The sequence below is a fragment of the Paenibacillus sp. SRL342 genome, from assembly GCF_984798905.1.
The window spans coordinates 5,131,075-5,188,745 of record NZ_OZ481790.1 but is presented as its reverse complement, the minus strand read 5'-3'; the positions used below and the strand labels follow the sequence as shown (position 1 = coordinate 5,188,745).

Below are 57,671 nucleotides of genomic sequence, written 5' to 3'. Positions count from 1 at the left end.
GTGCCCCGGCCAATCTGTCACCACGTGCAGCAGCGTCCGAGAGATACTAGAATCTGCATCTACGTTGTCAGGCTTTCTTTCCAATATTCTTATCTTTGCCAATCCCGGATTCTCTGCCAGCAGTTGCTCTAACGTTGGAATATCTCCAGTGTGAATGGCTTGAATAACGATCACTGCAAGTTTTTCATCTTCGTGAATAAATTCCATGCTCAAATCTCCTTCCGGGGTTGTATCCATATTCATGAAAGCATCTGAACTGCACATCTGGCATGATACTCCGCGAGACCCCTAGCGAATTGCTGATCGGGGAATTGTCTGTGAAGCAGTTTCAGTCCTCCTGATATCAAGGACAAATGATGGCAAAATCGATAAAATGTCATCCGCTCCGGGTCGAGATCGTTATTTTTTAAGTAGTGATAAAAATCTCCAAATCGAAACTCCAGAAAGCTATGCTCATGTTCGAGATCGAAGAATCCTGCACCCTCAATATCAATAAGGCATGGTTGCATAGCATGATCTATCCATATATGATCCGGACCTAACTCTCCATGAATGAAACTATAGAGATCTCTGGGTTGAATGGCTGCTTCCAATTCGTAAAGTTTCTCAAGCAGCCTTTCGTCATTATTCCTTATATCTTTCATGTGCTTGGATGCATAGGATAAGGCTTTTTCGGCATCTAACCGCTGAACTTGGTAGCAAGGCCCAGCCTTTTTGCTGTTATCGTTGGCGTTTCCATAAACGTTTCTTTGGATTCCATGCATATTAGACAACATATTCCTGATCCGTTGAAACAACTCATCCCGATCTTTGTGATTTTTATGCTGGAAATACGCTTCGGCTTTCTGTCCATCCACATACTCAACAAGAGCAAAATCATAAGAGTTCCGGTCTCTATCGTTATTTAGATCATACAAGATTGGTGTTCGAATTCCATGTTGAGCGAGAAAGCGAGTATTCAAAGAGAAAAGTTCACTGCCATAGGAACTGTGGAAAGTGGGTTCATTCAAGATCTCTTCCTGAAAATAGTTGCTGGAAATATCCCAAACGTACAACATACAAGTGAAACCATTCTTGCAGTCAATTTTGTAAATGACTTTTTGTGCACCGCCATGTATTCTTGTGCACTGCGTTATGAAGTAACTGGCACCAAATACATTGTGCACATAATCCTGTAATTCCTCACGAGTAAGATGGTTGTTGGACATTATTGACGTATGCTCCGTTTCAACTGTTATTTTGCCGGCCAGCAACCTAAATATATAGAATATTTTCCCAAAAATATAGACTGTTTCTTTTCGATCTGTTAGAGTGTTGATTAAGGTCTGTATATTCATATGTATATCAAAGCAAGGGGGCGGGTACCCACGTTAGTGGGTGATCCGGCCCCTATTTTGCATGCAAGTTGACTCTCTGTTGACTAATATATGAGCAATGATTTTAAGGAGCTAGGAAGCCATCTTACATTTCAATGAACATCTGCTACTATGGAACAAGGCATCTATTAAAATAATGGATATTCGCCATATAACTATGCAAAGCCAGGAGGGACTTCACTCCTATCGATTCCCCCTCGTTTCAAGCGTTAACAAATCTAGCGCATCTTAAATGGTGGATTATGAAAGACTACAAGGTTTAACGAACCTCAGTAACGCTATTCATTAAAACAATATAACCCTAACGAAGGTCCGCATCGTTCGATGTGGGCCTCTATGTAGTCTATCAAAAATGAAAAAGTTCACCAAGATAAGAGGAATCTAACTTGTCTTGGTGTTTTATTTATCGTTATTTGACCCGTATAATTGATTGAAAAGCACTTCATTCGGAAAGGAGACATTATTCTTTGAACTATTATTTTCTGGAATCTCAATATCCACGTAGAGGGTTTATTAGTGGCGGAACAGCCTTCACTCCCGAATTAGATATGAATTATTTGGCGATAGAGAATCCGTTGCCAGAGGGGACAACGGCAGAGGTTGAGTTACTGCCTACGGTGCGGAATCTGAATGTAGATTATTTTGAGACGATCACAGGAACGAGACACGTATCAGATCGTTTTAAAACGCTGTTGGAGGAAACGAAAACAAACACACAGTTTATTCCGACAACGGTGTGTTACCACGATGGTCGTTCGGTTGAAAAAACCTATTGGACTGCACATCAGCTTGATCGTTTGGATGTTTTTGATTATGAACGTTCGGAATATGGGCGCAAAGCGGTCATTGCTGCATCTGTACAACAGCCTCCACGTAAGATCGTCAAAGTTGTATCTCAAGTCTGCCTTCATGAAGAGCGAATGGGCGGGCATGAATTTTTTATGCTGGATTACATCAATATCTTCAAACCCGTTGTTTCAAAAGATTTTTACGAAGTATGCCGAAAACATAAGCTAAACCTGAACGTGACAGAAGTCGGAAATGAAAGCACCTAAAGTGCTACATGAATATAATGAAAGCAAAGAGAAGCCCGCGCAAAACGTGGGCTCTTTAGCTTTATTTTCCCCCGTTGCCACCGGACTTTCTTGTGTATTTTGCTTGGCGCGGGTCAGCTGACTTAGCTCCCTGATCTATGCATCAAGTTTTCCTTTAACGTATAATCCAATTGATATAGTCTTGTATCATTTCTTTGCTTCGTGTTCTATTTATCTTATCCGGCTCTAGATACAAATTGAGAGCCATCCCATTCATAAAGGCATACAGTTTTTCTTGTTCCTTCTTTTCATCGGTTGTACGCAGAAGACCTTCATTTTTCAAGTACATGATGCAGTTCTTGATTGCGTTTTGCAGGTCCTCATAATTGGCGTCGAACCCTTTTTGCGTTTTTCCATAGCTTACAAATGCAAACCAAACCTCCATTTCCAATAATGTTTGTTCATCCGTCGGGACTAGTTCGAGCAAGTATTCAACAATTCTTTCTTGAGGCCCCAGTTCTCTTGCATTCAGATTTTTTATTCGAGTAAGTACCTTTTCCTTAACTAACTCCATTGCAAACGCTAATAGACTCTCTTGTTTTGAAAAGTAATGTCTTAAAGCGCCTTGTGATAATCCGGCCTCCTTCGCAATCGTTCTTGACGTTGCATGATGAATGCCTTTCTCACTAATGATTTTCCAAGTAGCTTCAGCGATAATATTCTTCATCTTCTCATGGTCCACGATTTTTGGCATACACACAGAATATCATATTATTTAACTCAACTGAAATAAATAGACGATGAAGAAGGGATGTGCTAGAATTTATTTAACTCAACTGAATTAAAAAAAGAATGGGCTAACGCAACATGCCACTCAAAGGAGTGCAATTGGAATGAATCAGCAATTCAAAGTAATGCTTCCAGCATGGGGAAAGGCAATCGGCTTATTATGTATAATCATTATATTTGCTGCTGTATTGTGGTTAGTGTGGACCGGAAATTTGAATATAAGGTACACGGCTGATCATGAGGAAGTGATTCCAATATGGCATAGTATGTTACCGGCATTCCTTGGTATTTTTCTAATCCATATGATTCCTTATCAAAGTCATGATTCCCTAATTTTCCAACAAATGGATAAACAGCACTTGGTCGTTCAATCGATTGTATTATTGTTGTCAGGCGTTTTATTTACGGTTTCTCTGATAACGATAGACCAGCAAGGATTACATTTCCAGCTATATTATTTGGCGTTCAAGTTAACGACATTATTGTTCATCCCGTTGATTTTGTTGCTGATTTATCGCAAAATGACTGCCGGGCAACAAGACATTATCTCGGCAAAGCCTCGCTCTCGCGGACACGTCATTGCACCACTGATCGTTATTGTAGTCTGGGGTTATCTAAAGTTTTATTCCCCAATTGCACAACCAGAAGGAGCAATCGTAGCAACCGATATGACAGAATTACTTCTCTTGGTGTTGATTGGTTTTATGATCAATAGCGTATTGGAGGAAGTTTTTTATCGAGTATGGCTGCAAACCCGATTGGAGACGTTGCTTGGAAGATGGCCCGCCATACTACTAGTTTCAATACTATGGTCCATTTGGCATGTTGCCATTCAAGGAAATGGTCAGTGGGATATTGATGTGGCAACAGTGATTGCAAATCATGGGTTTACGGGTCTGTTCCTTGGTTATTTATGGGCCCGCTATCGTAAAATATGGGTGATTATCTTGATTCATGGACTCATGAATGCTTCTCCTCATTTTCTTTTGCAGATCCTGTTTCATTGAGCGGGAAAAGATCTTGTTAGATCAGTCTTCGCGTGCAACGATGCCTCTATCTCTACCGTATTCTCGGGTGACGCTCAGGCACTGAAAATACACCGCCCCAGGCATCAGCCTGCATGGCGGTGTATTTGTTTTTGAAATCCTGCAGACTTGTGCTCCGTACCTACTCTTCCCCGGTAGCCACCTGATTCCCCTCATAACTAATCCAGTCGCTCCAGCTCCCGGAATACAACTTCACATTCGTATATCCCGCTTCTTCCAGTGCAATCACGTTAGGGCAGGCCGAGACGCCAGAACCGCAATACACGATAATCGCACCATCCTTGTCCAGCTTACTGAAACGCTCTTCTAACACCCCAGTATCTGTCCAACGTCCATCCCAATCCAACACATCTTTCCAAAAATAATTCATCGCACCCGGAATATGTCCAGCCTTGGCATCAATCGGTTCCTCCAGACCCGCATAGCGGCGAGCATCACGGGAGTCAATTAGCACGACACTGCCACTTGCCGAAGCCTGCTGAACATCCTCTACACTTGCCAGCATGGCTGGCTGTACGTTCACCTCAAAGGAAGCCGGGATCTGAACGGGCACATCCGTGGTCACCGGGAATTTGGCGTTTTTCCAAGCGGAGAAACCTTCGTCCATGATATACACTTGTTCATGACCGATATAGCGAAGCAGCCACCATAGCCGAGATGCATTCATCCCGCCTTGATCGTCATAAGCAATAATACGACTATTGGAGCCGATGCCAGCTTTGGAGAGACGACTTGCGAGAACAGCCGGATCAGGAAGCGGGTGACGTCCTCCGTGCGCAGACACAGGAGAAGACAGATCTTTTTCCAAATCGAGATAGACAGCTCCTGGAATATGTCCAGCTTCATAGGCTTGTCTTCCAGCCTCCGGCTGACCGAGCAAGAATCGGCAATCTGCAATGACCACATCCGGTTCATACATTCTGGCGAGCAGCCAGCGCATGGATACAATATTTTTCATGAAAATACACCGCCTTATGAGAGTGGTAGGTCGTTTATAACTATGCTTTACGAAAAAAAAACGTTATACCGTGGTAGGTTCAACAGGCCCTTTGCCAGCGATAGGAGCATCAGCAGGAATGGGTTGAGGTTTGGTTTTGCCATATCGAATGAATATCCATACCCCGAATATAATGACAACCCCGGCAGACATCTGTAATGCACTGAGGGATTCGCCGAGCAGCATCCAGGCCAGCAACGAAGAGAATACGGGTTCCCCAAGTACGCCCATGGATACCGTTGTGGCATTCATATATTGAAGCAGCCAGTTGAAGAGATAATGTCCAAAGATCGTTGGCACAATGGCGAGCAGCAGGAAGATTCCCCACTCTGACGCAGCGTAACCTCCGAACGGATGGCCCATGATCAGATTATATACCGCCAGCGTGCAAGCAGCCACGAAGAACACCCAGAAGTTATACGAAAATGCACTAAGTCCCGCTCGCAAAAATTGACCCAGCAGCATATGAACGGCGACTGCGATTGTGCCAAGTAAAGACAGGACATCACCTTGCAGGGCAGTACCTGCCAACTGGAAATCTCCTGCGCCAATGACGATTGATCCAAGCAGGGCGATGCCCATGCCGATGATCATTATGCGGTTAATTTTGGCTTTGAACAGCCATACCGAACCGGCAAGAATCAGTATAGGCTCCAGCGCGAGAATAACTGTGGAACTGGCAACACTGGTGAGCCGCAGCGAACCCATCCAGAGTAGGAAATGAAGGGCCAGCATCACACCGGATGCAAGTAGCAAGCCCCACTGCCGTATGCGTAGACGCATCATCTCATGTCTGTATTTCCAGACAAAAGGCAGCATTAGCAGATTGGTCAGAAATAGACGGTACATGGCAATGACCGCAACATCTGCGGTAGACCAGCGTACAAAGATCGAAGAAAAAGAAATGGCGATAATGCCGACAAAGAATAACAGATAAATGGATCTGCCGGCACGGTTCAAGCTTGTCATGGGTGTAGCTCCTTCTTGAAGTCTGATGGCGTAAATCACTTCATTATACAGGAGAAGGTAACCGCAGGAAAGATAAAGAGAACGAAGAGATAAGTAGATTGTAACCGGGCTTGTAACTATTCTGTCATTCTCCCGATCCATTTTTCTATTAATCTTCTATATAGAGACATGAAACGAGATAATATACCAATAATCGGGAAAAAATGAAAGTAAGGAAGTGGCATGACAGTGAGAGTTCAACAAGAGAGAGCGGGAGAACGTGGCAGTATTCCGCCTAGCACAAGTCGCACGAAAACACATAAACGAAGAAAAATCCGGTATGGAAGGGTAAGCATAGCTCTAATGCTCCTGGTACTGTTCGTTACCGGTATTACATATGTATTCCTTGGCATGACGCATTGGATCAAAAGCGTTGTGGCGCCGCCTCCGATTACTGTAATAGAACAGCCCGCCAAGCTTGGCATGATACAAGTTACTCCGGATGCGAAGGAGGAGCCGGCCCGGTTCCAGGGCCAGGTTCGCAAATTGGCATACATAACGTTTGATGATGGGCCAACTGAATATACGGAACAACTGCTGGATATTTTGAAGCAGCATGAGGCAAAGGCTACCTTTTTCATGATCGGACGTCAGTTGAATCAGCATCCGGAAGCAGTGAAACGGCTGTTGAAGGAAGGCAGTTACCCTGGACTCCACAGCATGACGCATAACTATAAAAAGCTGTATAAGAGCGGCAGTTCTGCGAACTTTGTGAAAGAGTTCAAGAAAGAGCAGAAGATGGTGCAGGACCTGATTGGTTTTACACCTCATCTGATTCGTGCACCTTATGGCAGCAGTCCACAGATCGGTGAAAAGTTCAGAGGTGACATTGCTGCGGCCGGGTTCAAATTGTGGGACTGGACGACAGATTCACTCGATTGGAATCTTCCCGGTCAGCCGGACAAGATTGTGGCCCGGGTGAGCAAAAGTGTACATCGGGATAAGGAAGTGATTCTGATGCACGAGCGCGAGCAGACCGTTCAGGCTTTACCGCGTATTCTGAAGCTACTTGAGGATCGGGGTTACGAGTTCGAAGTATACGATCCGGATGCACACTGGGTAGCTAATTTTAGCGCAGATAGCCGTTTGTAATATAACAACAAGATGATGATGCAAGAGAGGAAGAACTTGGGTGCTAACGAGTAAAAAAGTGGCGCTTGCGGCAGTCAGCGTATTGCTAATTCTGCTGGTAAGTGGTTGTGGAGATCCGCAGGAGCCTGCGGCAAATCAGGTGAACCAATTGGTGCTCAGTGGTCAGGAGATCGATCAGAGTCTGAAGACGCTGGTCAGTCATGAGCAGGAGGATATGAAGTTATACAAATCTATTTTAGACAAGGGCAAGAACAAAAATAGTGATCTCGAAGCACTGCTGGATCAGGCAGCAGATCATATTCATGAACGAAGAACGTTGTTGAAACAGGCGGAAGAGGCCATGAAACAGACCAACGAGAAGGCGGTGGCCCTGCGCAGTTCATTGAAAGAACTATCATTTGAAAAAGAAGATACGTTGGCACAGGCGGAAAAGGTGCTGGATCAATATGAAGCAAGAGCACGTGCATTGGAAAATTTTATTGCCTCGTATCAGTTGAGTCTAAGTGCCGATGAGCAGCTGTATGATCTAATGAGAGAAAGTGCAGAACCTAATCTGGTTAAGATTAAGCGAGCCATTCGGGTACGGAATAGCGAATATGCGAAGCTTGCTGAATTCCGAAAGCAATTTAACCTCCAGACCAAAGCATTTAACGGAGCCAATGCCAAACTGGTACAGATGGATCAAGCCAGTTAGGTAGAGGATTACAATAATCGTTCAGACATTTTTCATGATTGAGCTGCCTGTCTCCCGTGTAAGTACTAGTATACAGCCAAGCCAATGGATGAGAAGCAACATGGACAAGCATCATTGCGTATAAGCTAACGGAGGTGTTCATATGCGAAAAGGAAATACAATGAAAGTCAGTGCATCACTCCTGGTTTTACTTATGGGATTCTCGCTTGTGGCATGTGGGAACAGTAATCCTGCTGCACAGCCAACAGTGAATAATACGGAAGAACAGTCACCAGCACCGGAGCAACAACCAAATGAAAGTGCTGCAATTGAAGCAGAAGGTATTCTGACTGGATGGGCTGATCCGCATACCGTGGAGATTCGAGTGAATGAGAAGCCGATGTCATTCCAGGTGAGCGAAGATCTGCAGAAGTCTCTGGATGATATCGATGACGAAGATTCCGTGCGTTTCAAATATGTAGAGAAAACGATTGATGCAACAACGAAACAGTTGGTACTTACAGAGATTGCAAAGATTGAATCGAGTAATGACAATAACGGTTCCAATGCAGGCGGTACAGTAACGTCCGATCGTCCGAAGACATCAGAGCTGGAAGTGACGGTAGAAGGAATAACCGAGAAACGTCCAGTGACATTGGCACAAGCAAAAGGTTATTCACTTTATGTGTTTGAACCGATGGCTTTTGACGCGGAAGACCATGAATTAACAATGAAGATTGATCCGGATTATGAGGTAGAGATTGAGAAGCTGCCGGCGAATTACAATCTGGATGCGCTGAAGATGGATGCCAAGGAAGAGTTGTCCGAGACCGGAGAAGTGAAGCAGTTAACGGCTGAACAACTCAGCAACGGTCCGATGAAGGATGCAAGATTATATATGATGTCCCAGAATGATAAGAAGACAGAGTATTTTATTGTGAAAGAACTGGACGGCAATGGTTTCATTTTCCACATCCAAGCACCTATTGGTGAACCTTCGGAAGGTTTCCTGCCCATGGCATATGCATCCCTTAATTCCATTATGAATGAGTAGAAAAGGGATGAGCCACATGGTTAAGCAGGACGGCTAAGTAAAATTAAAACGATTCCCTACACAGCGTGTTTCCTTGAGAGAGGAGATGCGCTGTTTTGTTAACGTTACTACAATATAGATACAATGTACCGTGCCGTGCATAGACAAATAGCCAGAAGGACCGATGCTGCAGCATAGGTTCCTCCCGGCTTCTTGGCCGTGCTTCTATTCAGTTTGCAGGACCGAACCCATGCCCTGATCCGTTACTCAGGTTAGTATAGTCGATTCCTTGTGTCCTCTGAGTTCTTGATAACGGGCGATTACATTCTGATGAACGGGATGTTCGTCGGGAATTCCCATGCGTTCACGGATGAAGGCGGAGACGCCATCTTCGCGAATCATGTGTTGTAGCTTCATGGCTTCCTCGTCGTGTTTGTCATTAAAAAGCATTGCGGCCGCCATAGCAGAAGTTAAATGAGGAATTTCAATTCCGAATTCACTGGCCTGCAGCGCTGGGCGAACAAGCCGATCATGAGGCGAAAGCTTGCGAAGGGGGGAACGTCCAACCCGGGTGACCTGATCCGTCAGGTTGGGATTGGCGAAGCGTTCCAGTATGGTGTCGATATATTTGTTATGCTTCTGTGCGTTGAATCCGTGCTTCTGGATGAGCATCTGACCTGTCTCTTCCATAACATGGCGGACCGTGGCCCGAAGGGTAGAGTTACTCATGACCTGTCGAATGGTCTCGAATCCTTCGAGATAGCCGAAGTATGCGGCGACACAGTGGCCTGTATTTACCGTAAACATTTTACGCTCAATATAAGGTTCAAGCGAATCCACATAGTGGACGCCATCTATTTTCTTGAATCCATCCAGAAGTGCTGGACGATGAACGACCCATTCGTAAAAAGGTTCAACAGTGACCTGCAGCGGGTCTTTGTGGTTTTGAGCCGGAACAATCCGGTCCACAGCTGCATTGGGGAAAGAAATATAACGTTCGGCTTTTTTACGAGTAGGTTCGTCCAGGAATGGATAGATGCGTTTCTTCAGCCTGGTGCTGCCACCGATGGCATTCTCGCAAGCGATAATATGCAGTGGAGTCTGATTATTGTTTTTCATGCGAAGTTGAATGCCTTTGGCGATCGGCTCGGCAATATCTCCGAGTGCAGATACACCCACGGCGGTTGTGATCAGATCGGCTGAAGCGATCTCTTCAGCAACCAGATTCTGCTCATTCACATTGATCGCCGTCACGTTGTTTACAATCGTTGTATCCTGATCGCTATTGGCGAGTGTAATGGGATATTCCTGTCTCTCTTGAAGCAAGGAGATTTTCTTCGGGTTACGTGCGACAAAGCAGACTTCGTAGTTGGAAGCGGACAACATATGACCGATAAAACCGCGGCCTATATTGCCCGCACCAAAATGTACAGCTTTCATGTATGAACTCCCCCTTTAAGGATTGAATCGCGAAATTCGTGCAGACCTTAGACGGTAGTGACGAGTGGCTTCGAAATCAAATCGTTAAATGTAAGGTCAGTCAAGCAAGACAGCCGTTGGTGAGGCATATCGAATTCCAGTGTTCCTGTGATGGTATTCGAGATGACTACGCAGTGCATACCAGCCGCAGCAGCTGCACGCGCGCCGTTAGGTGAATCCTCAATCGCTACGGCTTCGTCTGCAGTTACTCCAAGGGCTTCAAGCGCTTGATTGTAGAGTTCTGGATCAGGCTTCACATTTGCAACATCATCTGCGGTACGGATAACTTCAAAATAGTCTTTCAGTTTCAATTGTTCCAGATGCTGTTCAACCCACTCCCGTTTGGAGCTGGAGGCTACAGCGAGTTTTAGTCCAGCTTTACGCGCTTCATCAAGGTAGCTCTGAATGCCCGGACGAACCACCTCTTTGTTCATCAATGCAGCGTGCTGCAACTGAACAGATTCCCTGAACGCTTCCCGATCGATCGGAAGATTCAAATCTGTGATGAGGTACTCATATGGATTAAATGTTTTCAGACTGGTACCGATGCATTGTGAATACATCTCCAGGGTTAAATCTACGCCGTGTTCCTTGTAAGCATCGCGAAAAGCAATATACCATGCTGTCTCTGTATCAATAATCGTTCCGTCGAAATCAAACACCAGTGCCTTAATCATAAATTTGTTCCTCCTGTTTCAGAATTAGTTTGGGATAAAAATGAAAATTTTCTGCAAATTCATTCCCTGTATTCATTAACGTACGGGATATTAGTTGACACAATAAACCGAAAATGAATATTAATTTGGGAAAAAATATGCATTTGAAGCTAATAAAACCGTAACATAGGACAAACCCAAGGGTCAAGTGCGTCATGATTGTTTACATTGAAAATTTTCACATGTATGATTTGTTTTCAGAAAAAGGTGAACGTTGCAAACCGTTAACCCTTTTGCATGTAAGCGGTGTACTGAATAAACTGTTTTTACAGCTCAAAAAAATAAAACTTTTTTTATGAAAATTTGATCATCTGGCCGTTCAACAGCTTTCGACACTTTTATAATAGAAGAAATGGAGCTGAATGTATTGGATTTTATTAGCTTTACGCCAGATCAGGCCCTGTGGGAGAATGGAAGAAAGATTCTGAAAGTATATGGAGTAAGGGAGGAAGACAAGCATGCTGCAAAAGGACCGTTTTAATGGCTGCTTCATCGGGCTTGCAACGGGTGATGCGTTGGGAACTACCGTGGAATTCAGTAGCCCGGGCACATTTGAACCCGTAACGGATATCGTGGGTGGCGGCGTATTCGGGCTGGAGGCAGGGCAGTGGACAGATGATACGTCGATGGCTCTGTGCCTGGCAGAAAGTCTGGTACGCAAGGCAGACTTTGATCCTGCGGATCAGATGCGAAGATACACCAATTGGTACAAGGTCGGGTATATGAGCAGCACAGGCGATTGCTTTGATATCGGTGGGGCCACACGAAGTGCCTTGGAGAGGTTTGAGATAACCGGAGAAGCCTACAGCGGATCAACGGATCCGATGACGGCGGGCAATGGCTCTATTATGAGGCTTGCACCTGTCGTGATGGCTTACGCTAATCAACCAAACGAGGCGGTTCGTTATGCCGGGCTGAGCTCCCGGACAACACATGCTGCAACGGAAAGCGTGGAAGCATGTGAAGTGCTAGCCGCCATAATTGTTGCTGGTCTGCGCGGAGCGGACAAGAGCGTCATGCTGATGCCGGAGACATGCAGACAGTGGAGGGAGGAACCTGCTTTTTCGCCCGCTATTGAAGAGGTTGTTATGGGTTCCTATCAGAGCAAAGAACCGCCGGAAATTAAGGGCAGTGGCTATGTGGTTCGTTCACTTGAGGCAGCACTATGGGCGTTCCATAAGTCATCAAGCTTTGAAGAAGGCGCTTTGTTAGCTGTTAATCTGGGTGATGATGCGGACACTACGGGCGCGGTGTATGGGCAGATCGCAGGTGCTTATTATGGACTCAGCGGTATACCGGTACACTGGCGGGACAAGCTGGCCATGCGTGAAACGTTCGAACAACTAACAGAAGCCTTGTGGTTAAAGGCGACAGAAAATCGTTGATTAAGAGACAGGAGAAGAGAACATCTATGAGCACGACTGGACACACATTACAACCACAGGCTTCACAGTCAGGTAAACGAGGGGCGTTTCCATTATCCCTGTTATGCCTGACGATAGGTGCTTTTGCAATTGGTATGACTGAATTTATTATTATGGGCTTACTGCCCAATGTAGCAACAGACCTGAATGTAAGTATTCCGCAGGCTGGACAACTCATTACGGGATATGCGCTTGGTGTAGCGGTAGGTGCGCCGATTTTGACCGTATTTACACACAAGATTCCGCAGAAACAACTGCTGGTGCTGCTGATGTGCATTTTCATTATCGGGAACGCATTGTCTGTCATTGCTCCCACCTATGGGTTGTTAATCTCGGCACGGATCTTAACGGCATTTGCCCATGGTACATTCCTTGGTGTAGGTTCAATCATGGCGACGCGGCTTGTTGCGCCCGAGAGAAGGGCAGGAGCGGTATCGGTTGTTCTCGCGGGGCTTACGATTGCCAACATCATTGGCGTTCCGTTTGGTACGTTTATCGGGCAACAGCTCGGATGGCGGTCATCTTTCGGGGCGATTACGATCTTGGGCATCATTTCGTTGATTGGTATCATTCGTTTCATTCCCGTCCTCCCGCAAGGAGCACCAGCGAACCTGGGACAGCAATTCCGGAATCTGGTTCGTCCCCAAGTGTTGCTGGTTCTGCTTATTGGGGCGTTGGGGTGCGGAAGTTTGTTTACAGTCTTCACCTATATTACGCCGATGCTTGTGGATATTAGCGGTTTTGCGGAGCAAAGTGTGACCTGGATTCTGGTGTTGTTTGGCTTCGGTGTAACCTTGGGCAATTTGGTTGGCGGCCGTCTGGCAGACTGGAAGCTGATGCCTTCGTTAATCGTCAACTTTGGTATCCTTGCTGTTCTTCTGGCAGTGCTCACGCTGACGCTGGAGAATCCGTATCTGGCAGTGCTCACGATATTTTTCTGGGGGGTTGCCGCTTTTGGTATTATGCCGGGACTTCAGATTCGGATTATGAATATGACTCGTGAAGCACCGCTACTTGCGACTACCTCAAGTCACTCCGCATTTAACCTGGGGAATGCAGGTGGTGCCTATCTGGGCGGATATGCAATTACCCATACAGGACTTATATCTGTACCTTTGTATGCCGCAGTTATTGCCGCACTGGGTTTGCTGGGCTTGTTCATCAGTCTGTTAATGAAAGACAGACAGACTTCACCCGAGGGTGCAGAGGTAGTTAATCCAGTATCCGTATACTAAACAGATATCAAGAAAGCCTCAGTCATCCTGTGTAACCAGGAGCTGAGGCTTTTTGGGTATGCTGTTTTAATAGATTTCAAGCTCATTGATTCGCACATAGGTTGGCTGATGGGAAGGACCTTTACTCGCTACGACACGGATCTTGGAAGTACTGACTGCTGAAAATGTGTGTGATCGCGTTAACTCTTGATTGTCTGTAATCTGTACGAGATTCACCCAATTTGAGCCATTCCAGTATTGCAGATCATAATTGGCAAGTGGGTATCCCTGGGTGGTATACAGATCAATTCGCTGGATTGAACTCGATGCCGGCAAATCAATGACGACATATTGGGGAAGTGAGGAATTACGGTTATTGGCCCAGCTATAACTTTCCCCCAAGGCCGTGTTACGATCCCCGTCATTGATTCGGGCTGCTGAATACCCGGGATAGGTTGAAGTTACCGTTATGGCAGCATTTCGTGCCAGGTTCTGTCCGGTTCCCGGATTGGTAGGGGTTTTCACCAGATTCACCAAATTCCAGCGCAGCTCGAAGAGTTTGAAGGACTTATTAAATACAGCTCCTTCTCCTTTGACGAGAGCATCAATCTTTAGAGACATGGTACTGGGCACATTATTGCTGCTTGTCCATTTCCCTGTGCCTTCAATGCCGGCAAAAACACTTACCTCAAGTATTTTTTTGCCGGCAATTTTCAGACCGACTTCCGCTTTGGCTCCTGCCCAAGCAGTGATCTGTCCTTCAATTTTATGGGTTACCGTAAGATATCTGTTCACACTGCTGTAAGGCTGGATCTTCACGGGAATAAAAACACGTGTTTTCCCTTTGACTCCCGCGGTAACCGTGTATCCCTGATCGACCTGAAATTCAAAGGTGACGTTGCCGTCAATACCAATGACCAGAAAAACGCCGACTGATACGGCTCCGAGATTGCCAGCACCAATATTGAAGCCCATGATTGGAACCTTGACCTCTTTTTTGAACTTGGCATCACCTTTGATATAGATGTTGGCTTTCTCACCAGCAGTAAATTTCAGATCATATTTTCCCCAAAATCCGTATTTCCCCGTAACTTTGGGTGCAATCAAGGTGAGCTTGCCACCTGCTTCAACGAACACTTTGTTACCGTTTGCATTTTGTTGATTTACAAGTACCTTCTTGAAATCACAGACAAACTCATTGCCGGATTTTTTGCAATTGGCAAAATCACCTGCTCCAGCAGCACGAATCACATCATTCAGATCCATGGGTGCAATATCCGTGGAAGCGATATCCATTCTTTCTGCATCCGCAACCCTGTCCATATTTGCATCCAAATCATTTTGAATCGTGTTGTCGATGTTGAACTGTCGCATTTCAGCATCGTCAGTTATATCGGTCTCTAACAAGGAAGGGGTTTCATGAACAAGCCATTCCTTGCTATCCAATACCATCTCAGGATCAGGCATGACGATATTACGCTCTTCGAACGAGACCTCCTGCTCGGGAATATCATAGTAATCGAACAATTCCTCCACACCCGGAGTGATGTAATCTACCCGCATACCACCAGAGCTTCTATTGACGCTTGTAACTTTGATAGCCCGGGCAGAGGACTGATCGAGAAAGATCTGACCAGGAGCTAGGTTATTACCGATTTGGGCAGCCTCTTGGGTGCTAAGTTCTATTGAACCTTTCTCTTCCACCGTTTCAAAGACGGCATTTACCACGGGAAGTCTCTTCACCATGGAAGCAGGCATGGGTTGGGTCGGTTTTAACTGATAATCGACTTGCTCGAATTGACCTGAAGAAGAAATGGGATTGCTAATAGCCAGTCCATCTTCAGAGACGTTAAATGAGATTCGAAAATATGCTTCTGAAACTGGAGCATTCACATTGGTCTTGCCTGCCCAGATCCAGCGTGCACTGGTCTCCTCAGGCATGCCACTAATCTGTTTCCAAGGATCACTGCCATACCGTCCGAAGTCAGTAGCACGTGACCATGACGAATCATCGAATTTGGGTTGCTCCCAACCTTCAATATATCGTTCAGATACTTTCCAGTTGAAATCCGTAACCAGATTCTCATCTCCGTAGCTAAGGTCTGCCAGCAGTCCCGCATAGAGGCCTATATCCTTCGCTTGAACTGCAATCACATTGATGCCAGATTGAATCGGCACAGGGAACGTATAGGCTTTGGCCCAGTCGGTGCCTTTTCCCGTCTGTCTGCCGTTTATAAAAAGTGTGAACTCATCATCTGCGGTTATGGATATTTTTCCTTCATTGTTAGATGCAGCATAGACATTGGATGGCCATAACCCGACAAGTAAAGGCAGCAATAATGTAATAACCAGAAATGAAGCCCATGCTTTTTTGATCGAAAAGCGTACATTGAACATCATCATTTTCCTCCCAGAAAATAAAGTAGTTGCAAAAGATATTGGCGAACGAGACGTTGAAACTTTTGCGAAAGCATCTCTCAGAAGAAAACTATTATGAATCTATTGAAATTGTTCATAGACACCCCCCTATGGAAGTTATAATAAGGTAAAATATTCAATTTAACAACAGTATTTTACAATTTTTGAATTAGGATTCGAGAAGAAAGAAGAAAGAAGAAAAACTCTGATGCTATAAGATCATTGAATTGAATCGCTAGAAATGAAAATATTGTTGCGAAAAATGGATAAATAAGTTTAAATATACTATATAAGTAATTCCATGTCGGAAAAACAGAGTGAAATCTACAGGTTCAGTTTTTTCTGAAGGGAAGGGAGGTGATCTAACCTGTTTATTGTAAGGGCTTTCAATTTTGGTTTGAGAGGAAGCTTGCTTCACCGCGTTAGAAAAAAGTTGAACTTCAGCATCAAGCGTAATCCAGTGAAACTTCGAGAAACGCATACTTAAGTTTGACAAAATTGAGAGGAGAAATTGAGATGAAAAAACGTATTACAATCCTTTTAAGTCTTTCGATGATCGTTGCCATGATTGCCCCAACAATGGCTTTTGCTACGGATTCCAGCGAGGTTGGTGCTCAGAACACAGCGTATGAATCTATGAATGTATCCGGCAATGACGCAAACAATGCGCTTGCTAATACTTCGGTGGTGCCGGCACCACCGGGTTTTGATGGCTATCGAAACAATATTCCGCACGGAAATACCAATCTGATATCCTATTACTCCACAACGGTGGGCAATACACGGAAAGCGACCGTGTATACACCGCCAGGATATTCTCCGAATAAAAAGTATAACGTCTTGTATCTCCTGCACGGCATCGGCGGGGATGAGCATGAGTGGGTCAATGCAATGAAACCCAAGAACATTTTGGACAACCTGTATTCGGAAGGCAAGCTGTCCCAGATGATCGTTGTCATGCCGAATGGCCGTGCCATGAAGGACGACCGTCCAGTCGGTGACATTTTTGCTCCGGACAAAGTGGCTGCGTTTGAACGGTTTGAGCAAGACCTGCTCAAGGATCTGATTCCTCATATCGAGGCCAATTATCCAGTGTACAAAGACAAGAATAGTCGTGCGCTAGCCGGACTGTCCATGGGTGGTGGGCAGTCGCTTAACTTCGGATTGAAAAATCTGAATACCTTCGCTTGGGTAGGGGCCTTCTCGGCTGCACCGAATACGCAATCTGTATCACAGCTGGTTTCCAACCCTGGACAAGTCGCTAGCCAACTCAAATTGTTGTGGATCTCCTGTGGATCGAGTGATGGTCTGTTATGGGTCAGCCAGAATTTCAAAAACGGCTTGAGCAGCATGAACATTCCGCATACCTGGTATCAGGATGTAGGTGGACATGAACCATCTGTCTGGAACAGCGGCCTGTATCAGTTCTCACAACGAATCTTTAAATAATTTAATTTGAATTAGCTTCTTGAAGCAATCGACAGGAGAAACAGGAATTCATATCGATATGTAGCCTCAGTTCTGTTCTGCACAGGGCTGGGGCTTTATGTTGGTTAGTGTGCGAATATGACATGATGAATGAGAGAGAATATGTTAGCATGAAGGAAGCAGATCCACATGGAGCGGGTAGTTAATTACATAGGTAGATACATGAAGGAGAGAAATAGGATGTTTTATTACAAAGGTGCGTTTCGGGAAACGGACAATGTGATCTATTTTAAAAGCGATGTTTCATTAGCTCAGAATGATGTTGTCCTATTTGGTGAAAAGAAGTATTTTATCGAAAGTGTGGAAAAAGAATTTCTCCTGCTTCAGCGGGTGGGATCCATCGTTTCTGTGAGTCTGTGAAATCTTCGCAAGATCATCCCCTTTTTCAAGTGTACGTGCACTTCTGGGCCACTGCCTACATACAATAGATCGACCCTGTTCCCACATGTGCTCAGGCCAGATCGTTGTAAAACTGCAGGAGGTGTCATCTGTGCCCGGATTGTTTACCGCAATTGCTCTATTCATTAAAGAGTTAACGTTACTCGTCTCATATGTCAAAAATAATGCGTTCCCCCAGCCACTGGCTGAGGATGATGAAGCCAAACATTTACGCCTTATGGCTGAAGGCAATGCTCACTCTCGCAATCTGCTCATTGAACACAATCTGCGCCTTGTCGCGCATATCGTCAAGAAGTTCGACAATACGGGTGAAGATCAGGAAGACCTGATTTCCATCGGAACCATTGGTTTGATCAAAGCCATCGAAAGTTTTCAACAAGGCAAAGGTACGAAGCTTGCCACATTTGCGGCGAGATGTATTGAAAACGAGATACTTATGCATTTGCGTTCCCTGAAGAAAACACGCAAAGACGTATCCCTGCACGACCCCATTGGTACGGACAAAGAAGGCAACGAAATTACGCTGATCGACATACTCGGAACAGAAGCCGACGACGTTGTAGATAAGGTGCAGCTCAAGATTGAAAAAAGCAAAATTTATCGCAATCTCGACATCCTGGATGATCGGGAGAAGGAAGTTGTGATCGGTCGATTCGGCCTGGAAGCAGGCGGGGAGGAACGAACTCAACGCGAAATTGCGAAGGAACTGGGCATCTCACGTTCTTATGTATCACGGATTGAGAAACGAGCGTTAATGAAATTGTATCATGAATTTTATAAGCAAAAGTAGTTGCTGAACAGACCAGAGGGCGCCTTGTACAAAAGGTGGCCTCTTTGCTGTTTGAACGGATGTGTAGATTTCTCTTTTTTTAAATTTGGTCTCCTGAATCTGGTTAGATTAAAGAGGTCGACTTGTCGGCTTTGGTGGGGAGTGTAGTGTATACTGTAAATACACATTATTTTAGTTGCGACACAATTTAAAAATATTAATGATTGGAGCGTTTTTCATGGGAAAGTTGAATTTATCGGCAGCGTTGATTGAGAGAATTGCAAATAGGAACGACGAGATTGTATGAAACAGATACATATATTGGTTGAGTCCCAACAGACAGTCAAAGATTTGATATCCTTTGAAAAGTCATTTCAAATTTATCACTTTTATGTTGAATCCATTCATTTATTTGAGATGCATTGCCTATGAATATCAAGCAAACGATAAAAGAGAAACTTAGTCTTTTCAAAAAAGTGACAATTACCCTTGAAGAGTTGGAAATGCTGTTTGGCAGCATTGAATCCAATCCTAGTGAGTTTGTAGAGTTGGTATTAGAATTGGAGCAAGATGGAGTGCTCGAACCGGTGAAGTCTGCTGGTCGTACAATGAAACAGAAGTCACTTGCTTACCGTTATCGTGTCAACAGACCAGCCATTGTGAAGCAGCACAATCAGCATCTCCAACAGTATCGTCTTAAGATTCATTCAACAATACTGTTGGATAGCTATTTTGGAATGTCGGAACAGCAATTTATTGAGGATCGACCGTGGATTGACCGTATCGATTATTTCCTGAAAACCAAGGGTTTTCCATTATCGACGGTTCCGGCTCCGGAACGAAGCTATCAGCTCACCGGAAATGAGAAGTGGATTACTGATCTAGGTGGAGCTGCACTGCTAAAGCGGCTTGGAGTGTGGGACTTGCTTCGTATTCATCCGGTATCCGATCCGTTAATGTTGGCTGTAAATCCATACCAGACAACAGAATCTCTTTTTTTAAGGTGTACACATTTAATCGTAGAGAATAAAACGACATTTCAAGCACTGCTCCCTGTTTTGCCGTCAAGTTCTTTCAATACGTTAATTTACGGCTGTGGCAATAAAATTACTGGGAATTTGGACATGTTTTCGTTGCAGTATCCCATAACAAATCGTGAGCACCGTTTCTTTTACTTTGGGGATCTTGATTATGAGGGGATACGTATCTGGCATGAGGCAAACAAGCAACAGATGATGATCCCGGCGCTTCCATTCTATGAAGCTTGTTTGGAGCAACCCTATGTACTAGGAAAAAACAATCAGCGAAGAGTAGATCATGCTGTAGAGGAATTTTCCTCGTTTTTCAGCCAGCGGCAGCAGTCTCAGATCAAAAACTGCCTTCATTCAGGAGGATACTACCCGCAAGAAACGTTGTCATCGCAACAATTGCAGCACATATGGAGGAGTGAAGCATGGAATCAATGGATCGATTTGAATTAGAAGACACGCTGTCTGGTTTTCAGGAACGTATGTCGAAGGTGGCTCTGTTTGATCCTTTATTTGAGTTGCAACGGAAAAAGAAAAACGACGAGCTCGGACAGCCCATTGAGATGATGGAGCTTGGTTTGCTGGCCTTGTTGTTTTTCTTTGAACATAAGCTTATGAGAAATACGAAGGTGGGGGTCAAGGATCTAGCTCTATATTTACTGCGTATTACGGAAGGGCAGTTGAAGGTAGACATCTCGCAATGCGAGGATTTGGCACGGGACATTATTCAAGTTTTTCGTCCAGCTTCGGGTAAAAAGCGTGAATTTACATTTTTCAATTGGGAAACCCGAGAACGGCAGACGATATATACATCTATTCTGAGGGCGAATGCTTTTGATTCAAAGAACAATACACAATTTTATGCGCTGGATGAGGATGGGCTTGAACTGGTGTTTGCAACGAAGGAGTTTTATTCAGAATTTCAGCTGTCCATTCATCAACTAGTCCTCCGCAAGCAACTCGAAAAAGGTGAGTTCCAAGGAGCGCTGCGACAAATCAATGAAATGCGGGTAGACGTCGAGTCATTGCAGGAGCGAATGGTAAAACTTGAGCATGAAATTAAACGCAGTATTGTATCAGAAGAGACACTAAAACGGTACAGTGTACTGTTGGAGGATATTTATGCTCGATTACAACGGGAAAATGAAGAGTTTGAAGAGCTAAGACAATTCGTGAAAGAAACGCTGACGCGTTTGTATGCGGATACGAACTTGGAGAAGCAGGAACGCGCTTATGAGTATATTTTGCGCATTTCCAATGAGTTAGAGAGAGTTCACGCCGAGCATTCGGGCTTATTACAGCAATGTATGAATCTAAAGAATCATGCTCTGCATTCGGCCAAGGAGTCGCTGTATTACACGGGACTTAGTTCTTTCAATTTTGAACAGGATGTTGCAGGTATCGTATTCGGGCTACCGCTGCCTCTTGAGTCGATGAAAGGGGTAATATCTCCTTTTATGAGGCTGGGGCAGATACGAAGTTGGTCGCTGTTGACGTTGTTTGCTGAACAAAATATGACCGGCATGGATGAGCAAGCACCACGGGTAGATAGCTTCCTGGAGGTTTCTGGTGAAGACAACGATCTACAGTTTGCATTGCATCGGGGAGCTTTCTTTATGGAGATCATGAAATTGCTCATTCGGGAGCTTAATGAAAAAACGGAGATTGAATTGTATCAATTTATAGAACGATTGGAAAAGTATGGACGAAGACATTGGTTAGACAGGCGCAGCTTTTATGACTTTTGGCTGATTCTACATCAACGAAGCCCAGTCCAGGCATTGTCCATGGATCGAAGAGATGATAACAATACTGGACTGGAGGAAGTATTTGGTCTGCTGGGACATCAGATGCTGGTTGTCTCTGAGTGTCCAGGTATGGTCGAGACGGGTACGCGCTATCAAATCCAAAATATGAAGTTAAAGTGGGGGAACGAGCAAGGTGACCTATAGCTATAATAATGAAACGGTAATGAAGGCGTTCAAGCTGTATTCGCAACTGGCCCTGAGCGGGGAAGTAGAGAAAGAGAGTATGCAGGAATATATGGCGGATGACGAAGTTCGAGGACTTGTCGATCAGTTTGCGGCTGAGGTGGATTGCGCTGTGATTGTAACAGGTGATGGGTTGTATCTGATTCCACTCGTTCGTTTGTCGCCGTTTCATGTGAGCAATGACTATATGAAGAAAACCTATCTACGGTCTTCTGCGGTAAATGCAGACTTGTACCTTATGTACATGGCCATCATTGTGTTTATTGGTGCTTTCTATGACAGTTATCAGAGTCTGGAGCCAACCAGGAATTTTATTCCTCTGGATGAATGGGCCGTGTTGTTACAGGAGAGAGTTGAACTACTCAAGGAGTTTGAAGAGGAGCAATTAAAAAGTTACGAGGTCGAGTTCTCTTATCATTGGTCGGCTGTCATTGAGAAATGGGATACGATGGATGATATAAAAGAAACAGCAAAGCGGCAAACAGGGAATACGATCAGCCGTCTCAGCTTTCTGGATACGGTCAAGCGTTTTTTGCTGGAACAGCAGCTGGCTGAAGAGGTTGGTGCAGGTGAGTTAGCTTTGACCGAGAAGGCCAAAATGATTGTACAGCGATATTTTATGGAGCTGGAGTATAATCGGGGGATTCTGAATTTTCTTTACAGTCTGGATGAGCGAAAAAAAATTGCTGGAGAGGATGAAATTCATGCCGTCGATCTCTAAAATCAGGTTTACCCATGTGCTCTATGAAGGTGGGAACAAAAGATATAATGATGAGATATTTCAGTTTGATGGCCATAACGGTGCGATTCTCCTGGAGAACGGCGGCGGAAAAACGGTGTTTATTCAAACGGCGCTGCAGGCAATGTTGCCGCACTCGGAATTGGCCGGGAGAAAGCTCAAAGATACGCTTCTTTTGGAGAATGGCCCGGCTCATGTTGCGATAGAGTGGATTTTGAACGACAAGCCGCGTCGCAGATATGCGATGACGTGCGTTAGCCTTTTCCTTAACACCAGCGGTGTTGATTCTTATCGTTATACCTATGAATATGGTGAACATGATGGGAACGGACTGGAGTCTATCCCGTTCGTCAAAGAGCATATGGGGAAGACAAGGCCGGCAGACAAAGGTGAAATGCAAGAGTATTATTCCTCGATGGCACAGCGCTTTCCACTGACGGCTCAAACTTTTGGTACGCTTAAGGAGTATAAGGCCTATATTGAAGAGAATTTCCATATTATAGCGTCAGAGTGGGAGGCTGTAGCGAAAATAAATAGTACGGAGGGCGGGATAGAGAACTTTTTTGATGATTGCAAATCAACATCACAGCTGTTTGACAGACTGCTGATCCCTACGGTTGAAGAAGCAATGGAAGGCTTTGAGAAGGGCAGCTTCGTAGACATATTTAATACACATCGTGAAGGTTTCAAGCGCTATAAGGAATTAAAAGAACAAATCGAGGAAAATAAGCTGATTTTGCAGGAGTTAAGCCACTATGTGCAATTATATGAAGGACTGCATCAAGCCGGGGAACGTTACAATGAAGCACGCGCAGAGGGGAAAGCGTATCAGAAGTTAGCATGGCAGCAGCAAGGGGAGCAACAGATGGAGAAGGCCGGGCTTGTCGAGCGTTTACAGCTTTGGACAAAACAGCAAGAGGAGCTCCAGTTGCAGCTTAAATCCCTGGAACTTGCGGAAGCTGAGCAGGAACACTCCGTGCTGGTGAACAGCTTAAATCGAGTTCAGGAAGAGACGGATATGCTGTACAAGCGGCTTCAGCACGCAGCAAGAACTTTTTATTCACTGAAATACTCAGAGCATCGAGTAAGTATGGAAGTGGCCGAGGCACGTTTGCAACAGGTGGAGCAGCAGCTTGAAAGGCTTGAACAAAATGAGGACGAGCAGCAGCTGCAAGAGCGCTGGGAACAAAACGGTGGAGAATTGCGAACGGCTTTTGCCCTGGACGACGAAGAGATATCTCTGTCTCTGACAGAACAGGCTTCTATTCTTGAGGGTCTGAAAATCGAAGAGATTGAAATGAAAAAAACCATTGATCGGCTTCTTGCTGAGACCCGGTCATGGGACCTGAAACTACATGAGAAACAGACCAAATTTGATGAAAAAAAAGAACAGCAGCACAAAATTGCTCGCGCTATTCTGGCTAATCCTTCACTGGAAAAGGTTGAGGAGCAGATTCCGGTTTGGTCTGCACGACAGCAAAAGTTGGAGGACAAACGGATCGATCATATGCGTCAGCTCAAGCAGATGAATGAAGAACAGGAAATCATTCGGACCCGTCGACGAGTAATGGAGGAGGAACTCCGCGAGAAGGAACGAGAAAAGGCAAGACTGGAACAGCAACAGAAGCAGCTAAATGAAGAGCATGACACTGTGGTTCGTGAGTTGGGTATGCTGCGTCCGAATTGGGAACGGCTCACCTCTGTATACGATAAAGAAGCTTCCGTCAAGGAGCGGCTCAAGGAAGGGATGCTAAAAAGACAGGAACAAAAAAAGACATTTTTGCACAAAGAACGGCTCGCTTACCGCTATGTAGATGACTACAATGAACAGGAGATATTTTTCGCTGACACTGTCATTGAACGATTCGTCAAGACTTGGAAAAGACAACTCAGTTTGCTGCAAACGGGCACTGAATATGCTCGTGCACTGAATCTGGGGGATGATGCTTGGGAACGGTGCGAAGATAGTCTGTGGTCCGTGACCCTGGTCACAACAGAAGGGGAAAAGAAACTGCTTATGCAGAAGCTCGCGGCTGTAAAAGATGAATTTGCTTATCCCATCCGTGTGCTCAGTACGGCAGAAGCGGCGGCGATGATACAAGGAACTGGGAAGCAAGAGTCCAAAGAGCATTGGATCGTTCCTGCACATTGGCAGGGAAATGAAGAGGAAGCCGGCTTTCAGCAGTGGAAGGCAGGATTGCTGGAGCGGGCCGAGCAGATCAGGCGGGAGCGTGAGAATAGAGAAGAGGAACTGATGAAATGGCAAACTGCCGAACATCTTTTTCGGCAGTTTCTACACAAATACCCGTTGTCGGATTCCCAGGCGTTGGAGCAGCAACTTTATGCAAGCCGCCAACGGGTGATCCGCTTTACACAAGAAATCCAGCAGAATGAACAGCGATCCAGGCAGCTTGAAGAGTCGATGGACAAATACCGTACGGAACTTATTGAAATGCAAGATGTGATTCATCAACTGGGAGTCTGGCTGAAGGATGGGCAAAGTTATGTAGTACTTGGTGTGGAGCGAGGCAAGCTGGAGAAGGAGCTTGCGCCGATCAGTGAGCAACTATCTGGTATGCAAAAACAGCTTAGGATGAAGAAATATGGGTTGACCAGAGTTCTGGAGGAACAATCTGTTGTGCAGCAGGAGTACCATGACGCGAATACGAGGCTGCAATTGTTGCGCAATGATGAGTTATACCGGAAAGTGCAGGGATTTGTTTATGTTGATGCAATCCGCTCGATGACGGAGCTTAAGGAAGAGCATAAAGTCTTGGAGCAGGAGCGCTCCGGTATCATGAAAGAACGCAATCAACTTGAAATGGAGCAGGGGCACGAACGGGAAAAGAGGTCTTTGGCGGAAAAGGGAATGAGCGATTTGCTCCGTGAGCATTCTGATTTGGATTTGGATACAGAGCTGTACCTGCCGGTCGAGCTGGAGAGGCAGAAGCAGTCGGCATGGCAGCGAATCGAACGATACCGCGATGAATTTGAACAGCTGACAGAACAGCTACAAAAACAAAAGGCTGAGATACAAAATAATGAAGGACGCATGACAATTTTACGACAGCAGTTTAGCATTCAATTTCCGGAGAAGCAGCCAGCCCGGTTTGACGATGACCTGAAGGCAGTTAAGCTGAATCTGCAACAGGAAAATATAAAGCTAAAGCTAGAGAAGAAGGAATGGCAACAGCGAAGCGATGCCGTAGAACATCAGATTAATGAACTGAATGGTGTGCTGCAGCTATGGGATAAGCATACCCTCGTGCATCGTATGAATGACGAACGGATACATCCTGCACATTTGGAGGAACGTCGTGTACTGGATTTTACTTATGCTCGCATGGAGCTTAGCGAGCGCTCTGTCACTGAGCTCAAATCCTGTTTGCAAAAGAAGGAGCGGGAGCAGAGTATCGTTGGCAAAGGTAGGGACAGCTTTAAAAATTTCTGTATTTCCAAAGTCAAGGAAGTGAAACTTCGGCAAATGGCCATCCAGGGGATCGAATTGAAAGATTCCTATGCAGAAGTTATTGAATTCAGACAGACGATGGAGTCGAGAATTCAGAAGGCAATTCACATCATGGAAGAAACGATTCAGACCTATGATCGTGATCTGCAAGAGTTTATTCAGAGGATTCACACGCATTTGAAGCGAATTGTACAGGAATTGAAAGAGCTGCCGAAGAAGACGCGGATTAAATCCGTTGAAGGTTGGCGGGAAATCTTCAGTTTTTCTATCCCGGAATGGGAAGAGCAAGACGGTAAGGATCGCATTCGCAGCTATATGGAGTGGATTCTGTCTCAGTTAGAGGGGATTCAATATACCATCGATGAGTCTGGTAATACACAGCAGGGCGATCTGCGTAAAAGTCTGGAAAAATGGCTCGATTCAAGACAACTTCTTCAGGTTGTATTGAAGGGTGAAGCGATGAAGGTCACCTGCCGTAAAGTGACGAATGACCACCAGGTGACGAGAGCTTCATATTCTTGGGAGCAATCGAACCGCTGGTCGGGTGGAGAAAAATGGAGTAAGAATATGACATTATTCCTCGGATTATTGAACTACGTTGCTGAACGTCGTCAGTATATCAAAGCCAATATGAAGCTACACCGTACAGTTATTCTGGACAACCCATTTGGAAAGGCTTCGAGTGATCATGTGCTCAGTCCTGTATTCTTTATTGCGGAACAGCTGGGATTTCAGATCATTTCCTTGACTGCACATGCAGAGGGCAAGTTTTTGCAGGACTATTTTCCAATTGTATACAGCTGCCGTCTTCGGAGTACGAACGATGCATCCAAGCAAATTATTGATTCGACCCATCGAGTACAACATGCTTATTTCCGGGATCATGCCCCTGAAACGCTGGCAAGAATTGACTTGAGGGTGGATCAGATGGAGCTGTTTTAAGGTTGGGATGAGGATACATTAAGGGTTAAATTAAAGGAAAATGGCCGTTACTAGAATAGGAATTTATTCTATATAGCTTGAACTAACTGTTTATGTGAAGCATAGGCTTCACATATATCCCCAGAGTTTCACCTTTATAAAAGAAAATCAAAATAGTTTGAAGATAACAGCGATTGGAAGGTTGATCTATCATCGGAGTGGCAAGTGTAAATATTCTTTAGTTCAATTTATATAGTCACGCCCATTTTATAAATTATGAATTATCAAAAATGGCTTGTGAGGGCACTTTTACAAAAGGGCCCTATTTGCCGTGAAAAAAAATATAAATGAGGGATATGTATTCTGAGCAGATTATTATATGATGAGTAATAATATTTTGCATCGTAGAGAGCATTTTTGCAGAAAGAGAGTGGTGGTTGATCATGCAGCAAGAAACGTTAACAAGGGGATTAAAGAACCGACATGTGCAGTTGATGGCGATCGGAGGTGCGATCGGTACAGGTCTGTTTCTCGGAGCAGGCAAAACGATCCAGCTAACAGGGCCATCCATCTTGCTGGCCTACATCATTACGGGTGTTGTGTTGTTCCTGATCATGCGTGCATTGGGGGAGCTGCTGTTAAGCAACTTGCAGTATCATTCCTTTGTCGATTTTGTGCGTGATTACCTGGGAAATATGGCGGCATTTATTACAGGCTGGACCTATTGGTTCTGTTGGATCTCCATTGCCATGGCTGATATTACGGCCGTTGGATTGTATACACAGTTTTGGTTTCCGAATGTACCTCAGTGGATGCCGGGATTAATTGCGTTGGTCATATTGCTAATCATGAACTTGGCTACGGTCAAGCTGTTCGGTGAAATGGAATTCTGGTTTGCCCTAATTAAAGTCGTGGCCATTCTGGCACTTATTGTTGTTGGTTTATATATGATCTTCAAAGGTTTTACCACGGATCAGGGTCCAGCCAGTTTCAGTAATCTCTGGAGCCATGGGGGATGGTTCCCGAATGGACTGCATGGATTCATCATATCGTTCCAGATGGTAGTATTCGCCTTTGTAGGCATGGAACTGGTGGGGCTGACAGCGGGGGAAACCGAGAACCCGGAGAAGGTTATTCCGAGAGCGATTAACCAGATTCCGATCCGGGTACTGCTTTTCTACGTTGGCGCATTGCTGATTATTATGAGTATCTACCCGTGGAACGCCATTGTGCCTACGGAAAGTCCGTTTGTACAGGTGTTTGCCGCTGTAGGTATTGCGGCCGCTGCAGGGATTGTGAATTTCGTTGTGTTAACATCAGCGGCTTCGGCGTGTAACAGTGCCATTTTCAGTACAAGCCGTATGGTGTTCTCCATGGCAAAAGATCACAACGCGCCTGAGTCGTTTGCACGACTGAACAAGCGAAAAGTCCCTTCCAATGCGCTGTATTTCTCTACAATCGTTATTCTGATTGCGATTGTACTGAACTATGTGATGCCGGAGGGCGTATTTACACTAATCACGAGCGTGTCGACTGTATGCTTCATCTTTGTCTGGGGCATCATGGTGATCTGTCATCTCAGATATCGTCGTACTCAGCCGGAACTGGCTAGTCGCAGTCGCTTCAAGTTGCCACTATATCCGTTCTCAAACTATTTAATTTTGGCTTTTCTCGCGTTTGTGCTAGTAGTATTGGCATTGGCTGAGGACACGCGAGTGGCGCTATTTGTCACGCCGGTGTGGTTTATTCTTGTTGCGGGGATCTACCTTTTTAAAAAGAGAAATTTGAGTAATAACAGACAGTAGGTCTTACCATCGTTGCAAAATAAAGCCGCCCAATGATATTGGGCGGTTATTCGTATTTAAATTCTTGCAGCCTCTTTGCCTTCACGAATGCTCGCGTAGATGGCATCACAGATATCGGTTGTATACTGGCCCGACATCCCTTCAAGTGCCGTGTTGGTGAATGCTGCAACACTAAGTTCTTCTTTTGGATCAACAAACCAGGAATGACCGTAGGTTCCACCCATTCGCCACGTACCCGCTGATTCTGGTGTACCGGCTGCGACAGGATCTTTAAGTATTGTAAAACCAAGGCCAAACCCTCTGCCCGGCCAGTATGGCATCGCGAGATCACCGATTTGATTGGTAGACATCTCAGCCGCAACGGCTTCTGTAAGAAGAGGCTGTCCTCCTTGTCGCAATGCTTCAAGTAAAGTAAGAAAATCTCCGGTACTTCCAACCATACCCGCTCCGCCCGATAAGTAAGCAGAAGTACGATTCGCACGATTGGGTGACAGTCGGAAGCCAGCAGTACCCTCAATAAAAGGAATCTGCTCCAACTCCTTATGAAGGAGACGCGGTTCTTCAGAACCATTAGCATATGCGGCTGTCAATCGTTCCGAATCCACCGCAACAAAGTCAGTGTCGGTCATGTGGAGTGGAAGAGTAACTAGCGTTTGAACAGCTTTTCGTAATGACATCCCAGTTACTTTTTCGATAACGGCACCAAGTACATCTGTCGCAATGGAATATCTCCACATGTTTCCTGGCTCATACAGAAGAGGAGCAGAAGCCAGCCTTTGCAAATTCTCCTCCAGACTCATTTCAGACCAATCCATTCCGTCCGATACTCCTGCAAGCTCATAGGTTCCCTGATCTTCTTGGAAGAAACGGTATGTCAAACCTGCGGTGTGTGTCATCAACTGATGTACTGTTATTAAAGCATCCTGACCATTGGCAAGTTTGGGCCGGAATGCAGGAAGCCAGCGGGTCACAGGATCATGCAGACTCAGCTTTCCTTGGGAGATTAATGCCAGAGCTGCTGTCGAGACAATAGGTTTGGTTACGGAAGCAAGTCGAAACAGAGCGTTTTCCGACATGGTACGCTTTTGCTCCCTGTCTGCGAAACCAGCAGCCCGGCTATATACCAGTTCCCCTCCTAATGCAACCTGTACAACTGTTCCTACGATTCTTTTTTCGCTTATAGCGCGGTCAATGGCTTCATCCACATAATTATGCAATGTTGTCATGTCTTTTTTTCTCATGCTTATCTTCCTCTCACCAACTGATGTATTTGATTTCTCGTGATAACTGTGTTTATTATATAAATGATTGATCTTGTATTACATGGTTTGTTAAAGGTATTATAATGAATTGGCGAATATACTTAAGGTAATTTCTGAATATATCTTATGTATTTAAAGGAGTGGATCACATGGACGAAATAGATCAGCATATTCTGTATCACTTGGAGAATCAGGCGAGATTATCCATGACCGAACTAGGCAAATTGGTGGGGTTATCTCAGCCCGCTGTTACTGAACGAGTCAAACGAATGGAAGAAAAGGGAATCATCGAGGAATATCGAACCGTGATCTCCCCCTCCAAATTGGGCAAGCAAAGCACAGCCTATGTTCTTTTTCGTACGCGGGATTGTTATCCTTTTCTGGATTTCTGTCGTGCGTCACCTGAAGTTGTGGAATGTTATCGGATAAGCGGGGAGTACAATTACTTGCTAAAAATCCTCACAGACACCATTCAGGGACTCGAGGAGTTTGAGAACAAGTGTGATCCGTACGGTACTTACATGACTTTAATCACCATGTCTTCTCCAATTGCACATAAGAATCTCGTGGAAGGACCAAATCTGTTGGCACAGGCAGAATAAGATTACAGTCTATAAAACTTTGAAATGTAATGCAGAAGAGGAGTCCACATCAAGTGAACTCCTCTTTTGTCTTACGTTTAACTCATGCAAAATGCCTTCCTGTTATTTTACTTACTTGGGAAATCCATATTTATAAGCACGCATAACTACAAGCAACGCAGGAATGAGCAAGATAAACAGCACCCCAGAAAGGTATCCTGCTCCTAATACTTCAAGAAGGATGCCCCCGATGATGCCTCCTCCGCCAATCGCCAGATTCCATGCTGTAACCAGCATCGATTGGGCGACATCTGTGCTTTTGCCTCCGGCTTGAGCGATGGCAGTTTGTAACAGTGTCGCGGCCCCGCCAAACGTAAGTCCCCAGATCATGACGCCAAGAATAATAATCACAGGTTGATGAGTAGCGATTCCCATCACGACAGAGGCCAGAGCGAATGATGCCAAGCTAATGATAACCAATCTCCTCAAAAACCGGTCAATAAGCATTCCGGTTAACCAAATTCCAACAATGGAAGTAATACCGAAAATGAGCAAAATCAAGTCTACTCTGTTAGCAAATACGGTCTGGGCAAGGTAGGGAGAAATATAGGTATATAGGATATTATGGGCAAGCATCCAGGCCAGAACAACAAACAGAATAGGCCTAACTCCCGGAATTAAAAACACCTTGTGCAGCGGAAGACGTTCCCCAGCGGGCTCTCCGGCAAAGTCCGGCATTTTCCAGAGAACCCATACGATTAGAGCTACGGTCAGAAGAGATACTATCCCGAAGATGAGGCGCCAGCCGATATAAGAACTGAGAAAACTACCGATTGGAACACCAAGGGCTAGTGCCACGGGTGTGCCGACCATAGCCACAGCCATGGCTTTACCTTTTAACGAATCCGGGACCATCCGACGAGCATAACCTGCTGTCATTCCCCATAACACACCCGCAGAGACTCCCGCCATAAAACGAGCAGCAAGTGTCAGGATATAATCTGAGGATAAGGCGGTAACGGTGTTAAAGACAAGAAAACCGCTAATGCATGCCAGCAGAAGAGGTCGGCGTCTCCATCCGCGTGTAGCAGCAGTCAAGGGAATGGCAGCAACAAGTGATCCAATGGCATAAAGAGTCACCAACTGTCCGGTAAGAGCCTCTGTGATCCCCAAGTCTTTTGCGATTTGTGGCAGCAGTCCCGCAGGCAGGCTTTCAGTGAGGATGCAAATAAATCCCGCCATGGCTAATGCAAGAAGCCCAGCCCACGGAAGGCGTTCTGAAGATATGGAAGGCAGCTCCCTTTGTTTTGGGAGGGGTGTGTTAATGGCCATGAATAAAACCTCATTTCTTATATTTTAATCCTATCCAGAACTATGCATATAAGCTTATCTGAAAAAATCAAACTTTTGCATACAGGATTAAAGGTAAAAAGGAGGTCTTAACATGGTATTTATTTTAATTTGTGAGTTTTTCCGTTAATTCAAAGGGGAACTGTCTGTTCAGCCATTCAAGGATGATATCGACAGGTTCCATGTACCGTTGGCCTACAAGTAAACCCGTATGGGTCGTATCCCACAGTCCGGCATATGCAGCATGCAGCTGCTTGGCAGTTAATTTGCCTCTCTGATCTTCGTCTTCACTGGAAACAGCCTTGATCACCAGACTGGGGCAATGGATCAGGTCACCATTAATGGATACACCATCGGCTCCACAAAGAACTGAAAAGGTAGCAAATGCCTTCGCGGACTCCGATTGCAGATATTTAAGCTGAAAAGCAATGTCTTCTGCCGTCTCATCTATACTGGTTAGTTCATCACGGACAGGTGCAGGCATGATAATTCCAGGTGTGATACGATTACTTTCAGGGTAGGGGATTAGCTCATGGACTTCCTTGCTCAGACTGGCGTCGATCACAACCAGGCCTGCCAGAGTAACGGTTTCTGCAATCTTTTGACTGAGAATCCCACCCATGCTAAAGCCAATGAGAACGGGAGGCTCGTTGAACTCGGCTAACACTTCACGAATATCCTCCAAATAATCGTCAAACGTAATCTTTGTCATATCCATGACCCGACTCTTGTAGTGACTTCTCAGGTTCATGACATAACAGGTCCAACCGTGCTGGACAAAGTGGGGGATATATTTGCTCCACATCCAGCTGCCTGTGTATGCACCGTGTACGAACAGCAGTGGGGGCTTCTTGGTCGTTGTTTTTTCGTCATGAAGCGGGGTTCCTGCGAATATCTCCAAGTGTAAATCATGTTCTCCGATCTTCTTTACCTCATGTTCCGGTAAAAATTGTGTGTAGTCCGTCATACCAAAAACCTCCTCTAAACTATTAGTTTGATATCAAACTATTTCTCCAAAAAAAATTAGAAGTTGCTATGAATTTTCATTAAAATTCGCAGCAGTTCTTTTTTCTCCGCTTCCGTAACGTCCGCATAAAACACGTCCAGTATGCGCTGTGATATTTCTTCAAAGACCGGCTTTAATTGTTCGCCTTTTGCAGTCAAAGCCACATGAACAACTCGTGAATCTGTTGCATCACGCTCCTTAACGATGTATCCTGTCCGCACCAATTTGTCCACAAGTGCAGTCACCGTGGATTTATCCTTACCAATTTTTTTGGCGATTTCAGCCATAGTCATCCTGTGATTATTGTACAGGCCATAGATAATATCCCCATGGGACGTAGCGAGATCCTGGATTCCCTGCTCAGCCATCTCGGCCAGGATAAAGCGGTTGACCTTCTCTTTAATTTTGGATATGAGTGAAATAGCGTCTCTTGTTTTCATACGTGTAATATAGTTTGTTATCAAACTAATGTCAAGCTTTGATCCGTGACGATCTGCCCAAGTTGTGCAATATCGCTATACAGGCTATCGAGTGAGCCTTTGTGATTCGTCGTTAGCAGGAACGTGCGGATATTCATGTCATTCAAACCATCGACGGTACCTACGCCCCAGTCTGCATCAGCGAACAGGTCGCCCTGTCCGAGTACCAGATCGGGATTTGCACCTACAACCAGCTCTTTACCTACATGAAATTCTCAATTGTGAGCGGATACGTCGTTTTATTTGTATTCTCAACATGCTTCCGGATGTGAATTTCATTAAATGATGAACCCCTTTTCTATGTGTTTTAAATTGACAAAGATAATCATTCTCAATTATAATCCGAGAAAACACGTTGTAAATAGCTAAATTTATGATGTTCTACATTTTATATGAATTGACGGGGGAAGAGATGGCACAGACGGTTCAGGTTCAGACACAGCGTATGGGGAAAAGAGAGTCTCTGATTCATAGTAAATCCGGGTTTGCTATACTGATTGCAGCTTTAATCATGATTACGATTATATCTGTAGGGATCGCGGTTTCCATTGGACAGGTTCGTATTCCGCTGGCGGAGTCATATCGTATTCTTTTAACCAAATTAACAGGATTTCAGTGGGGGGCAACACCCATTGAGGCAGGTTCCTTTACCGATATTATCTGGCAGATTCGTTTTCCGCGTGTGCTGATGGCGATGTTTATCGGTGCAGGCTTGGCCCTGTGCGGTGCTGTTATGCAGGCTGCTGTGCAGAATCCGCTGGCTGATCCTTACATACTGGGTATATCCTCAGGCGCTTCACTTGGAGCAACCTTTGCAATTCTTATTGGATTCGGTGCGATTGGGTGGCTAGGTCAGACGGGGGTTGCTTTCTGGGCCTTTGCCGGTGCGATGGGTGCGTCCTTACTAGTCCTGACTTTGGCAGGAATTCGGGGGAAAATGACGTCGGTCAAGCTGGTGCTTGCCGGAATGGTGATTAACGCGTTATGCAGCGCTTTTTCGAACTTTATTATTTATTTTGCTAACAATGCTGAAGGCATCAAAACGGTGACATTCTGGACCATGGGCAGCCTGGCGGCTTCCGGATGGAACAAGCTTCCACTCGTGGGTATCGTCGTGCTGGTGGCGATTCTATTTTTCCTTTTACAGTCCAGAGTTCTTAATACGATGTTGTTGGGGGATGAAGCAGCTGTTACGCTGGGCATTAATCTGAGTGTGTATCGCAGACTGTACATGCTGTTAACCGCTTTGGTGACAGGTGTTATGGTGGCGAGCTGTGGCATGATTGGTTTTGTCGGACTCATTATTCCACATATCGTCAGAGGTCTGGTAGGTTCCGACCATCGTAAAGTGATGCCTGTATCCGTACTGTTTGGAGCCATTTTCCTCATCTGGACGGATGTTATTGCACGATCCCTCATATCCAGCGTGGAGTTGCCAATCGGTATTATTACGGCCATGATTGGTGCACCAATGTTTATGTATATGCTGGTCAAAAAAGGCTACGGTTTTGGAGGAAATTAACCATGAAGCTGAACGTAGAAAATGTATCCATCTCTGTGCTGAACACGGACATCATCAAGAATATTTCATTACAGGTGAACGGTAAACAGTTCGTTGGACTGATCGGGCCTAATGGTTGTGGCAAGTCAACGCTGCTCAAGAGCATTTATAAAGTGATCAAACCGCAGCAAGGCAAGGTTTTTCTGGACAATACAGATATCCTCAAATCCAGCCCGAAGGTCGTTTCCAGACATATGGGCGTTGTCGGTCAGTTTAATGAATTGAGTTTTGATTTTACGGTGCGCGAGATGGTCATGATGGGTCGTACTCCACACAAAAAAATGCTGGAGACAGATAATGAACGGGATCACGAAATCGTGGAGCAAGCTCTGGATAAAGTACATCTGACTGGACATGCAGATCGTAATTACGTGTCTCTGTCTGGTGGAGAGAAACAGCGTGTGGTATTGGCGCGTGTCCTGGCACAGCAACCTGAATTCCTGATCCTGGACGAGCCAACCAACCATCTGGACATCAAATACCAACTTCAAATTCTAAATATTGTCCGTGGACTCGGCATTGGTATACTTGCAGCGCTGCATGATCTCGAACTCGCCGCAGAATATTGCGATTATCTCTATGTGGTGAAAAAGGGCCATATTGTGGTCCATGGCAAACCGGCAGATATTCTGACTCGTGAGATGATTGGTGAGGTATTCGATGTCGATTGTGAAATCTATAAGAACCCGGTTACGGGTGGTTTGGGCATCGCTTATCTGAGTACACGTTGATTAGGACTATATCTTTCGTCTGGATGACGTGGAGAAATCTTCGCAATAATCAATTGAAGTGAACATAGACCGTACCTGTTGGAGCGATGTTGTTGAGTGCTCACAGGGCCGGTCTTTTGTTTTTTTTAGGTGGGGGTAGGGATCAATTATTGAAGCTTAGGATCAACGGGATGAGCATGAGCACCGTTGCTGACTTCTTGAAAAATATCTGAGGAGTTATCACTATGCGTTGAAGACTTGTTGCTGTTGTCTTGTTGAGGGTGTTCTCCCGTTGCTGGGCTACTACGTGATGTAATTGCATAACTTCGTAGGATCTCTTCCAGATCTCCAATCGTCACGGGACGAGCATGTCGTTTCAGGACATAACCGAGTTGACCATTGGGTTCCACCGTTGCCATCTCCAGATCGTCCACACTCGTAATACCTTCCTTCCTCAGGTGCATCTCGAGCTGATCCATCGTGTAGCGCATACGTTTCAGATTCGGGATAATGACCTTCCCGTCCTCTACCACGATTTTTGAAGTGCCACTCATGAGCCGTTCAAAAAAATTAAATTTCAATTGCAGTTGTTCCACTACAAGCAATGTCGCGATAAATACCGATGCTGATCCAATCGCTTTACCAAGTTCATGATTTGCGATGGGCTGCACAATCGTTGTTCCGATGGAGATCATGATGACCGTTGTAACCACACTCATCTGGGAGATTGACTTGCGTCCTGCAATTCTCAGCAGGATCATGCCTACAAGAACAAGTAAAACGGATTTCCATATCCAGTCCATACGTATATTCCTTTCTATTCCAGTTTGCTCTTTGCTTCTTAGGCTGTTCTGGAGATAAGGGAATTATGCAGTTGGCTAAATCCGTAGCTTTCATTCCGCCCACCGGATCGTTTACAATAGGGTATTGATGAAGTGAACAAAGGAGCGGGTCACAGTGGCAAAACAGAAATACTATGTTGTCTGGGAAGGCAAGAAGCCTGGTGTATATAACACATGGGCAGATTGCAAAGCGCAGACGGATCATTATACCGGAGCAAAATATAAATCATATGAGTCCAAAGCAGCCGCAGAAGAAGCGTATCGTGCTGGATGGAAAGGGAACTGGGGTTCAAGTGCAGGCGGAGCGTCGAAGACAAAGTCGGCTGGTAGCGGAAGAAGTGCTGGCATGGAAACGTCAGAGGAAGTGGATTACGACAGCATCTCCGTTGATGTGGGTACACGCGGTAATCCTGGACCTGTAGAATACAAAGGGGTGGACACCCGCACTGGTGAGATTATTTTCTCTGTTGGACCGATCTCCAAAGGCACGAACAATCTGGGCGAATTTTTGGCCATTGTACATGCCCTCGCACATCTGAAGAAAGAAGGCAGTACCAAAACGGTGTATACCGACTCGGTCAATGCCATGAAATGGTTAAAGCAGAAAAAAGTAGCCACGACGTTAGCACGGGACAACTCCACGGAAGAGATCTGGCTGATGATTGATCGTGCGGAGCAGTGGCTCCAGACGAATACGTACAGCAATAAAGTGCTAAAATGGCAGACCAAGCAGTGGGGCGAAATCAAGGCAGATTACGGACGGAAGTAGGAATTTTTCCAAAGGATGCCTCCTTTATTTCTGGTCTATTAGAATCGTTATTTACAATTTCCAGTTTCCGCTCTATAATCATCTGAATATGATTAGTTAAACATATGGAGGAGCCTGTCATCTGCAGGCCCTCTTTATCTTTTTGGTCCACTGATTAGCAAGTCCATTCAATAGAATGGGGTATTTGAGTATATATTGCAGGAGGCAGACATGAGTTCCATTTATAGAAGTGAAGAAGGCAAGAGCAGCATACTTGAAGAGTATGAGATTTATTTGAACGAGTTGGGTGAGAAATTTACTCGGGAGTATGTAGAGACGCGTTTTGGCAAGACGCATGTTTTACTGACAGGACCTCTAGATGGCAAGCCGTTATTTATTCTCCAAGGCGGTAATTGTGTGAATCCGATGACGTTGTCCTGGTTCTCTTCCTTATTCAAGGAATACCGGATTATTGCTCCTGATACGATTGGTCACCCTGGTTATAGTGAGGAAGCGAGTATCTCCACACGGTTTGATAGTTTGGCTTTATGGGTGTCGGATCTGCTGGATCACTATGATATTGAAAAGAGTGCGTTTATCGGCCCATCGTTTGGAGGAGGCATTATCCTCAGACTGGCTACCTATATTCCGGAACGCATCTCGTGTGCCGTATTGGTTGCTCCTGCGGGTCTTGCGGTCAACTCCAAAATTAAAACAGCTCAGGATATCACGCTGCCGCTCGTCAAGTACCGCATGACGTCTTCACCATCTTCTTTGCAAAAAATTACGGACAACATGTCGTGCAACTGCATGAAAGAAATGGATAAAAACATTATCGGCAAACTTTTTAAATACGTCAGCATAGATCAGGATCTGCCCAAGCTCACGGAGCGAGAAGAACTGGTGAATTATACGTCACCAACCTTGTTGTTGGTAGGGGAGAAGGATGTCTTTTTCCCTGCGGATAAGTGCATTGAACGGGCTCAAAAGATTATTCAAAATGTTCAAGCCATCAAGTATGATACAGGACATTTTCCTTCACAGGACGTTTTGGTTCAGATGAATGAGGAAATACAGCAGTTTTTACAAAAGAATTATTAATAAAAGCTGCAAATGAAGGATGAGAAATGTTTTTTTCCAGTTTAATAAAGTAATTCGCTTTATCTGTCGATAGAGTATATAAGAGATATTTCCTTCTATAGAAGAATTTCATATGGCTTAGGACCAGTTCATAGTCAGTGTGGTATAATTAATATTTAAATATTTCGCGTTAAGGTGTTTCAAATTGCATCATTTGGTTTATATGTATAGTTGGCGATGAATTGCTCACGGGTTGAACCAAATGATGCATTTACGCGGAAAGTCTTCCGATCGACAAGGTTGAAAAGAGGTCTGTTATGAGAAAAGACAATTGTAAAATGGCATTGCAGCGCAATGTGATTATAAATGATACATATCAGGTAAGACAGGTATTAGCCAGCAGTGAGTTGGCTATTGTATATGCAGGACGAGATCGTAACACGGGTGCCAAGGTAGCCATTAAGGAATTTTTCCCACAGAGACTGGCTGAACGTCAGGCAGACAAGCGGAGAGTGTTCTGTTCTTCACGAGGATACGGTGGGCAATATCAGGAGCTACTGGCTGCATTTCTGCTTGAAGGTGAACTGTTATCGAAACTGGACCATCCTCATATTGTTTCGTATTTGGATCATTTTGAAGCAAATGATACGGGGTATCTGGTTATGGAATACTGCACGGGAATCACATTGACCGAGTATCTGAATGAACACAATCATGCTCTTGATGCTGCCTTCATAACGGAGACGCTGCTTCCACTGGTGGATACATTGGATTACATACATAAGCAAGGCATCCTTCATCGGGACGTGAAACCTTCCAACATTATGGTTATGGAAGATGGTACACCCAAACTTCTGGACTTCGGCTCAGCCACCCGTTGGCCTATGCAATCCGGAGAGAAACAGGTGATATTTACATCGGCTGGTTATTCTCCACTGGAGTTCTATTCAGAGAAATCCAGTCAGGGACCGATGTCGGACATCTATAGTTTGGCAGCTCTGCTCCATTATTGGGCATGCGGGCAACCCCCTATGGACGTGAAACAGCGGTTGTTCCAGGATGAATTGCCATCTGTTCGCTCACATAATGAGTATGTGAATCCTTGGCTCGCTCGTGTTATTCATTGGGGTTTGACGGTTCGTTCTGAGAAACGCTGTGCCTCCTTAGCATGGGTCAGAAGCTCGTTGCGAGTTCAAGCCTGGGTGTGGAAAGTGCGTAAACCTGGAACGGTGGAATGGTCTTTGGCCGAGAATGAACATACACAGGTCTATGAAGTGGAGCCGAAAAAGCAACATGAGATGGCATAAGCATGCGTGACCTATGTTCATAAAGTGGATGCACTTAAATGAGCATAGCAGTTGAATATATGAACAACATAAACAAGCCAGTTCTTACCATTGAAGGGGACGAACTGGCTTGTTTTCTTTTATATTTTGATAGAAGGCATGCATCAGTGTGCTTCATTTCCACGTAGTTATCACACGGTGTTTACTGTGAATCTCTCTTTTGTCCTACATAGATGTTGGTACTTGGTTTGATGGCTTTGTAACGAATTTCGATCTCCGTAACGCCATCCTCAAACGTAATGTACAACTTTTCGTTGTACTCCATAGCTTCCGTATGTCTGCGCTTCACTGGAGTTCGGCCTCGGACAACCGTACAATTCGTATCGTGCCGGACCAATAACGTTTCTTTCTTACCCGCTTCCAGCCAGATTCGTCCCGATTCCGGTACTTTGACCCCGATGTCCATGCGATCAAACAGTTCACTGAGACTTACTTTTCGGCGTTCCAATGAAGTGAGAGGCCAATTGGTCACCGGTATATCCTCGCCGTTCGCTGTAGCTAGAAAGTATCCTTCCAGTCTTCCGCGGAATATGGGTTTTGGCTTCAATATGAACCAATACAGTGCGAAAATACCACCAGCAAGAAGCAGGCCCAATCCTGTATATAGCAGTACCTTTTCACGTAAAGAATGAATTTGCAACGAAATGTCCGTAGTTATACTTGCTCCCTCAGAATCCGTTGCTGTCACCTTGATCGTTGAACTTCCAGTGTGAAGAGAAGACCATCGCAACAGGTTACCTTCAATGACGGCATCCCCGAGTTTGCGCTCACTTCCACCGTCTGCAAGGACATACGTTAATGGATCATTATTGGCATCCTTAAAGTAGTTGTTCAGGTCGACATCTGTATTGCTGTCGTCTTTGGATAACACCATGGATTCACCGGTAGCTACGGGTGCTTGATTCGTAATGTCTACTTCAACCGGAGTAATTTCTCGATAAAAGTCTGGACCGTCGATCCGCAGTCCCCATGTATACAGATCCGACTTGGGAAAAGTGTATTTTCCCGTAAATCCGCTACCTGTATTGGTCAAAGGGATACGTTCTGTCTTTCCATCAGATGGATTTACAATGAGTTCCGCTTCCAGTCCCTTGTACACATCCAAGTCCTTAATGGGCTCAGGGTCCACAGCCTGGTCGTAGAGTGATGCCTCAAATGTGATGCTCTTCCCCTTGACTGGCTGCTCCGTTGCCATATTTGCGACCGCAGAGACGTTGTAGTTCCCTAATAGGTTAATCTTCACCAGATCACCGCTACGGCCTTTGAATTTCAGTTTGAACTGTCCTTTGACCGGACGAATGATCTTCATCAGAGCATATTTATCAGACCGAATGAAGCTGACATTGCTCGACTGATAATAGAGCTGAGCTTCGGAGACAGCATGATCAGAGAGCATGATAATGTTGGCATCCGCCATGCTGGAGTTAGGAATATCCACGGTTACTTCCTGCATTGCTCCTGTTGCAGTTACAGCCGCTACAGATACAAGAACAGATTGAATCTGATCTGCAAAAATACGATTGAAGATTTCAGGCAGATCGTCCGCACTTCCCGTGATAAAGGAAGAACCACCTGTTTCTTTGGCGATACGCTCCAATTCTGCCGGGTTAACCGTACCGTCGCGGTTTAGTCCCACAGTATAGATGGGATAACCAGCTTGCTGTGCCATCTCAATAACCTTGTCCACATCTTTGGAGGAGTCAGCAGGTGTTCTGCTCGTCGATCCTCGCAAATCCGTTTCTCCGTCCGAGAGCAAAATCATAAATGGTTTACGTTTGTCCGTCTGCGATTGTTCGAGCAGGCTAGCCCCTCGGCGTAAGCCAAGTCCGAGATCTGTATATCCTGAACGTTTTAAGCCATCCACACGGCTACGAAGATTATTGCGAGCTCCAGAGGATGAAATCTCCATCAGTGGTACGGATGAAGTGATCTTGTCATTATAAGCTACGAATCCCAATCGGGTCTTAGGTCCACTACTCATATCCATAAACATATGTATAACTTCTTCGGCAATGCGATCTTTGTCGGTCTCATTCATGGAGTAGCTAACATCCAGGACAAACATGGCATCGAGGCCTTCATACGTCTGGGTCTTGACAGATGATTCAGCGTATATGCTCCCCATGTCCCATGCTGAAATTAAAAAGCTGATGAACAAGAGAGTGAAAATTGCTTTTTTGAATTTTATTAATATCATACGATGCTTTGAATCTCCTTCCTGTTTTGGGTACTGCAATTGTTTTTTGATATCAAACTGATTTTTGTTGAAAAAAATTTGTTTCTACACGATAAAACCCCGTTATGCGTAGTTTTGATAAGTGAATAATATTGCAACACCGCATAAGTTAAGGTGCTTTCCTCTTAATTAGGGGGAAAACTCCACTAGTTTTAAATCATTGAACATCATCCAGATTATAGGATATTCTTTATCATCGGCATGATTCGAAGGGAAGTGAAGCGAAATTCGGAAAATAGTTCTATAGGTATATCGAAGTCACATAAATGAGCTTTTAGACCTATATAGGGGAATATTGACAAAACATATCGCTGATGATTAAGATGAATTCCATAAATCTCCAAAGCAAACGGCATAATCTGGTACATAAGTTCCAGTCATATGTTGACAGCTCGTTCTATTGGACTTGTGATCGCCTGAGAAGATGATTCTCTTAGATCATGACTAAAGGCTGATAGTGCGTGCGGAGTGTCAAAAATTGATGGAGGGGGGGAAGCATTCGCCCGAATGAACCATCATTAGGGGGATGTTGCCTGAATGGATATTATTAATCAAACGAACCGAACGATGCTTTTTGAAGAGATCAATCCTGAGAAAATGGATTTGATTACGATTGTCGGTGACGTAAAAGGGATCGACAGTCTGAATGACGACAAGATCAAGGAGATCAATGAACACCTGCTTGTACGAAGCTTCGATGAGTTTTTGGACAAGTTTTCTCCCAGTGTGTATTCCTTTTTCAATGCGGTAAACCAGAAAGTCATGTATACGCTCAAAAAGCCCGAAGGGATTCCGGATGAAGCAATCTCTGAGATCAAAATTGATCATAGCAATGACTTCCTGAGAATGCTGTTTACCCTGATCGATACCAAACGTAGTCAGGGGATTACGAATGTAGATTTTAAGTTTGAGAATTTGCTGGATATGATCTCACCGAAAAAGGTTATGGATGACATTCGGCAGGTACGGAAAGAAATTCATTACATGTACGGCCAGCATGAGAAGCTGGATGACGGGGACCCGAAGAAGTTGGATATCGGGGATAAACTTAATGTCATGTTTGAAGATGCGAGCCGGAACTATAACAATGTCATGGCGATGCTGCCACTGGCCATCGAAGATATCAAAACCCGCTTGTTGCTGGGCCGTGCTCAAGAAGAAACTTCTTCCGAAGCGATTCAGGTAGGACAACTCACGATTGGTGAGAGCGGAGAATTGAAAATTATCGAAGCTCCAAAGAGTGATAACAACGAGTTGATGCTCCTGGATGAGTCGACAAGCACAGATTTGACTCAGGTGTTTGCCGAAGATTATGATTCACTCTCCGAGGCACCTTCACCGTATGTACAGGATCTGGTCGTTCGTACATTCTGCCCACTGCCTGCGGTTCAGACGGATGTCGATACGGCAGTTGAAGTACAGAATTACAATACATACCTGGAATTTTACAAGAACGCCAAGGATGACTTTGTAAAAACCGTAAAACCGCTGGTAGAGAAAATTTTGGGTGTCAAAATGTTCTTTGATCAATATGCGACCAAAAACAAAGGCATGCTGCCTTCCATGCTGATTGCCAATGCCAAGCTGGATATGCTGGTTAAGAGCAGTAACATTCCGCGGCTGGAGACCTATCTCAACACAGTCAATGCCAAGAATGATTTTACCGACACCATTTGGTTCGGTATTGTTCCTTCCGTTGAACTGGAGAATACGGGACAAGTTCAAGTCAGCCGAGCCCGTTTCCGTGGTAACGAGAAAGTGGTTAAACAAGATGGAAACAGTATGGAATCCCTGTCCATGCTCCTGCAAGTCGTTAAAGACTACAAAGTACAAGTATTCTTCAGCTTTGAATCCGGAGAAGAGACTACATTCAGCAGCATGGCTACTGCGGGCATCGATAAATATATTGATAAATGCGCGGTATTAACTCGCAAGGACTACAGCGAATTCGCCATTCCAAGTGCTCCGAATTTCACCATCATTCCGAAAGAGAAATCGGGTGTCGTTATCGATAGTCGTATGCTTCAGACAGAGAATGGTGTGGAACTTTCCAAGGAGAAAGAAGACATTCTGAAGCTGTGGATTGAAGGTGTGTATGTCGGTGCGTCTTATGTTTCTGCCGGAATTGTGGCTGCATATCAGTGCCCCGAGTATCTACGAGGCGCATTCAAAACCGTGAACCGGGATTATCCAGGTGTGCGTTTTGATATTGAGGCAGGCGATAACAGTCTGCGTGTAGTGACTACGATGACCAAAGAAATCTCCGGATTCACGAACACCATCAAGGATTCGATTAACCGGAAAAACTTTGGATTTATTTTCTCATCGGAAAATGCCCAAATCCAGGATAGCGACATCAAGCGGATCACGGTATACAAAGCGAGAAGCATGGCGATGTCCGAAGATGGCTTTGATTCCTTGTATAAGACACTCGTAAGTACTTACATTGAGCGCTTGCTCCGTTTCCAGACGGGTGATTTCAAGCATGAAAATATCGTCAAATTCTTCAGCAACAATCCGAGCAGTCAGAAGAGTCGGTGGCTGGGAACCCGAGGGTCGATCAATTCGATCATTCAGGAAGGTGACGATATGAGCTTTGTCATCGATGAGAAGAGCAATATGTGCCACATTGACCTGGTATTCAACGGCAACGTGAAGAACCTGGAGGTTATGATTACCAAAGGCACCAGCGCGATGAAGGTGTAAGAAACTGGAGTGGGTACAAGTTTTAGAAATGGAATATGATTCTTTAAACAACGAATTATAGACATTCATTTTGGTGTTAGAGGCAGCCTTTACTGGCTGACCTTATACATATATTTCGGTACCTCTCCCCAGATGGAAGAGCATGCCGGGCACATTGTTTTCTAATCTTAAGGAGGTTTTTATTAATGGGTTTTGTATTGAAAGTAGAAGGCGCAGAAACAATCGAATTGGGAATGGATAATATCCGCACAGTAGTGTATGACACAGATACACCGGATGATTCCAACGCTAGATCCACAGATGTAGGTGCAACACTTCGCATCAGTGGCAAAATTATTACAGCAACAGACGGTGACAATGCAGATGACACGATGAAACTTGCTCTGTGGTCCCTTGTTCCAGCTGAAAAAGCAGATTGCTACCGTAAAGTAACCCTTGAAGTGGTTGCGGCGGATCAAGTGGTACGCAAAATTTACATGCCTAACGCGTTCGTTGTGGATTACACAGAACGTTTCGGAGATACCGAAGGCGTAGGTGAATTCAGCCTGTTCATCAAACAGAAAAAAGACAAAACGGAATTCACTAAAATTGAAGGCGGCTTCCCGGTATAAAAGGGAGCAGCTGATGTTCCGGGTCAGTTATGGCTGGCCCAGAATAATTCTGTCATGTTAAGGGGCCTTGGTGCCCCTTAATCTTTATTTACGCCCGAATACGGCAGGGAGGCAGGTACGAATACCATGAATGATTATTATGCCGTGCTTGGTGTGGAACGTGAAGCTTCTCCGGAGCAGATCAAGAAGGCTTATCGTCAATTGGCGAAGAAATTCCACCCGGATGTTAATGGGGGAGATCCGCAGGCAGAGATGCGTTTCAAGCAAGTCCATGAGGCTTACAGCACACTCGGAAATCCTGAGTTAAGGGCTGCATACAATCAACACCCTCGATCTACAGGGAACCCAGGAGGACCAAATGGAGCAACATCCAGTACTGCACGAGAAAAGAGTGGACAAGCCCAAAATGGACCTATGAATACCGATAAGGTATGGTCGGATCCATCACGAATGCAGGAACAGTTTGAACAATTTTTTGGCTATCGCCCCAAAGGCAAGGAAAGCTCAAACAGTGGCAAAGCCGATCCCAACAAAGGAATGGATATGTCCGCCATGTTTGACCGATATTTCGGAGTTCGAAAAAAGTAAGCCGGTGGCCTGTAATGGATCGTGCCGGTTCAGGCGGAGGTTATGGAAGTGAAACGAGGAAGGTCGGTAATGACGATAGGGGTTGACGCATGCGTCGCCATGATTTCGTTAGCCGTGCTGTATTACATATTCATCATTAACCGGGACATGAGTGCCCAGTGGATAACTGGAATTATTGTGGTCCTCTCCGGGGGAGCATACCTGTTTTTTAAATACTTACCTGCCAGCAACAGGGAAAAGAAGAAGTTGTCTTCACGGGTTGTGAAACTCGTACTGTTGGACGATGACGGTACAAGTGTGAAGGAATGGTACATTCAGGGTGAGACAAGTGTATTGATCGGAAAAAGTTCGAAGAACAGTGAGGCGGACATTGATCTGTCCGATACTCCATATGCTTCCCTCATCAGTCCGCAACATGCTGTGCTGAACAAAGCTTCGGGCCAATGGTTTATCGAGGATATTGACTCCGCCAGCGGCGTGGGCATACGTAAGGGAAATCAAAGCAGATCATCCAAATTGGAAATCGAAGAACCCAGCCTGATTGAGGCAGGAGACTTAATTTATATTGCCAATACCCGCATTTTGGTGAAATAACGTTGGCGTACCATCATACAAACTTACGGGGGAATGAAAAGAAATGAGTCTGACAAGATGTGGAAACGGACATATGTTCAGCACGAGACGGCACGGAAACACCTGTCCATATTGCAATCTGGCCGTCGAGTCACCGCCTTCCGGCAATAGTGAAGCAGGGGGAGCAATCCCACGCGCGCCTCGCACGGCAGAGGATGACAGAACGATGCCATACCTGGGAGAAACGACAGGAATTGAACCGGTAACGGGATGGATGGTGTGCATCGAAGGTCCACAGATGGGCCAGGATTATCGAATTATGGCTGAAAAGAACTTTATTGGGCGTTCGGAAGAGATGCATGTTCGAATCCTTGGGGATAACACGATTTCAAGGCGTAATCATGCGGTGATTGTATATGATCCCAAAAAACGCAATTTCTATCTGCTGCCCGGTGATGCTTCCGGCCTTGCCTACCATAACAACGAAGCGGTCTATTCTCCGGTGGAACTGGCTGCGTACGACGTCATTCAATTGGGACGCAGCAAATTCATTTTCATCCCATTATGTGGTGTGCATTTTGAATGGGAGCAACAGTGAATACCTTCATGATCTTGTGGAACGACAAGGAGCTAACGCCTTATTGGGTTCTGGTAGCAGGCTGTTTGTCGATCTGGTTGTTGTTATTCGTCCGAAGCCGGATTCCGGTAAGGCAACGTGACGATAGGCCAGTAGGTGTTCAGATCGGGAATGGACAGACCATTGGTGCTCGCAGTGAGCAGGATGATTATTTTGCCTGTGCCGTGGAGCCATATGGTGTGCTCGCGGTACTTGCCGATGGAATTAGCGGCTTATCTGGTGGGAAAGTAGCCAGTACAACTGCTGTAGAAATATTTATCCGTGAGTTCGAAGAGTTGGAGCGGTTTCCTGATCCAGAGGAGTTTTGGGATGCATCTTCCCATGCAGCAAATCAGGCGATTCTTCGCAATTTACTTGGCGTTCCTGGAGGAACGACGTTGGTATCAGCCATGATCAAGGGCAGGGAGCTGTATTGGGGCGCAGTAGGGGACAGCATTTTGGCCGTGTTTCGCAAAGGTGAGCTACTTGCTATCAATCATAAACATACACTGGAAACTCAACTCGAAGAACAGTATATGTCTGGAGAGATATCGGAGCAGGAGGCGTTGGATAATCCGCAGCGCAAAAGGCTGGTCAACTATTTGGGGTACGACCATTTTAAACAAATGGAAATCGCGGACGAGCCGTTTGCACTGCAACCGGCGGACAAGATTGTGTTATGCAGTGACGGGGTGTACAACTCCCTTACTGAGATGGAACTGGAAACTATACTTGCGAAAGACATGTCGCCATTTGATGCAGCTCAGACCATCATTGATTTGATTGAAGAAAAACAGCTCGTGCATCAGGATAATGCCACGATTATCATTTTGGAGCAAGGATGGTAGCGGATCAGGCAACGCACAGGGAAGGGAAATGGGGAGACGGATGAGGAAGGAGAACAGTGAATTCAAGACGGCTTTTGTCTCGGAAGCAGGATCTTTCCTGAAGAATCGGGATTTCTACGGCTGCGTTGAGCTGGAAGATTGGGCCTGTTATGTCATTGCAGATGGCCTGGATACAGATACGGAAGTGAATAGCGCACAGATCACAGTGCAGACCATTCTGGAATCCTTTTTGGAAAAGCCAACCATGTCCAAACGCAGACTAACAGAGTATATCAAGATTGCCCATGAATGGTTGCAGTATGAAAGCCGCCGAGTCAGGCTCAAAGCGGGATTCGTCATTGTTGTGACAGATTATACACGTATGGTGTGGGCATCTGCCGGACACAGCCGGTTGTATCATTTTCGTGGAAATCGGCTTGCACTAAAAAGCAAAGATCATAGCGTTGCTGTCCAGTTGGCAGCCGAAGGCCAGATTGCAGAGGATCGCGTGGATCAGCACGATGAACGCGGCAATCTGAACGAATACGCGGGCAAACCTGGCATGATCAGGCCGTATGTATCGGATAAGATCAAGCTGGCCGATGGCGATGTGCTTGTGCTCTGCACCCCTGGATTATGGGAAGGGGTTCAGGATGCCGAGATGATCGATGCGGTTGAAGGTGCCAATGACCCGCAGACACTGGCGGATACGCTTGAAGAAGTAATGCTTAGCAAGCAGCGTACCCGTATCGAGAATTATAGTGCGGCAGCCATATATGTGAACAAGATTTTTCATGAAGAGCCCAAGAACCGTAAGAAATGGATTAAGCGGATTGCCATCATGCTGGTTATGCTCCTGATTTTTGGTGGAGCCGGCATATTCTACGCGGTGAAAAGCGCAGCCAAAAAAGCTGAATTGGTCGTAGATATGCTGCAATATGAACAGACCGCAGACCAGTATGTCAAGGAACAAGAGTATGCCAAGGCGGTCTCGGACTACAGCCTTGCACGCAATAATTCCATCAAAATCAAGGACCCTATACATAAAAAGCTGTTGACCGCGAAGATGTCTGCTGCCCAGACGCTGGTTGATGGGGAAGCTCACCTGAAAGAAGGCGACATTACCAAAGCAACCGCGAGTTACACCAAAGCATTGGAATTGTCTGAATCCTATAGCATGTTCAACCGTGAAGTTATTCAGGAGCGATTGGAGCAGATGACCACTTTCCAGCAAGTGCAAGACTGGATCACGGAGGGCGATCTGAAACTCCAGAACGGAGATTACAGTGGAGCAATCATTTTGTATAAACGGGCCAGAACGGCCGCTACGGAGACAGCTTACAAAGATGCGCTGAAGGAAATTGCTACGCAACTGGAGACGGCCGAGACCAAACGTGCAGATATCAAACGGCAATCCCGGCAGCTTCAGGCAGATACGCTGGAACAGAAGGGTGACCGCTTCAATGAAGCCGGAGACTACAGCGGAGCCATGGATGCCTATGCTTCGGCACAGGGAATTTATCAGGAGATCGATATGCTGGAACGTGTGCTGGCCATGGAGCGGAAAATAAACAAACTGGATGAGAAATTGAACCCACCGATACCGGCGGCTGATCTTACGCAGGATACGGCAGGATTAGATTCACCAAATACATCGGGCGTAACCTCGGATATGACCGGGAGTACAGGAAGTGTGAGTACAGGCAATACAGTGGGGAACGGTTCTTCCGCTGGTAATGGCACCTCGGCTGGAAATGGCAATGCGGATGCTTCTGGCTCAGGTGCTTCTTCTGGAAAAACGACAAGTAATGCTGGCAGCAATTCTGCCTCAAAGGCTGACGGAAGCACCGATACCACGGAGGCTGACGTGAATGAACAGGAATCATCGGGAGGAGGAGATTCATGATGAAAGACATGATTCGTGACCGTCTTAACAAGATGGAGGATCTCGAACAACGCCGCATGCTCAAAGATCTCATGACAGGCGTTTTTCTTAATCTTGTGGAGTATCAGGAGACGCTGAACAAGCAGATTGAGCAACGAGTTTTTGATGAGGTGTTGCCGCAGGAGGAACGTCATGATGTATGTGTCACATTATGCGCGCGGGAAGATCTGGACCCCATTCATGAATTTCTGTACCCGATCATTCCTGAGGATGCTGAACCACAGACCGTCTATTTGAGCGAGGCCTCAGAGGCACTGGCACGTCAGGAAGAGATGAAATTGTTCACATTCTACATGGAATGTGGGCAACAGGAACTCCAATCTCTGCTGAACAGTAATCGGACATTTCGCGGGGAGATAGTAACAAGTGGGGGCAGACATGCCATAACGGTTCGGTTGAAATCAAGTGCAGCGTATATCTCCAAAGTTGAAGAATTGTACCGGGTCTTTCGTAAGAACAGCCTGCCATGGAAATCGATCAATGCACCCTATGTGTTCAAATTCGTTGATTGTGTTCTGGTCAGTTCGGACGATGGAGAAGCATGGGACAAACAACATGCTGTCAAGGAACTTTCCATCCATCTCGAAGAGTTTGAGCCTTATAAAAGAACCAATATGATTCCGCTGTGGAACATTCAGAAGCTGGATATGAAAACGGGTGGATTCCCTGTTCCGGCTTCGGACCGAATCAATTATGAACATGTGTTGCCACTCCGCAAAACCGGAACGGAACACGGATATCTGGTGGATGGAGACGAATCGCATATTCGGTATATCAAAAGATCGGAAGAAGATATCACCATCGTATCACCACTGGAAAAATCCGATTCATGGACGGTGCTGAAAATAGCGGGTCCCGTCGCAACCCGCATTGGCAGGATGGACTATCCGCTGTTTTCCAATAACAAGAGGGAAGGGTTTGCCGGTAAATATGCGCGTCAGGAAGGACGTTCTGTACGATCCAAAGGAGAAATTGCCCGCATGGTTCACGCTTTTCAGGCAGCAGAGGGGTTGGAACTGGAAGATGTGCAAGTGGTGGCGCCAGGACCCGCTTTGGGCATTACGTATCCACTTAATGCATTTGTTAGCGATCATGTCCGTGTTGAAACAGATAAACATCGAATGATTTTAAGGTTCAGCAGACACGGGAAGCAGCCGGGACAGGCCATTTTTCTGGATGATCTGCTGAGCTTTCTGGTATCCGAAATCCAGCTGGCTTTCCCGGAATACTGCTGCGAAGGGGAATGGGTGTGAGTACAGCATGAATTACATCTGGGATCTCATTATTCGGGCCAAGCGTAATGGAACCGATTTGCGCGACGTAACCTTTGTGCCAGCACGTGTATATTCGCCTTATATGGAACTCAGCCAAACGAACCTGAATGCTTCAGGCGTGGAAGGCACGATTGAAGTCAATCCGTATTATCGCTTTTTTGATATTTTCCGGGACCTGTTCGATATCAATAATGAAGAGCAGGTGGAGTTGCGGGAAGCGCTCTTTGATCTGGTCATTCATTTTCTGGCGGATATGGATTTGATGCAGGGGATGAACAAGAGGGAGTATTATATTCGCTTCATTCTGAAGGATATGCATTCGGGTGTATACGGGGATCGGGTTCGGCGGCGACTGGAGCTGTTCGGACAGGAGGAACAGGAAGTGATCGCCTGCAATATGCTCCGTTTGTATGATACGGGTGAGGCAGTTCATCTGCTGAGGGATACCCTTGTTCGAATGTTCCCGCGTTCAACCCTATATGCCAATTGTGAGGAAAAGGATGAATTGCTTTTGTATATTGGTCAGGTAGAGCGTACGGAAGCGAAGGAGAAGCTGGAACTGATTCTTGAACTCTTTCTGCCGGTTCGGTTCGACACGGAAATATACTGGGGGCATCATTTTGGCATTCTGGATGTGGACTATACGATGATACAGGACGGGATTGCCCTATATTAAGCAGCACCAGCAGTTGTAAGGAGGAAGTATAGATGAACGGCTATTCATACCGATTGTATCCTGATGCCACGAGCAGGGAACGTTCCAGAGGAACCATGCGTTATACGCGTGAAGAATTGATGGACATGACCACGTTCCAATTACGGAACATTTGCTACAAGGAACGGTTAATCGAGGGATTGGGCCCTCGGACGGAGCGGGAAGAACTGATTCGGATTATTTTAAAATTTCTGGGAGCGGACGATATATTGTGGATCGATCAGTCTGTTGAAGGCGGATTCGAGCGGATACAAAAGGCTATTTCTCGTCATATGACGGCGCCCATGAGCAGTGATGGAGGCATTAGTGTGCCTGCACGATTGATTCTGTACGAAGGATTGAACGTGGACAAGCTGGATCGATATGTGGTTACGGCACCGGGTGGACTAACCGAATCCAACGTACTTTTAGTCAATGAGAGCATGGAGCTGTGTGGCATCTTCAACCTGGTTAAGGACGACTCCGTATCGGGAACCTTTTATTTGACGGCAGGAAGTGGGTCGACCTGGAAGAAATCGGGCAACAGACAGTACAGTCTCCTCTTTTTCCGTAAACGCGACTCGGAGTACCTATATCAGACCTATTATTCCAGCAGACCGCTTCCACCCGTTCATATTCAGTATACCCAAATCCCACTGGCAGATCTGGACATCCGGGAGCTTGAACCGACAGAAGCGGTGCTTGCGATTGATTTTGGCACCTCCAATACGACGGCAGGCGCCTATTTGCATAACGGTTATATTCAGGCGCCGAGCAGCCAGGATTTGCTGAATGGACGAGTCCGTATGGATGCCATCAACTACGTTTCTTTTCCCGATCCTACATACAAAGATACGGATTGGATCGAGGTCTTGCCTACGGCCATTGGGGTGGCGGAGTGTTCGGATCCAGCGAACATTCGTTACGAGTTCGGCTATGAAGCGCTGCGAAGTATGCGTCGGGGAGGATACAGTAGCCGGGCGAGTGTCTTCCGCAGCATGAAGCGATGGGTGAACAATTACAACAAAATGGAAGAAATCGTCGATGTTCATGGCAATGCGGCCATCGTTTCTCGTATGGATCTGCTGCGTGCGTACATGAATTACATCATCCGAACGGCAGAGCATCAGTTCAAGTGCAAGTTTCGCCATGTGCACTTTACGAGTCCCGTGAAGATGAAAATACAGTTTTTGCAGATGTTCGGAGAGATGCTCCCGGATTATCGGATTGAGCAGACGTATGCGCTGGATGAGGGAATGGCTGTGCTCTATAACACCCTTGCTGACGGGATGGAACGTGGTGCTTTTATGGAAGGGCAGACGTATCATGCGCTCGTGATTGATTGTGGCGGTGGAACGACGGATTTATCTTCCTGTGCCTTTACGATCGAGGATGGACATATGGCGTACAAGCTCGATATCCATACGACCTACGAAAATGGGGATACGAACTTCGGAGGTCACAACATTACCTATCGTATTATGCAATTCATGAAGATTGTATTCGCCGACTACTATAGCGGACGCCGTCAGGTGACGGATATTGATAGCCTGATTGAGGCACCTGGTGCGGATGTGTTCCGTCAGGTGGACGAAGAGGGTGTGAAGTCCGTTTATCAGAAGCTGGAGCAACGCTATGAGGAGGCAGAACACATCATCCCGACTGCGTTTGCGCGCAGAGAGAACCGTTCACGGGATGAGTATTTGCGGGTAAGAGGAAACTTCTACTTCCTGTGGGAAATCGCAGAAGAGATGAAGCAACAATTTTTCCGCAAAACCGGCATCTTGCGTAACCGATTCCACTCGGAGATGGAGGGCGACGGGGACAGTGATCTGCAGATCACCACCATGGAGCGTTGGTTCCTCTCGGTAGAACGGAATGGGGAGTTGAAGGATGAATATGAGTTCCCCGATGTGGTGTTCAATATCAAGGAAATTACCCAGCTGATTAAGGCCGATATCTATGAGGTGGTTCGCAAGTTTTTGGATGATTTCTATCGGCAGGGACGGATGAACCAGTACTCGATTATCAAGTTGACAGGTCAGTCCTGTCGCATTGATGTATTTCGGGAAGCATTGAAAGAGTTCGTTCCAGGCAGAAGCATTGAGTTTCGGCAAAAACCTGCGGAAGGGCGTGTGCCTGATCTTAAACTTGCCTGCCTTCGAGGGGCGATTCGTTATCTGAGTGCGCGCAAAACGGGAAGCGTTCAAGCCGACATCACGCATGATGCCGCTGTAATTCCGTATACCGTAAGTGCCTACACACATAATGGACGTGAAAAAATGCTGATCAGCAGTCTGGATCGGAGTGATGGCATTCCAGGTAGCATTTCCCGTCCATTCGAGACGGCAGAAGTGGAGTTGTATCTTAGCGGAAGCGATGGCCAGCTGAGACAAAAATTCGTATATGCGAACCGCCCGGATTTCTATAAAGAGGTGCTTTATGAAGACATCCGGGATCGATATGGAGATAAAATTCCGCAGGATGATACGGATTCCATCGTGAATGGGGAGACGAAGTTTTTTGTCTTTCCGGATGATCGTCATTGGGGCTTCCATGTGTTGCCTGTAGCTCGCAGAAATGAACGGCTGTATCTGGGATCGCAGAAGCTGCTTCCGTTTGAAACAGACTTGTCGGAACTGGACTTCTTTGACGGAATGAAGTGAGGACCACGGGCAGAAAGGGGGAACACCGCTCATGTTCACATATTCGTATCCGCATTTTAACAAGGGAAGAATTCTGAAAACATCCATGTTGGAGGGACTACGTGATTTCCCCAGAGACTTCATCGAACTGTACTATCGCGGTTATGCAGATGGCATTCTTGCAGGTGCAGAGGTAGAAGTTTTCCCGGACAGATTGTTCGTCGCCCCTGGGATGGTGTTGCATAAAGGAAGGATTTATATGCTGACAGAGCCTATGGAACTGGCATACCAAGCTACGGGACGGGTCAATGTGCTGAAGCTTCGGTTTACCGCGGAGGAGACCGTGAGTGACATGACGATAAGCCATTCCGAACTGCTCTTGGATGAAGAGACAACGTGCACATCGAGAGAGTTGGAGCTGGCTCGATTCAAGCTGAAGGAAGGGGCGCGGCTGCGGCGTGACTACCAGACCTTTGCCGACTTGGCAACGGAGTTCAACACCCTGCATGTCATTCATGTCCCTTATGCAGCCGAGGGGGCAAGCACCTTATCTCCTGTTGTCATGAAGGATTATGCCGAGAGGTTGCTTCGAACGGGGACCTCTGATCCCCAGGATCTGGTCTTCGCCATGATGTGTCTCAATGAAGGAACGGTTGCGCGTAGCGTCATTTTGCATCACATTGCTAGTCGATTAGGGCTGGAGTACAGAGAATATGATAATGCGCAGATTCATCGATATCTGGATCGCATACTGGCGAATGCAGGTCGGGGAACGGGACGTTCGGGTATGCCGGTGGGCGGACCACATCGTATGATTGTGGATTGATTCAGCACAAGGAAAGGAAGTTGTTCTTGATATGGAATATCTCGATCGCAAAGTAATTCCCATATTATATAACCATCGTGAAAATGAAGAGAATGGTCAGAACAGTGAAATTGAAGAGGCGGTTAAATTGGCACATAAATCTCAGGCTATTGATTCAGCAGAGCTGCCGGCGAGGCTCCGTATTGGAAAGGAAAGCGTATTTCTAAAACGAACTGAGCTGTACGATAGTAGGGTAGCCATATCCCTTCCACGTTCATTGCGTTTAATTTCAGAGAAGGAAGCGAGCATGAAGTATCCTTCGTCTCATCGGCCGGAATGGATATATACCAATGATTCAGGGACAGTCAATTTTACGTTTAACAGGCTGGAGCATCGAATTTCGGAAGAGGAGCTGACTTCCTTTACCGAAACGATGGCCAATGTCATTCGAGGGACGCAGCCTATCAGACAATGGGAGAAACATGGCGTTCGAATTACTGAAACGGGACAGTTCACGGGCTACTGTCAGTTTTCCATTCAGGGGTTGAATAATCAGATTTATAACCATATCGGTTTTTCGATTTTAGACCAGTCAGTTCTTGTTTACGGATTTAATTGCACGGATGAAGAAAAGCGCGATTGGCTGGAGCCTGGGGAGACGATTCTTAATTCACTTGCGATCCATTGAAGTTGAGAGGGGATGAGAAACATGAGTCTGACTTATGAAAATCTGATTATTGAACCATATGAACTGTTGCATTTGCAAGAACTGACGATCCGGAAAAAAATGAATGAGCACACTCGGCTCGTGTTTAAGGGCATGGTGTCTGAGGAATGGAAGGATCGCTATGTCGATGTTACGGATAAGGATACCCCAATTGAAGTGTGGCAAAAAGATGAGGATGGTAATAAGAAGCCTCTGTTCAAAGGCATTCCACTATCTGTTGAAGTGCAGGTTGTCAGAGGTGTATATACGCTCCACGTGGAGGCCATCTCACATACATACCGGATGGACATTACAAAACGAACGCGTACATTTCAAAATGTCAAAATGAAGTTACCCGATTTGTTAAAGGAACTGGATCAGGATTATCCGGGGCTGGACGTGATTGATGAGGGAACAGGGGGGGCCAAGATCGGGAAGGTTGCCGTGCAATATCAAGAAACGGATTGGGCATTTCTCAGGAGACTTGCTTCTCGCTTTCACACGAGCTTAATGCCGGCCGCTCAGTTTGACAGCCCCAAATTTTATTTTGGCGTCTTTGAGCACGGAAACTCAATCGATCTGGACAATACACGTTATACAATCCGCAAAAACATGGCACCATTCATGTACTTTACCGAAAACGATACGATAAAGGTCAACGAATCAGATTTCATTATATATGAAATCGAGACAGATCAGGTGATGGAGCTTGGACATCATATTACCTTCCGAGGCAGAAGCCTATATGTGACTGAGGCATATACCGAGCTTGTGGGAGGAATAGTGAAGCACCAATATGTACTTAGCCTTCATAGAGGACTAAGACAAAAGACATATTACAATTCGATAATTGCCGGAAGCTCATTACTTGGTCGCATCCTTTCAGTGCATGGTGGTCATGTAAGAGTTCAGCTGGACTGTGATGAAAAACAGGAGGAAGAGGAAGCGTTGTGGCTGTTGTATCAGTCGCCATACATCGCAGAGGGCCAGACAGGTTGGTATGTCATGCCTGAAGTGGGTGATCCGGTGGCCGTATATTTTCCAACGCAAAACGAAGAAGAGGCCTATGCGACAGGAGCACCCCGTCTGGATAATAAGGTAACTGGAACGAACCAATTAAACAAACCGGATCATAAAATTTTCCGTACGCCTTATGGCAAAGAAATCAGACTGACCCCAGATTCCATCTCCATTAGCAGCAAAGAGGGCGAGGTGTTCATACGTCTCAGCGGGGACGAGGGCATTCAGATTATCGGAAGCCAGCAGATTCGGATGTCTGCTGGGGGCAATATCTCGCTCAAAGCCGGGAAGAAAATAACGTTATCTGCCGATTCGCAATTGTTGCTGGAAGGCGGGGGAGGGACATTCAAATTGGATGGACAAGCAAAAATGAGTGGATCAGAAGTGAAAGCCAACTAGTATAGGGTGACGTATGGGCAGGAGGGATAATTTCCAATGGATCGCAAGGAATCTATATTACATTTTTATACCCATCAGGTAAAACCTGCGCGGGCCAAACTTATGGATGATTTGCAGCATACGCTGCATACAAGGTATACGGAATTGACAGCT

49 protein-coding genes (2 of these 49 only partly in view) are annotated in these 57,671 nt (G+C 45.7%); 35 read left to right on the top strand and 14 right to left on the bottom strand.

The window, feature by feature from the left end; genetic code table 11:
* On the bottom strand, positions 1-207 hold the 5' end (the start) of the coding sequence (locus AC4E8D_RS22870) for an ankyrin repeat domain-containing protein (RefSeq protein ID WP_490205245.1). Its footprint begins 591 nt before the window's first position; only the first 207 of its 798 coding nucleotides appear in the window; the start codon lies at positions 205-207; the stop codon falls past the left edge of the window.
* A gap of 32 nt (positions 208-239) precedes the next feature.
* Positions 240-1,208 carry a phosphotransferase gene (locus AC4E8D_RS22865; RefSeq protein ID WP_490205244.1) on the bottom strand — a complete coding sequence of 323 codons (969 nt, stop codon included), beginning with the start codon at positions 1,206-1,208 and terminating at the stop codon, positions 240-242.
* A gap of 635 nt (positions 1,209-1,843) precedes the next feature.
* Between AC4E8D_RS22865 and AC4E8D_RS22860 the strand changes: the two genes are divergently transcribed.
* On the top strand, positions 1,844-2,431 hold the full coding sequence (locus AC4E8D_RS22860; protein ID WP_490205243.1) for an imm11 family protein: 588 nt from the start codon (positions 1,844-1,846) through the stop codon (positions 2,429-2,431).
* 154 nt (positions 2,432-2,585) lie between these two features.
* Here the strand turns inward: AC4E8D_RS22860 and AC4E8D_RS22855 are convergent, their stop codons facing one another.
* Positions 2,586-3,137, bottom strand: coding sequence for a TetR/AcrR family transcriptional regulator (locus AC4E8D_RS22855; RefSeq protein WP_490205242.1), 552 nt, complete (start codon positions 3,135-3,137; stop codon positions 2,586-2,588).
* 166 nt (positions 3,138-3,303) lie between these two features.
* On the opposite strand from AC4E8D_RS22855, the gene AC4E8D_RS22850 reads away from it, so the two are divergent.
* Entirely contained in the window at positions 3,304-4,206 is a 903-nt protein-coding gene (locus AC4E8D_RS22850; protein WP_490205241.1) for a CPBP family intramembrane glutamic endopeptidase, read from the top strand.
* A gap of 160 nt (positions 4,207-4,366) precedes the next feature.
* Here AC4E8D_RS22850 and AC4E8D_RS22845 read toward each other — a convergent pair whose 3' ends face one another.
* Both AC4E8D_RS22845 and AC4E8D_RS22840 read right to left on the bottom strand, forming a co-directional pair.
* Positions 4,367-5,203 carry a sulfurtransferase gene (locus AC4E8D_RS22845; RefSeq protein WP_490205240.1) on the bottom strand — a complete coding sequence of 279 codons (837 nt, stop codon included), beginning with the start codon at positions 5,201-5,203 and terminating at the stop codon, positions 4,367-4,369.
* A 63-nt stretch (positions 5,204-5,266) separates the two neighbouring features.
* Complete coding sequence (locus AC4E8D_RS22840) at positions 5,267-6,211, bottom strand: DMT family transporter (protein ID WP_339305202.1); 945 nt, start codon at positions 6,209-6,211, stop codon at positions 5,267-5,269.
* Positions 6,212-6,439: 228 nt separating this feature from the next.
* Between AC4E8D_RS22840 and AC4E8D_RS22835 the strand changes: the two genes are divergently transcribed.
* The 3 genes from AC4E8D_RS22835 (at position 6,440) to AC4E8D_RS22825 (ending at position 9,069) form a co-directional block, all read left to right on the top strand.
* Positions 6,440-7,342, top strand: coding sequence for a polysaccharide deacetylase family protein (locus AC4E8D_RS22835; protein WP_313771507.1), 903 nt, complete (start codon positions 6,440-6,442; stop codon positions 7,340-7,342).
* Between the two features lie 40 nt (positions 7,343-7,382).
* Entirely contained in the window at positions 7,383-8,036 is a 654-nt protein-coding gene (locus AC4E8D_RS22830) for a YkyA family protein (RefSeq protein ID WP_221824386.1), read from the top strand.
* Positions 8,037-8,178: 142 nt separating this feature from the next.
* Positions 8,179-9,069, top strand: a complete 891-nt coding sequence (locus AC4E8D_RS22825; protein WP_221824384.1) for a DUF8580 domain-containing lipoprotein — start codon at positions 8,179-8,181, stop codon at positions 9,067-9,069.
* A 246-nt stretch (positions 9,070-9,315) separates the two neighbouring features.
* Here AC4E8D_RS22825 and AC4E8D_RS22820 read toward each other — a convergent pair whose 3' ends face one another.
* Entirely contained in the window at positions 9,316-10,488 is a 1,173-nt protein-coding gene (locus tag AC4E8D_RS22820; protein ID WP_221824383.1) for a mannitol-1-phosphate 5-dehydrogenase, read from the bottom strand.
* Positions 10,489-10,535: 47 nt separating this feature from the next.
* Positions 10,536-11,204 carry an HAD family hydrolase gene (locus AC4E8D_RS22815; RefSeq protein ID WP_221824381.1) on the bottom strand — a complete coding sequence of 223 codons (669 nt, stop codon included), beginning with the start codon at positions 11,202-11,204 and terminating at the stop codon, positions 10,536-10,538.
* A 497-nt stretch (positions 11,205-11,701) separates the two neighbouring features.
* Between AC4E8D_RS22815 and AC4E8D_RS22810 the strand changes: the two genes are divergently transcribed.
* A complete protein-coding gene (locus tag AC4E8D_RS22810; protein WP_221824379.1) occupies positions 11,702-12,628 on the top strand; it encodes an ADP-ribosylglycohydrolase family protein in 927 nt (308 codons plus the stop codon).
* Between the two features lie 26 nt (positions 12,629-12,654).
* Positions 12,655-13,902 (top strand): MFS transporter, encoded by a 1,248-nt coding sequence (locus AC4E8D_RS22805; RefSeq protein WP_339178322.1) that lies wholly within the window; start codon positions 12,655-12,657, stop codon positions 13,900-13,902.
* A 66-nt stretch (positions 13,903-13,968) separates the two neighbouring features.
* Here the strand turns inward: AC4E8D_RS22805 and AC4E8D_RS22800 are convergent, their stop codons facing one another.
* Positions 13,969-16,284: a galactose-binding domain-containing protein gene (locus tag AC4E8D_RS22800; protein WP_339305194.1), complete on the bottom strand. Its 2,316-nt coding sequence runs from the start codon at positions 16,282-16,284 to the stop codon at positions 13,969-13,971.
* 651 nt (positions 16,285-16,935) lie between these two features.
* Between AC4E8D_RS22800 and AC4E8D_RS22795 the strand changes: the two genes are divergently transcribed.
* From AC4E8D_RS22795 to AC4E8D_RS22760, 8 genes are all read left to right on the top strand, one after another.
* Positions 16,936-17,748 carry an alpha/beta hydrolase gene (locus AC4E8D_RS22795; RefSeq protein ID WP_445252521.1) on the top strand — a complete coding sequence of 271 codons (813 nt, stop codon included), beginning with the start codon at positions 16,936-16,938 and terminating at the stop codon, positions 17,746-17,748.
* 219 nt (positions 17,749-17,967) lie between these two features.
* Positions 17,968-18,147: a hypothetical protein gene (locus tag AC4E8D_RS22790; RefSeq protein ID WP_036615241.1), complete on the top strand. Its 180-nt coding sequence runs from the start codon at positions 17,968-17,970 to the stop codon at positions 18,145-18,147.
* Between the two features lie 130 nt (positions 18,148-18,277).
* Positions 18,278-18,976, top strand: a complete 699-nt coding sequence (gene sigK, locus AC4E8D_RS22785; RefSeq protein WP_062329827.1) for an RNA polymerase sporulation sigma factor SigK — start codon at positions 18,278-18,280, stop codon at positions 18,974-18,976.
* A 407-nt stretch (positions 18,977-19,383) separates the two neighbouring features.
* Positions 19,384-20,436: a Wadjet anti-phage system protein JetD domain-containing protein gene (locus tag AC4E8D_RS22780; RefSeq protein ID WP_490205239.1), complete on the top strand. Its 1,053-nt coding sequence runs from the start codon at positions 19,384-19,386 to the stop codon at positions 20,434-20,436.
* Positions 20,409-21,935, top strand: a complete 1,527-nt coding sequence (locus AC4E8D_RS22775; RefSeq protein WP_405130525.1) for a replicative DNA helicase — start codon at positions 20,409-20,411, stop codon at positions 21,933-21,935. The genes AC4E8D_RS22780 and AC4E8D_RS22775 overlap by 28 nt, the downstream gene beginning before the upstream one ends.
* Complete coding sequence (locus tag AC4E8D_RS22770; RefSeq protein WP_339186353.1) at positions 21,925-22,695, top strand: DUF6063 family protein; 771 nt, start codon at positions 21,925-21,927, stop codon at positions 22,693-22,695. The genes AC4E8D_RS22775 and AC4E8D_RS22770 overlap by 11 nt, the downstream gene beginning before the upstream one ends.
* Positions 22,643-27,124, top strand: a complete 4,482-nt coding sequence (locus AC4E8D_RS22765) for a coiled-coil domain-containing protein (protein WP_490205238.1) — start codon at positions 22,643-22,645, stop codon at positions 27,122-27,124. Before AC4E8D_RS22770 ends, AC4E8D_RS22765 begins: the two co-directional genes overlap by 53 nt.
* Positions 27,125-27,546: 422 nt before the next feature.
* Complete coding sequence (locus AC4E8D_RS22760; RefSeq protein ID WP_490205237.1) at positions 27,547-28,908, top strand: amino acid permease; 1,362 nt, start codon at positions 27,547-27,549, stop codon at positions 28,906-28,908.
* Between the two features lie 56 nt (positions 28,909-28,964).
* Here AC4E8D_RS22760 and AC4E8D_RS22755 read toward each other — a convergent pair whose 3' ends face one another.
* A complete protein-coding gene (locus tag AC4E8D_RS22755; protein ID WP_449003511.1) occupies positions 28,965-30,149 on the bottom strand; it encodes a serine hydrolase domain-containing protein in 1,185 nt (394 codons plus the stop codon).
* A gap of 170 nt (positions 30,150-30,319) precedes the next feature.
* Here AC4E8D_RS22755 and AC4E8D_RS22750 point away from each other — a divergent pair, with 170 nt between their 5' ends.
* Positions 30,320-30,772 (top strand): Lrp/AsnC family transcriptional regulator, encoded by a 453-nt coding sequence (locus AC4E8D_RS22750; RefSeq protein WP_221824361.1) that lies wholly within the window; start codon positions 30,320-30,322, stop codon positions 30,770-30,772.
* 111 nt (positions 30,773-30,883) lie between these two features.
* Here the strand turns inward: AC4E8D_RS22750 and AC4E8D_RS22745 are convergent, their stop codons facing one another.
* From AC4E8D_RS22745 to AC4E8D_RS22735, 3 genes are all read right to left on the bottom strand, one after another.
* A complete protein-coding gene (locus AC4E8D_RS22745) occupies positions 30,884-32,083 on the bottom strand; it encodes an MFS transporter (RefSeq protein ID WP_221824359.1) in 1,200 nt (399 codons plus the stop codon).
* 124 nt (positions 32,084-32,207) lie between these two features.
* Positions 32,208-33,068: an alpha/beta hydrolase gene (locus tag AC4E8D_RS22740; RefSeq protein ID WP_221824357.1), complete on the bottom strand. Its 861-nt coding sequence runs from the start codon at positions 33,066-33,068 to the stop codon at positions 32,208-32,210.
* 56 nt (positions 33,069-33,124) lie between these two features.
* A complete protein-coding gene (locus AC4E8D_RS22735) occupies positions 33,125-33,547 on the bottom strand; it encodes a MarR family winged helix-turn-helix transcriptional regulator (protein WP_221824355.1) in 423 nt (140 codons plus the stop codon).
* Between the two features lie 484 nt (positions 33,548-34,031).
* Here AC4E8D_RS22735 and AC4E8D_RS22730 point away from each other — a divergent pair, with 484 nt between their 5' ends.
* Both AC4E8D_RS22730 and AC4E8D_RS22725 read left to right on the top strand, forming a co-directional pair.
* Positions 34,032-35,108 carry a FecCD family ABC transporter permease gene (locus AC4E8D_RS22730; RefSeq protein ID WP_221824773.1) on the top strand — a complete coding sequence of 359 codons (1,077 nt, stop codon included), beginning with the start codon at positions 34,032-34,034 and terminating at the stop codon, positions 35,106-35,108.
* 2 nt (positions 35,109-35,110) lie between these two features.
* Complete coding sequence (locus AC4E8D_RS22725; protein WP_221824353.1) at positions 35,111-35,878, top strand: ABC transporter ATP-binding protein; 768 nt, start codon at positions 35,111-35,113, stop codon at positions 35,876-35,878.
* 146 nt (positions 35,879-36,024) lie between these two features.
* Here AC4E8D_RS22725 and AC4E8D_RS22720 read toward each other — a convergent pair whose 3' ends face one another.
* Positions 36,025-36,660, bottom strand: a complete 636-nt coding sequence (locus AC4E8D_RS22720) for a DUF421 domain-containing protein (RefSeq protein ID WP_449003512.1) — start codon at positions 36,658-36,660, stop codon at positions 36,025-36,027.
* 154 nt (positions 36,661-36,814) lie between these two features.
* Here AC4E8D_RS22720 and rnhA point away from each other — a divergent pair, with 154 nt between their 5' ends.
* The 3 genes from rnhA to AC4E8D_RS22705 all read left to right on the top strand — a co-directional run bounded on the left by rnhA (position 36,815) and on the right by AC4E8D_RS22705 (position 39,834).
* Positions 36,815-37,468, top strand: coding sequence for a ribonuclease H (gene rnhA / locus AC4E8D_RS22715; RefSeq protein ID WP_076214201.1), 654 nt, complete (start codon positions 36,815-36,817; stop codon positions 37,466-37,468).
* Between the two features lie 210 nt (positions 37,469-37,678).
* Positions 37,679-38,548, top strand: coding sequence for an alpha/beta fold hydrolase (locus AC4E8D_RS22710; RefSeq protein ID WP_221824352.1), 870 nt, complete (start codon positions 37,679-37,681; stop codon positions 38,546-38,548).
* Between the two features lie 296 nt (positions 38,549-38,844).
* Complete coding sequence (locus AC4E8D_RS22705; RefSeq protein WP_221824350.1) at positions 38,845-39,834, top strand: serine/threonine protein kinase; 990 nt, start codon at positions 38,845-38,847, stop codon at positions 39,832-39,834.
* 181 nt (positions 39,835-40,015) lie between these two features.
* On the opposite strand, the gene AC4E8D_RS22700 is transcribed toward AC4E8D_RS22705, so the two are convergent.
* Positions 40,016-42,070, bottom strand: a complete 2,055-nt coding sequence (locus AC4E8D_RS22700) for a vWA domain-containing protein (RefSeq protein ID WP_221824349.1) — start codon at positions 42,068-42,070, stop codon at positions 40,016-40,018.
* A gap of 576 nt (positions 42,071-42,646) precedes the next feature.
* On the opposite strand from AC4E8D_RS22700, the gene AC4E8D_RS22695 reads away from it, so the two are divergent.
* The 14 genes from AC4E8D_RS22695 to AC4E8D_RS22630 all read left to right on the top strand — a co-directional run.
* A complete protein-coding gene (locus tag AC4E8D_RS22695) occupies positions 42,647-44,815 on the top strand; it encodes a transcriptional regulator (RefSeq protein ID WP_490205236.1) in 2,169 nt (722 codons plus the stop codon).
* A 185-nt stretch (positions 44,816-45,000) separates the two neighbouring features.
* Complete coding sequence (locus tag AC4E8D_RS22690; RefSeq protein ID WP_056695746.1) at positions 45,001-45,426, top strand: hypothetical protein; 426 nt, start codon at positions 45,001-45,003, stop codon at positions 45,424-45,426.
* Between the two features lie 126 nt (positions 45,427-45,552).
* Positions 45,553-46,014, top strand: a complete 462-nt coding sequence (locus tag AC4E8D_RS22685; RefSeq protein WP_490205235.1) for a J domain-containing protein — start codon at positions 45,553-45,555, stop codon at positions 46,012-46,014.
* A gap of 42 nt (positions 46,015-46,056) precedes the next feature.
* Positions 46,057-46,608 (top strand): FHA domain-containing protein, encoded by a 552-nt coding sequence (locus AC4E8D_RS22680; protein ID WP_490205234.1) that lies wholly within the window; start codon positions 46,057-46,059, stop codon positions 46,606-46,608.
* Positions 46,609-46,651: 43 nt separating this feature from the next.
* Complete coding sequence (locus AC4E8D_RS22675) at positions 46,652-47,185, top strand: FHA domain-containing protein (protein WP_091013796.1); 534 nt, start codon at positions 46,652-46,654, stop codon at positions 47,183-47,185.
* Positions 47,170-48,051 carry a PP2C family protein-serine/threonine phosphatase gene (locus tag AC4E8D_RS22670; RefSeq protein WP_490205233.1) on the top strand — a complete coding sequence of 294 codons (882 nt, stop codon included), beginning with the start codon at positions 47,170-47,172 and terminating at the stop codon, positions 48,049-48,051. The genes AC4E8D_RS22675 and AC4E8D_RS22670 overlap by 16 nt, the downstream gene beginning before the upstream one ends.
* Entirely contained in the window at positions 48,017-49,936 is a 1,920-nt protein-coding gene (locus AC4E8D_RS22665) for a serine/threonine protein phosphatase (protein ID WP_490205232.1), read from the top strand. Before AC4E8D_RS22670 ends, AC4E8D_RS22665 begins: the two co-directional genes overlap by 35 nt.
* Complete coding sequence (locus AC4E8D_RS22660; RefSeq protein ID WP_490206504.1) at positions 49,936-51,228, top strand: normocyte-binding protein; 1,293 nt, start codon at positions 49,936-49,938, stop codon at positions 51,226-51,228. The genes AC4E8D_RS22665 and AC4E8D_RS22660 overlap by 1 nt, the downstream gene beginning before the upstream one ends.
* A 7-nt stretch (positions 51,229-51,235) precedes the next feature.
* On the top strand, positions 51,236-51,925 hold the full coding sequence (locus AC4E8D_RS22655; RefSeq protein ID WP_336762124.1) for an iron-dependent peroxidase: 690 nt from the start codon (positions 51,236-51,238) through the stop codon (positions 51,923-51,925).
* Between the two features lie 32 nt (positions 51,926-51,957).
* Positions 51,958-54,609 carry a molecular chaperone gene (locus AC4E8D_RS22650; RefSeq protein ID WP_490205231.1) on the top strand — a complete coding sequence of 884 codons (2,652 nt, stop codon included), beginning with the start codon at positions 51,958-51,960 and terminating at the stop codon, positions 54,607-54,609.
* Between the two features lie 31 nt (positions 54,610-54,640).
* On the top strand, positions 54,641-55,414 hold the full coding sequence (locus AC4E8D_RS22645) for a DNA and RNA helicase (protein ID WP_221824342.1): 774 nt from the start codon (positions 54,641-54,643) through the stop codon (positions 55,412-55,414).
* A 31-nt stretch (positions 55,415-55,445) separates the two neighbouring features.
* Positions 55,446-56,081 carry a hypothetical protein gene (locus AC4E8D_RS22640; RefSeq protein WP_339305172.1) on the top strand — a complete coding sequence of 212 codons (636 nt, stop codon included), beginning with the start codon at positions 55,446-55,448 and terminating at the stop codon, positions 56,079-56,081.
* Positions 56,082-56,102: 21 nt separating this feature from the next.
* Positions 56,103-57,518 carry a phage baseplate assembly protein V gene (locus AC4E8D_RS22635; RefSeq protein WP_339305170.1) on the top strand — a complete coding sequence of 472 codons (1,416 nt, stop codon included), beginning with the start codon at positions 56,103-56,105 and terminating at the stop codon, positions 57,516-57,518.
* A 36-nt stretch (positions 57,519-57,554) separates the two neighbouring features.
* Positions 57,555-57,671: the beginning of a pentapeptide repeat-containing protein gene (locus AC4E8D_RS22630; RefSeq protein ID WP_339305168.1), read on the top strand. 990 nt of this gene lie beyond the right edge of the window; only the first 117 of its 1,107 coding nucleotides appear in the window; the start codon lies at positions 57,555-57,557; its stop codon lies off the right edge, out of view.

Coding starts and splice junctions, on each gene's coding strand:
- AC4E8D_RS22675 (WP_091013796.1), top strand. CDS start 46,652: ATGAGTCTGACAAGATGTGGAAACGGACATATGTTCAGCACGAGACGG.
- AC4E8D_RS22670 (WP_490205233.1), top strand. CDS start 47,170: ATGGGAGCAACAGTGAATACCTTCATGATCTTGTGGAACGACAAGGAG.
- AC4E8D_RS22695 (WP_490205236.1), top strand. CDS start 42,647: ATGGATATTATTAATCAAACGAACCGAACGATGCTTTTTGAAGAGATC.
- AC4E8D_RS22730 (WP_221824773.1), top strand. CDS start 34,032: ATGGGGAAAAGAGAGTCTCTGATTCATAGTAAATCCGGGTTTGCTATA.
- AC4E8D_RS22635 (WP_339305170.1), top strand. CDS start 56,103: ATGAGTCTGACTTATGAAAATCTGATTATTGAACCATATGAACTGTTG.
- AC4E8D_RS22850 (WP_490205241.1), top strand. CDS start 3,304: ATGAATCAGCAATTCAAAGTAATGCTTCCAGCATGGGGAAAGGCAATC.
- AC4E8D_RS22665 (WP_490205232.1), top strand. CDS start 48,017: ATGCCACGATTATCATTTTGGAGCAAGGATGGTAGCGGATCAGGCAAC.
- AC4E8D_RS22690 (WP_056695746.1), top strand. CDS start 45,001: ATGGGTTTTGTATTGAAAGTAGAAGGCGCAGAAACAATCGAATTGGGA.
- AC4E8D_RS22855 (WP_490205242.1), bottom strand. CDS start 3,137: ATGAAGAATATTATCGCTGAAGCTACTTGGAAAATCATTAGTGAGAAA.
- AC4E8D_RS22805 (WP_339178322.1), top strand. CDS start 12,655: ATGAGCACGACTGGACACACATTACAACCACAGGCTTCACAGTCAGGT.
- AC4E8D_RS22685 (WP_490205235.1), top strand. CDS start 45,553: ATGAATGATTATTATGCCGTGCTTGGTGTGGAACGTGAAGCTTCTCCG.
- AC4E8D_RS22815 (WP_221824381.1), bottom strand. CDS start 11,204: ATGATTAAGGCACTGGTGTTTGATTTCGACGGAACGATTATTGATACA.
- AC4E8D_RS22710 (WP_221824352.1), top strand. CDS start 37,679: ATGAGTTCCATTTATAGAAGTGAAGAAGGCAAGAGCAGCATACTTGAA.
- AC4E8D_RS22810 (WP_221824379.1), top strand. CDS start 11,702: ATGCTGCAAAAGGACCGTTTTAATGGCTGCTTCATCGGGCTTGCAACG.
- AC4E8D_RS22795 (WP_445252521.1), top strand. CDS start 16,936: ATGAATGTATCCGGCAATGACGCAAACAATGCGCTTGCTAATACTTCG.
- AC4E8D_RS22760 (WP_490205237.1), top strand. CDS start 27,547: ATGCAGCAAGAAACGTTAACAAGGGGATTAAAGAACCGACATGTGCAG.
- AC4E8D_RS22780 (WP_490205239.1), top strand. CDS start 19,384: ATGAATATCAAGCAAACGATAAAAGAGAAACTTAGTCTTTTCAAAAAA.
- AC4E8D_RS22790 (WP_036615241.1), top strand. CDS start 17,968: ATGTTTTATTACAAAGGTGCGTTTCGGGAAACGGACAATGTGATCTAT.
- AC4E8D_RS22865 (WP_490205244.1), bottom strand. CDS start 1,208: ATGTCCAACAACCATCTTACTCGTGAGGAATTACAGGATTATGTGCAC.
- AC4E8D_RS22750 (WP_221824361.1), top strand. CDS start 30,320: ATGGACGAAATAGATCAGCATATTCTGTATCACTTGGAGAATCAGGCG.
- AC4E8D_RS22645 (WP_221824342.1), top strand. CDS start 54,641: ATGTTCACATATTCGTATCCGCATTTTAACAAGGGAAGAATTCTGAAA.
- AC4E8D_RS22745 (WP_221824359.1), bottom strand. CDS start 32,083: ATGGCCATTAACACACCCCTCCCAAAACAAAGGGAGCTGCCTTCCATA.
- AC4E8D_RS22800 (WP_339305194.1), bottom strand. CDS start 16,284: ATGATGATGTTCAATGTACGCTTTTCGATCAAAAAAGCATGGGCTTCA.
- AC4E8D_RS22825 (WP_221824384.1), top strand. CDS start 8,179: ATGCGAAAAGGAAATACAATGAAAGTCAGTGCATCACTCCTGGTTTTA.
- AC4E8D_RS22740 (WP_221824357.1), bottom strand. CDS start 33,068: ATGACGGACTACACACAATTTTTACCGGAACATGAGGTAAAGAAGATC.
- AC4E8D_RS22700 (WP_221824349.1), bottom strand. CDS start 42,070: ATGATATTAATAAAATTCAAAAAAGCAATTTTCACTCTCTTGTTCATC.
- AC4E8D_RS22705 (WP_221824350.1), top strand. CDS start 38,845: ATGAGAAAAGACAATTGTAAAATGGCATTGCAGCGCAATGTGATTATA.
- AC4E8D_RS22775 (WP_405130525.1), top strand. CDS start 20,409: ATGGAATCAATGGATCGATTTGAATTAGAAGACACGCTGTCTGGTTTT.
- AC4E8D_RS22845 (WP_490205240.1), bottom strand. CDS start 5,203: ATGAAAAATATTGTATCCATGCGCTGGCTGCTCGCCAGAATGTATGAA.
- AC4E8D_RS22725 (WP_221824353.1), top strand. CDS start 35,111: ATGAAGCTGAACGTAGAAAATGTATCCATCTCTGTGCTGAACACGGAC.
- AC4E8D_RS22820 (WP_221824383.1), bottom strand. CDS start 10,488: ATGAAAGCTGTACATTTTGGTGCGGGCAATATAGGCCGCGGTTTTATC.
- AC4E8D_RS22650 (WP_490205231.1), top strand. CDS start 51,958: ATGAACGGCTATTCATACCGATTGTATCCTGATGCCACGAGCAGGGAA.
- AC4E8D_RS22680 (WP_490205234.1), top strand. CDS start 46,057: ATGGAAGTGAAACGAGGAAGGTCGGTAATGACGATAGGGGTTGACGCA.
- AC4E8D_RS22755 (WP_449003511.1), bottom strand. CDS start 30,149: ATGAGAAAAAAAGACATGACAACATTGCATAATTATGTGGATGAAGCC.
- AC4E8D_RS22720 (WP_449003512.1), bottom strand. CDS start 36,660: ATGGACTGGATATGGAAATCCGTTTTACTTGTTCTTGTAGGCATGATC.
- AC4E8D_RS22840 (WP_339305202.1), bottom strand. CDS start 6,211: ATGACAAGCTTGAACCGTGCCGGCAGATCCATTTATCTGTTATTCTTT.
- AC4E8D_RS22640 (WP_339305172.1), top strand. CDS start 55,446: ATGGAATATCTCGATCGCAAAGTAATTCCCATATTATATAACCATCGT.
- AC4E8D_RS22735 (WP_221824355.1), bottom strand. CDS start 33,547: ATGAAAACAAGAGACGCTATTTCACTCATATCCAAAATTAAAGAGAAG.
- AC4E8D_RS22660 (WP_490206504.1), top strand. CDS start 49,936: ATGAAAGACATGATTCGTGACCGTCTTAACAAGATGGAGGATCTCGAA.
- AC4E8D_RS22655 (WP_336762124.1), top strand. CDS start 51,236: ATGAATTACATCTGGGATCTCATTATTCGGGCCAAGCGTAATGGAACC.
- AC4E8D_RS22765 (WP_490205238.1), top strand. CDS start 22,643: ATGAGCGAAAAAAAATTGCTGGAGAGGATGAAATTCATGCCGTCGATC.